Origin of the sequence: Amycolatopsis albidoflavus (assembly GCF_039525725.1) — a bacterium.
Lineage (GTDB): Bacteria > Actinomycetota > Actinomycetes > Mycobacteriales > Pseudonocardiaceae > Amycolatopsis > Amycolatopsis albidoflava.
Window position 1 is genome coordinate 1,007,055 of record NZ_BAAAHV010000012.1, and the last position, 57,671, is coordinate 1,064,725.

A 57,671-nucleotide genomic window follows, 5' to 3' on the forward strand; every position below is an offset into this window, starting at 1 on the left:
CCGATCGGCACGATGTCGCCGGCGGGGGGTGCCTCGACGGGCAGGATGGTGGTGCCGACGGAAGCCTCGGTCGGGCCGTACTCGTTGATCAGACGTCCGGGCCCGAGTATCCGCAGCCACCTGGCCGCCAGTTCGGCCGGCAATGCCTCGCCGGCCACCACGATGACGCCGGCCAGCCCCGCCGCCTGCGCGGCGTCGAGCTGGTGGCCGAGCAGTTCCAGGTGTCCCGGCGTCAGCTTGAGGAAGCTGTACGGGCCGTGCCGCAGCAGCCACTCGCCCAGCCCGGCGTTGTCCAGCTGTTGCGGCGCGAGCCGCACCGGTCGGCCGCTGACCAGCGCGCCCCACAAGTTGGGCACCACCAGGTCGAAGGCGACGGAGGAGAACACCGCGGCACCGCCGGTGCCGCGGGTGGCCAGTTCTTCGGCCGCCCAGCGCACATGGTTGGCCAGGCCGCGATGCGTCACCGCGACGCCCTTGGGCCGTCCCGTAGAGCCAGACGTGAAGATCACGTACGCGAGTTCGTCCAGCTCGGTTCGCCGCTGCGGCACGATGGTCGAGGCCGCCCGGATGGCCGCGCGGTCGCGGTCTGCCAGCACCACGTGGTCCAGCCCGGCAAAGGCCTCGGCATGGCCGGACTGCGTCACGCCGGCCGTCACGCCCGCGTCCGCGAGCATCCGACGCACCCGCTCGGCCGGAAACGACGGGTCGACCGGCGTATACGCCGCGCCCGCCTTCCACACGCCGAGCAGGCAGGCAACCAGGTCGGGGCCGCGGTCCAGCAGCACGCCGACCACGTCGCCCCGGCCGACGCCGAGCCCACGCAGGTGCCGCGCGAACTGGTTGGCGCGGGCAGCCAGGTCCGCGTAGCTGAATTCGGCCTCGTCGAACCGCATCGCCACCGCGGCCGGCGTGCGGGTGGCCTGTGCCTCGAACTGCTGGCACACCGACGCGGTGACCGGCTCAGCCGGTGTTTCGGCCAGCACGGGCTCGCCCGCGGGCAGGAACACTTCGGTCGCGTCGCCGTCGACGTCGGCGGCCATCGCCGTCAGCACCAGCTGGTACATCTCTGCCAGCCGCTCGCCGTGATGGCGCGCGATGGCGCCGGTGTTGGAGGTGAGCAACAGGTCCGTGCCGACCGTCGCCAGTGCCAGCGGGAATTCGGTGGCGTCCTCTCCGAAAACGGCCCCGCCGTCGACCGCGTCGTCCTGCATCCGGTCGAAGTCCTGGAAACTGAACCGGACGTCCAGCAACGCCTGCCGATCGCCGTGCGTGCGCTGAATGACCGGCATCGGGTAACACCGGTGCGGCCAGCCCTCGGTCTCCCGCTCGTAGCTGCTGGCGACCAGCTCGCGCCAGGTCAGTGCGCCACGTTCGTACGCCACCGGCAACGTGTTCAAGTACATGCCGTACACCTGGTCGGCACCAGCCATCTCGGGCCGCGCGCTGTAGACGAGGCCGGTGAAGAAGCGTCGCTCGTCGGTCAACTGGCTCAGCACCTTCAGATGCGCGGCCAGCAACACGCTCTTCAACGACGTACCCGACACCTTGGCCAGTTCGCGCAGCCCCGGCAGGCAGTGCCGGTAGCCGACCTTGAGCGTGTACGCCTCGCGACCGCTGCCGCGCCACGCCTTCGGCAAGGTGAACCGCTCATGGCCGCCGACGATGCCTGCCCAGTACTCACGATCCTCATCGGACTCCAGAGACGCCAGCTCGGCGGCGATGAAGTCGGCGTAGCGGACAGCGGGCCGCGACCGCGCCGGCGGCTCCGCGTCCTCGCGCAGCGCCCGGTAGCACTCCAGCAGTTCCAACAACATGAGCCGCTGGCTCCACCCCTCGCTGATCGGGTGCGACACGGTGACCGTCATCCACCACGACCGCTCGCCGTCAACGTGCACGCCGAACCGCAGCAGCGGCGGCGTGGCCAGGTCGAATCCGGTGGTGCGCTGCCGCGCGGCGTACTCACGGACAGTCCGCTCCCGGGTCTCGGCCGGCCCCTCGCGGATGTCGACGACCTCGATCGACGGTTCCGCCGTCTCGTGCACGATCTGCGTCGGCGTGCTGAAACCGTTGAGGTCGAACGAGGTACGCAACATCTCGTGCCGCTCGACGACGACCCGCGCGGCCCGGCGCAGCGCGGGCACCGACAGCGGCCGGTCGTCGCGGACCAGGAACGACACCACGTTGTGATAGGCCATCAGCTCGGTGTCGCCGAACATCTCGGCGAGCATGCCCAACTGCACCTGTGACAGGGGGTACGCGTCCACGGCGTCCGCGGGCAGCCGCTCACGATCGGTCGCCGAGACCATCGAAAACCGCTCGGCCAACGAACGCTCGGGCAGGACGTCGCCGCGCTCGGCGAGGACCTCGCACAGGCCCGCCACCGTACGCAACCGGAAGATGTCCCCGACACCGACGTCCAAACCGGCGTCGCGGAGCGCCCCGGCCAGCGTGATGGCACGAATGGAGTGGCCGCCCAGGTCGAAGAAGCCGTCGTGCACACCGACCTGGTCGACACCGAGCACCTGGGCCCAGATGTCGGCCACCCGGCGCTCCAGGTCGGTGCGCGGCGCCACCCGGTCGGCGGCGGTCACAGTGTTCGGACGTGGCAACGCCGACCGGTCGATCTTTCCGTTCGCGGTGAGCGGCAGCCTCGCCAACACGACGAAGGCCGACGGCACCATGTACTCCGGCAGCCACTGGCGCACGTGCGTGCGGACCGCGGCCGACAGCAGGCCGGCGCGCTGCGCCCGCATCGGGTCGCTGGTACGCCGCCGCGATGACGGCTGGTACGCCGAGGCGACAGGCCCGGTGCTGAACACCGCGTCCAAGCTGCCGTCGTCAGCCGCCCCGTTCCAGGTGACGGCCACGTGGTAGCCGAACTGTTCACCCAGTTCGTACAGGGCCTCCGGCTCCACGCCGCCGCCCTCGCCGAACATGCGGAGCGCCGCCTCGGCGGCGACGCCGTCGCGCAACGCGGCGGCAGCGCGGACGTGGCTGTCCAGCCGGGCGTTGGGCACGGCACCGACCCGCAGGCGCCGCGGCTGGGATGCCAGCCGCGCCGCCACCTCGGCGAGGCTCGACAGGTCGCGGCCCCATCGGAGCTCCGGAGTCCCGGCCACCTCGCCGTTCACCGCGGCGCGCTTGCGCAGCGTGACCTCATAGCGGTAGCGCGTCAGTTCGTTGTGGCTGTGCCCCCGTTTGAGCCGCACATCGACCTCGGCGACGTCCGCGAACGACGCGAAGAAGTCGGGATCCACCAACAGTTCCTTCTCCTCGAACGCGCGGAGGTCGGCCGCGGCGCGCAGCGCGGACGCGGAGGCGTTCGGCGTGGCGTGCGCCAGCACCTCCGACGTCGCCTGAAGGTCGGCGAGCCGGTGGTTGCGAATGTCGCCGAGGTACACCGTGCCGCCGTCGGCCAGCAGGCGTAACGCCCCGCGCACGACGTCGTCGAGGTAGGCGGCGCTCGGGAAGTACTGCACGACGGAGTTGAGCACCACGGCGTCGAAGCCGCCCTCGGGCAGCCCGTCGAACACGTGCGCCGGCTGGGCGCGCAGCTCGACCCGTGGCGCCAGCACCGGATCCCGGGCGACGAACGAGCGCAGCCGTTCGATGGCCACGGCGGAGACGTCGAGTCCGACGAACCGCTCCACGTGCGGCGCGATGCCGGCCAGGACCAGGCCGTTGCCGACGCCGATCTCCAGCACGCGACGCGGACGCCGCGCCAGCACCACGGCCACCGCCGCGGCACGCCATTCCTCCAGCTGTTCCAACGGAATCGGCGTGCGGTCGACACCGCTGGCCCAGATCGAGAAGTCAGAGGTGAAGCCCGAATCCCCCGTCATCGCCGCGTATTGCGAGTCGTAGACGGAGCCCCAGTCGTCCACCCACGGGCGCGCCGCGCCGGGTTCGCTCGGCTGCGCGGCGGGCACGACATACCCGATCAGCTGATCCTCGCCGTCGGTGCCGGGCAGCGCGAGCACCACTGCCTCGACGACGTCCGGATGGGCCAGCACCGCCTGCTCGATCTCGCCGGGTTCGATGCGGTGACCGTGGATCTTGACCTGGGCGTCAGCGCGGCCGAGGAAGTCGAGCGTGCCGTTCCCGCGCCACCGCGCCAGGTCGCCGGTGCGGTACATGCGCGCGCCGGCGCCCCCGAACGGATCGGGAACGAAGCGCTCGGCGGTCAGCTCCGGCCTGCCCAGGTAGCCGCGCGCGAGGCCGGAACCGCCGATGTACAGCTCGCCGACGACTCCGACTGGCACCTGGCCGCCGTCGCGATCGAGCACATGGCACGCGGTGTTGGCCAGCGGGCGGCCGATGGACACCGCGCGCCGCGACCGCGGCACCTCCCAGGTCGTGGACCACACTGTCGTCTCGGTGGGGCCGTAGACGTTGAGCACCCGCGAGGACGCCGCGACGAGGTCGTCCGCCAGCTCCGGCGGCAGCGCCTCACCGCCGCACAGCGCGACTGTCCCCGGCCGGTCGTAGCCGGAACGCAGCAGCACCTGCCAGCCCGAGGGCGTGGCCTGTACGTGGGTCACGCCGTGCTCGTCGGCGAGCGCCACCAGCGCCTCACCGTCGGCCGCGGTCGCCTTGGGGGCGAGCACGACTGTCCCGCCCACGGCGAGCGGCAGGAACAGCTCCAGCACGGAGATGTCGAACGACAGCGAGGTCAACGCCAGCCAGCGCATGTTGTCGCCGGCGTCGAGGTCGCTGCCGAAGGAGTCGAGCAAGTTGACCACGGACCGATGCGTGACCTGGACGCCCTTGGGCCAGCCGGTCGACCCGGACGTGTAGACGACGTACGCGAGCGCCGCTCGGGTCAGTTCCACGGCCGGGGCTGTCGCCGGGTATGCGTTCAGGTCGTCGTCGACGTCCACCACGGCGACGCGCCCGGCGCACCAGTCCAGCAGGCCGTCCTGGCCGACAGCGACGGCGGCGCCGCTGTCCTCGACCATGTACTCCAGGCGCGGCCGTGGGTAGTCGGGGTCGATCGGCAGGTAGGCGGCGCCGGCCTTGAACACCGCGAGCAGCGTCGGCACCAGCTCAGCCCCGCGGCGCAGGCAGACGCCCACCAGGTCGCCGGGCGCGACGCCGGCCGCGATCAGCCGGTGTGCCAGCCGGTTGGCGCTCTCGTCCAGCTCGCGGTAGGTCAGCAGGGAGTCCCCGGCGATCACTGCCACCGCGTCGGGTGCGGCCCTGGCCATGCGCTCGACCAGGTCATGCACCAGTCCCGGCTCGCGTTCCGGCGTCGCCGTGTCCCGCCATGTCTCCAGCAGCGGCCGGTCGCCGTCCGGCAACAGCCCCGCCGACGCGTCGCCGTGGCGGCCGGCCGCCATCGCCACCAGCACCGACCGATACAGCGACGCCAGCCGCTCCGCGTTCGCCGGGCTGATCACCCTGGTGTCCACCGCGAGGCCGACGTGGCCGAGCCGGACGGAGACGCCGAGCGCGAACTCGGTCGGGCTGTCGTCGATGCTGGCCAGGTAGTCGACCAGGTCCATGTCCACCTGGTCGAAGTCCAGGTAGAGGAACATGCTCTCGATCAGCCGCCGGCCGCCCGCCGCGCGCTGGATCGCCGGCATCGGGAAATGCCGGTGCTGCCACATCTCCGTCTCCCGGGCGAATACCGAGGCGACCAGGTCGGCCCAGGTGCCGGCGGCGCCGTCGAACGCGATCGGCAGCGTGTTCAGGAACATGCCGTACACCCGGTCCGCGCCGGCGACCTCGGGCCGGCCGTGCAGCACCAGACCGGTGTGGAACCGCTCGCGCTCGCCGTCGAGCAGGCTCAGCACCTTCAGGTGCGCGGTGAGCAGCACGCTCTTCAACGGCACGCCGACCGACCGTGCCAACGCGGCCAGTTCGTCCTCGACGTCGCCGAACGGGACGGCGAGGCGATGCACCGGCGGCGCGGTCTCGTCGTCTGCGCCCCAACCGTGGGGCAGCGCCATCGTCGGGTAGTCGCGTACGATGCCGTCCCAGTACTTGCGGTCGTCCGCCGAATCCAACGCGCGCAGCTCGGCCGCGATGAAGTCGGCGTAGCGCAGGGCGGGCAGCGGATCGGGCCGGTGCTCGACGCCGTCACGCAGGCAGCGGTAGCGGTCCAGGACCTCCATCAGCAGGCTGTGATGGCTCCACCCCTCGATGATGGCGTGGCACTCGGTGATGGACAGCCACCACGTGCCGTCGGCCGTCGTGTGCACGGCCAGACGCAGCAGCCCCGGCCGGGTCAGGTCGAACAGCAGCCGCCGCTGGGCCGCGCCGTACGCCCGCAATTCCTCGGTGACCGCTTGTACGTCGAGCGCGCTCAGGTCGTGCACCGTCACCGGCATCTCTGCCGTGGCGTGCACCAACTGCATCGGCGTCGAATACGTGTCGAGGTCGATGGAGGTGCGCAGCACCTCGTGCCGCGCCACCACGGCGGCGACCGCCGCGCCGAATGCCTCGGCCTGGAACGGCTCCTCGTCGCGCACGTGGAACGACGTGGCGTTGTGGTAGTTGCGGCGGCCGCCGTCCGCCAGCATCTCGGCGACCATGCCGGCCTGCACCTGCGACAGCGGGTAGGCATCCGTCACGCCGTCCGGCACCTTCGCGCGGTCGGCGGGGCCGATCAGCTGCCACGGTGCGACGCTGGTCTCGGCAGCGGGACCGGACCGAGTCGCCGCGGCCGCCGCCAGCTCGGCGATGCTGCGATGCTCGAAGACATCCCGCACGGTCACGTCGAAGCCTGCCTCGCGCAGCGCGCCCACCACCGCGACGGCACGGATGGAATGCCCGCCCAGCTCGAAGAAGTTGTCGTGCACGCCGACCTGCTCGACGCCGAGCACCTCCTGCCACACCGCGGCGACGCGGCGCTCGTCGTCGGTGCGCGGCCGCACCATGCCGGCGGTCACGCCGAGGGCGTCGCGGCCGGGCGCCGGCAGCGCGGCCCGGTCGAGCTTCCCGTTGGCGGTCAATGGGATCCGGTCCAGCACAAGGAACGCGGCCGGCACCATATACTCCGGCAGATCCCGGGAAAGCGACGCGACCAGCTCGGCGGGCGCGGGCGGAGCGACGCCTGGTTCGGGCACCAGGTAGCCGACGAGACGCTGGTCCCCCGGCGCGTCCTCGCGCAGCACGACCACGGCGTCCCGGACAGCCGGGTGGTCGGACAGCACCGACTCGATCTCGCCGAGCTCGACCCGGTAGCCGCGGATCTTCACCTGGTGGTCGGCGCGGCCGAGAAATTCCAGCCGCCCGTCCGGCAGGCGCCGAGCCAGGTCGCCGCTGCGGTACGCGCGGGCGCCAGGCGGACCGTACGGGTCGGGAACGAAGCGTTGCGCGGTCAGCTCCGGCCGGTTGAGATAGCCACGCGCGACACCGGGGCCGCCTACCCAGATCTCGCCGACGCAGCCCACCGGCGCGACGACGCCGTCCGCGTCGAGCAGCCGGATGCTGAGATCGCACAGCGGCAGCCCGATCGGATTGCCGGCACCGGGACGGAGATCCTCGCCGGCCACTTCGTGGTAGGTGGCGTGCACGGTGATCTCGGTGATGCCGTACATGTTCACCAGGGCCGGGCCATCCGGGCCGACCCGGTCCAGCCACGGCGTCAGCTCGCCGATCTCCAGCTTCTCGCCCGCGAACACGATCGCCCGCAGTGCGAGCCGGTCGATCCGGGGGTCGCCGGCGCCGGCCAACGCGACCAGACCGCGGAACGCGGACGGGGTCTGGTTCAGGACGGTCACCCGCTCGGCGACGAGCAGGTCGAGGAGGTCGTCCGGGGACCGAGTGACCGCCTGCGGCACCACCACCAGGCGCCCGCCGTACAGGAGGCTGCCCCAGAGCTCCCACACGGATACGTCGAAGGCGTACGAGTGGAACAGCGGCCATACGTCCTCGGCGGTGAACCGGTAGTGCGGCCGCGCCGCCAGCAGCAGCCGCAGCACGTTGCGGTGGCTCAGGGCGACGCCCTTGGGGCGGCCGGTGGAGCCGGAGGTGTAGATGACGTAGATCAGGTTGTCCGGATCGACCGCCACCGCCGGGTTGTCCTCGCGCCGCTCGTCGAGCTCGTCGACGACGACCACATCGCCGTCGTGCACGCGAGTCACGGTGGGCAGCTGCCCGGTGTCGGTGACCACGGTGGTCACCTTCGCGTCGGAAAGCATGTAGGCCAGCCGGTCGGCCGGTTGGGCGGGATCAAGCGGCAGGTAGGCAGCGCCCGACTTGAGTACGCCCAGCAGTGTCGGCACGAGGTCCAGGCCGCGCGGCAGGCACACGCCGACCAGCGCTTCGGGCCGGGCGCCGAGGTTGATCAGGCGGTGTGCGATGCGGTTGGCCTTGGCATTGAGCTCTCGGTACGTCAGGTGCCGGCCGTCGCACGTGACTGCGATGGCGTCCGGTGCAGCGGCGGCCTGCCGCTCGAAAGCCTCATGGACGGGCTCGGTCACCGGCACGTCGACCGTGGGCTGCCCCAGCACCACGGCAAGCTCGTCCGCGCCGAGGACGGACACGGAGCTGAGCCGGGTCGTCGGGTCCGCCGCCACCTGGTCGAGCAACCGCAGGTAATGGTCGCCCATACGCTCCATGGTCGCGGTGTCGAACAACGCCGTCGCATACTCGAGTTCGCCGCGGAGCGAACCGTCCGCCGACTGGTCGACAACCAGCGTGACGTCGAAACGCGACACAGTCGACTCCGCGTCCACCGGGAGCACGTCCAGCCCGGGCAGCCGCCACGCCTGCTCGCGCGCCTCCTGAAGCGTGAAGGCGATCTGGAACAACGGCGTGCGTGCGGTGTCGCGCTGCGGCTGCAACTCGTCGACGAGCCGGGCGAACGGCACACCCTGGTGGTCGAACGCGGTCAGCACGGTGTCGCGCACAACGCCGAGCAGGTCGTCGAACGTCGGGTCGCCGGTCCAGCGCGAACGGATCACCAACGTGTTCACGCCGTAGCCGATCAATGAGCGCAGCTCCGGGCGATCCCGGCCGGACACCATCGTGCCGACCGGGATGTCGGTCTGGCCCGTATGGCGGGCCAGCAGTGCCTGCCAAGCGGCGAGCAGCACGGTGTACACAGTGACGCCGCGGTCGGCCGCCACCCGCTGCACCCGGTCGGCCAGTCCGGCGGGGAAGGCGAACCGGTGCACCCGGCCCCGCCAGTCCCGGCTGGCCGGTCTGGGCCGATCCGTCACCAGCTCCACAGGCAGCAGGCCGGCCAGTTCAGCCCTCCAGTGCGCGAGGTGCCGACGGTGCTCGCCGTCCTGGGTGGTCCGCTCCCACGCCGCGTAGTCGGCGAACTGGATCGGCAGCGCGTCGACCGTTCCGCCCCGGTAGAACTCGGCGAGGTCCGCCGCGAGAATGCCGAAAGACCAAGCGTCACAGGCGATGTGGTGCAGCACCAGCACGAGAACGTGGTCCACATCGGACAGCCGCAGCAGCGTCGCCCGGACCGGCCACTCGGCGGCCAGGTCGAAGCCCGCGGTCGCGGCCTCGGCCACCTGGGCGGCGACGTCCTCCTCCGCCACGTCCACCGCGGGCAGCGCGAACCATCCCGGTTCGTCGACCACCTGCGCGGGCTCTCCGCCGACCAGTTCGTAGCGGGTGCGCAGGATCTCGTGCCGGGCGAGGACCTGCTGCCAGGCCCGCTCCAGCGCGGCCGCGTCGAGCGCCCCGGAAATGCGCAGCGCCACCGGCACCAGGTACTCCGGGCTGCCGGGATCCAGCCGGTTCAGGAACCACATCTGCTGCTGCCCGTACGACAACGGCAGCGGCGCCGTGCGGTCGGCGGGCGCGATACCGGCACGGTGCCGGCCGCCTCCCGCGAGCCTGGCGCGCAGCAGCGCCTCCCGGTCCCCGGCCACGTCGTCGGGCAGCTCTGTCTCCCCCGTGCTCACGCTCTGCTCTCCTTCATCGCCCGAACCTGGGCGTCGGTCAGTGCGTCGATCTGCGCTCGCACCTCGGTCTCCACGGTCTCGGCGACTTGCGCCACCGTCGGGTGCTCGAACACCGTGCGCACCGGGATGTCCACGTCGAACTCCTCCCCGAGACGCGCGACCAACCGCAGCGCCAGCAGGGAATGCCCGCCCAATGCGAAGAAACTGTCGTCGACGCCGATCCGCTCGACGCCGAACAGCTCGGTCCAGATGGCGGCGACCACGTGCTGGGTCGGCGTGCTCGGCGGCGTGTGCCCGGCCCAGGCGGCCGCTGCGGCGGTCGGCGACGGCAGCGCGGCGCGGTCCACCTTGCCGTTGCCCGTCATCGGGATCCGGGCCAGCGACAGGAATGCCGCCGGCACCATGTAGTGCGGCAGCCGTCGACGACAATGCGCCGCCAGCTCGCCGACGTCCGCTTCGGACGCCGCCGGCACCACGTACGCGGCCAGCCTCCGGTCCCCCGGCGCCGGCTCGTACGGCAGCACGACCGCGTCCCGCACGTCCCGGTGCTCGGCGAGCACCGCGGCGATCTCCCCTGGCTCGATGCGGAAGCCCCGGATCTTCACCTGGTCGTCGGCTCGACCCCGGAACTCCAGGTCCCCGTCGGGCCGGCGACGGGCCAGGTCGCCGCTGCGGTACAGCCGCGCGCCCGGCGGCCCGTACGGGTCGGGCACGAAGCGTTGCGCGGTCAGCTCTCGCCGGCCGAGGTAGCCGGCCGCCACCCCGGGCCCGCCGACGTGGATCTCCCCCGTCACCCCGGACGGCACCAGGCGGCCGTCCCGGTCGAGCAGCCGGATCCACAGGTCGGCCAGCGGCACGCCGATCGGGCTGGCGGCGGGGCGGTCCAGGTCGGCCGCACCGATCACCCGGCAGGTGGCGTGCACCGTGGTTTCCGTGATGCCGTACATGTTCACCAGCCGCGGGCGGTGCAAGCCGACGCGCCGCACCCACGGCAGCAGGTCCGCGACCTCCAGCTTCTCGCCGCCGAACACGACCGCCCGCAACGCCAGCCGATCGATCCGGTCGTCCCCGGCCAGCGCCACCAGGCCGCTGAACGCCGACGGCGTCTGGCTCAGCATCGTGACGCCCTCGTCCACCAGCAGGTCGAGGAATTCGGCCGGCGACCGGGTGACCATCTGCGGAACCACGACGACCCTGCCACCGTGGAGCAACGCGCCCCACAGCTCCCACACCGAGAAGTCGAAGGCGTAGGAGTGGAACATCGTCCACACGTCGTCGTCCCTGAACTCGAAGTCGGCGTCCGTGCTGTCGAACAGCCGGGCCACCTGGGCATGCGTGATGCCGACTCCCTTCGGACGCCCGCTCGAGCCCGAGGTATAGACGACGTACGCGATGTCGCCCGGTTCCGCGGCCGGCTCGGGGTCGTGGTCCGGCCGCGCGGCCAGCGCCTCCGCGTCTCGTGCCGGCACGATCACGGGGCCGGCGAACAGCTCGGTGGGCTCGTCCGCGATGAGCGCCGCGGCCTCGGCGTCGGCGAGGATGTGCCGCACCCGCTCGGTCGGCTGCGCCGGATCCACCGGCAGATAACCGGCCCCCGCCTTGAGCACGCCCAGCAGCGCGGGCACCAAGTCGGGGCCCCGCTCCAGGTGCACCGCGACGAGGCAGCCGGGTCCGATGCCGTGTGCGAGCAGGTGATGGGCCAGCCGGTTCGCCCGCTCGTTCAGCTCGCGGTACGTCAGCCTCCGTCCGTTGACGCTCAAAGCCCCGGCGTCGGGGCGGCGCCGCACCTGCTGCTCGAACACCTCGTGCAGGCAGTCGGCCACCGGCCGCCCGAGCGGCGGCGGACCGGTCAGCTCGGCCCGCTCGCGGTCGTCGAGCAGCGACAGCGCGGACATCGGGGCGTCCGGCTGGGCGACCGCCGCCTCGACGAGCCGCTGGAAGCGAGCGACCATGCGCTCCGCCGTGTCGCGGTCGAACAGCGCGGTCGCGTACTCCAGCACACCGTCCATCCCCCCGTCTTCGCGGCGCTGCACGATGAGCGTGAGGTCGGTCTTGGCGATGCGCCACGCCCCGGCGAAGGCGGCTAAGTCGTCCGCGGCGACCGCGGTGCCAGAGCGGCCCTGCTCATGCAGGTCGAAGCTGACCTGGTAAAGCGGGGTGCGGGACAGGTCGCGCTCGGGCGCGATCGCCTCCACGACCTCCTCGAACGGAACGGTCTGCGCGCCGAGGGCCGCTACGGCGGTGGCACGTGTGCGGGCCAGCGCCTCGCGGAAGGTCGGGTCGGCGGCGAGGTCGCAGCGCAGCACCAGCATGTTGAGGAAGAAACCGACCACATCGGCCAGGTCCGGGTGGTGGCGGCCGCCGACGGGCGTCCCGATGGGGATGTCGCGCTGGCCCGTGTACTTCGCCAGCAGCATGGCGAACACGGTGAGCAGCGTGGTGAACGGCGTCGCGCCGTGGCCGCGGCCCAGCGTGATCGCCTCGTCCACCAGGCGCGGCGGCAGCGTGAAGGAGACCAGGCCGCCCTCCGAGTCGCGTTCGGCCGGACGCGGGCGATCCGTGGGCAGGTCGAGCGGCTCCACCCCGTCCAAGGCGGAACGCCAGTAGCCGAGTTCGCGCTTGCGCGTCTCGTCGGTGAGGCGATTCTGCTGCCACGTCGCGTAGTCGGCGTAGCGGACGCCGGGATCGCCCAGCTCAGCCGCCGCGTGCGCGCAAAGCCGTCGCAGCTCGCGTTCGATGACCACAGTGGACGCGCCATCACAGGAGATGTGGTGAAACGTCAGCAACAGCAGCGTTTCGTCACCGGCCGGGGTGAGCAGGCCGCGCATCACGCGGCCGGCGGACAGATCGAACGGCCGCTTCAGCTCCTCGGCCACGGCGGCGGAGTATCCAGCGACGCGCAGTTCGATCTCGGCGTCGTCCTCGACCATCTGCATCGGTTCGCCGGCCACCGTGAGGTACCGGGTGCGCAGCACCTCATGCCGGGCGACGAGTGCGGCCAAAGCGCGACGCGCGGTCGATTCGCCGACCGTGGCCGGCAGCCGGATGAAGAGCGGGACCGTCCACTCCGGATCACCGGGACGCATCCGGTCCAGGAACCACAGGCGGCGCTGGCCCGAGGACAGGGGACGCGGCACCCCCCGCGGACCGGTCGGAATCGGCTCCACGACGCCGTCCAACCGTGCCAGCAACTCTGCCTGCGCGCTCACGGTGGTGGCTGCGAACAGCTCGCCGATCGGGATGTCCACGCCGGTTTCGGCGCGCAGCTCGCTCGCCAACCGGGTCAGCTCCAACGAGGAGCCGCCGAGCGCGAAGAAGTCGTCGTCCGCGGCGACATCGGCACGCTCGAGCAGTCGCGTCCAGACCACGGCGACGGTGTGTTCAAGCTCGGAGCACAGTGGTGCGCCGCCGGTTCGACGCGCCGGTTCCGGCAGTGCGGCACGGTCGATCTTGCCGGATGTGGTGAGCGGCAACGCTGTCAGTCGCAGGTATGCAGCCGGGACCATGGCCGACGGCAGTCGCGCGGCGGCACACGCACGCACCGATGCCGGGTCGACGTCCCGCTCGGACACGTAGTAGCCGACCAGCCGGCCGTCGCGTACGGCTACGGCGGCATCGGCGATGCCGGGGTGGGCGGTCAGCGCCGCCTCGACCTCGCCCGCCTCCACGCGGACGCCGTTCACCTTGAGCTGGTGATCCAGACGCCCCAGGTACTCCAGCTCGCCGTTCGGCCGCCACCGAACCTGGTCTCCGGTGCGGTAGCGGCGCGACCCAGGCGGTCCGTAGGGATCGGGCAGAAAGCGCTCCGCAGTCAGATCGGGACGGCCGAGATAGCCGCGGGCCAGCGCGATGCCCGCCACGTGCAGCTCGCCGGGCGAACCGACGGGCGCCAGCTGGCCGTCGGGCGCGAGCACCTGCACCCGGACGTTCGGCAGCGGCCGCCCGATGGGGATCGGCCCCGTTTCCTGTGCGGGTTCCACCTCGGCCGCGGTGACGTCGACGGAGCACTCCGTCGGACCGTAGGTGTTCCAGAACACCGGTCGCACGCCCGCGAAGACTTGCCGGCACACCTGCGCGTGCAGCGGCTCGCCCGCGCAGAACAGGAGCCGCAACGACTTCGCCCGCGACCATGCCGGCTCGCGGACGAGCAGACGCAGCACGGACGGCACGGTCTGCAACACCGTGATGCGCTGCCGCACAAGCTGATCCACCAGCGTTGCCGGGTCGCGCTCCGCGCCGGGCGGCGCCATCACCACGGTCGCGCCGCAGATCAGCGGCGCGAAGACCTCCCACACGGACGCGTCGAAGGTCAGCGCCGTTTTGTGCAGCACACGGTCGCCGGGTGCGAGGCTGTGCCGATGCACGGCCCACATGACGCGGTTGGCGATGCCCTGATGCGGCACGACAACGCCCTTGGGACGGCCGGTCGAGCCCGACGTGTAAATGACGTACGCCGCCGTGTGGGGATGCACGTCGACGGCAGGGCACTCGGCGACGCCGGTCTCGTCCTCGTCGACACACAGCGGCTCCGCGCCGGTCGCGGCGATGACGGGTGCCAGCTCGCGGACCGTGAGCACGACCCGGATGTCAGCGTCCCGCACGGTCCAGGCGAGCCGGTCGGCCGGGTGGTCGGCGTCCAGCGGCACGAAGGCTCCGCCGGCCCGCCACACCGCCAGCAACGCGGCCGCCGTCAGGGCCGATCGCGGCAGGCACACGCCGACCCGGCTCTCCGGTCCGAGCCCGCGCGCGTGCAGCCTCGCCGCCACCCGCTCGGCGGCCTCCGCCAAGGCCGCGTAGCTGGTCGTTTCGTCTCCTTCGAGCACGGCTGCAGCTCGCGGCACGGTCGCCGCGCGTGCCGCCACGAGCTTGGCCAACGTGGATGCGGCCCCAGTGGTCATGGCTCCCCCGGTCAGCGTGCGGCGGTGTCCATGCGCCGGCGCAGGCTCGCCGGCCGCATGTCGGTCCAGACCTCGGCGATGTGCGCGAGGCAGTCGCTCTTGGGGCCGCTGGTGCCCTCGGCTCGCCAGCCGGCCGGAAGCGGGCGGTCGGCCCACCAGATCGAGTACTGCTCCTCGTCGTTGAGAACCACGAGGTAGGTGCGGTCGTCGTTGTCGTCGCTCATGTTTTCTCCCAGGGATTCAGGCGGGTTTGGGCAGGAAGTCGTCCATCCGCAGGCCGGCGCCGGCCTGCGTGGCGAGCTCGCGCACGTGCTCGGCGACGGCGATGTCCAACGCGCCCAGGCCGAACGGCGAGAACACCAGGCGGCGGTTCGGGTCGCGGTCGACCGCGGCGATGCCGCGCAGCAGCTGGCCGATGGAGGCGTCGATGAAGTCTCGGCGGTAGGTGAGCCGTTGCGCGAGGTCGAGCGAGGTGCGTTCGCGGCAGACGTGCTCGGCGTCGTCGACGACGTTCTGGTTGGCCAGGATCGAGTCGGGGTAGATGTCGCGCAGCGACACATGCAGCACCAGGCTTCCCGGCCGGGTCGCGCGCAGCCCGAGATGCGGCTCGGACGCCGTGGTCGCGATGGAGATCAGCTCGTGCGCGCCGAGCGCCTGATCCGTGTCGACGGCGACCGCGATGTCCGCGTGGCCGGCGAATTCCTTGGCTTGCATGGCAAACTTCTCGGCGCGGGCCCGGTCGCGGTCGTAAACGGTGACGGCCCGCAGGTCGCGCCACACCGCCACGAGGAAGCGCAGCACCTCGAAGTTGACGACGCCACAGCCGATCATCGCCACGCCATCGGGCCGCGTGCCGCCGCTGAGCGTGCGGGCGGCCAGCGCGGCACTGGCCGCGGTGCGCTTGGCCGAGATCACCGAGCCCTCGATGAACGCGGTGGGCCGGCCGTCGCGCAGGGAGTTCAGCACGATGGCCGCGTTGGCCCGGGGCAGCCCGGACTCGATGTTGGCCGGGAACGAAGAGATCCACTTCATTCCGGCCGCGGGCGCCGGGCCGCCGACGAACGCCGGCAGTCCGATGATGCGGTCGCGGTCGTCGCCGGGAAAGCGCAGGAAGGTCGACAGCGGAACCGAGGAAGCGCCCTCGTCGTGGCGCCGGTAGGTGTCCGCGACGACGTCGATCAGCTCGGCCTCTCGGTCGGCCAGCAGATCGAGCACCTCGTGGTGGCGCAGGATGATCACAGTTTTGCTCCCGTCGTGTCGAGCGGCCGGGCGGCATCCCGCGTGACGCCGAGGTGCCGGCGGGTCCAGGAGTCGGAGTAGATGGTGTCCAGGTAGCGGTCGCCTCCGTCGGGAAAGACGAGCACGCAGGAGGAGCCGGCCGGGATGCGGTCGGCGTACGCGCTCAGCGCCGCCACGGTCGCGCCGGAGGAACCGCCGGCCAGCACCGCCTCGCGGGCCACCAGCCGGTGACAGGCGAGCACGCAGTCCAGGTCTGTCACGTGCACCACGTCGTGGGCGGCTGTCGGATCGAACAGCGCCGGGCGCACCGACGCGCCGTGCCCGGGCAGCAGCCGGGGCCGCGGCTGCTGCCCGTCGAAGATCTGGCTTCCTGCCGCGTCCACCGCGATGATCCGGGTGCGCAGCCCGTGCCGGCGCACGTAATCGGCGCAGCCGCGCAGTGTGCCGCACGAGCTGACCGCGCAGAACAGGTAGTCGACCCGGCCGGCGAGCGCGCGCACGATCTCGCCCATGGTGCGCTCGTGGGCCCTGCTGTTGAGCGGGTTCGCGTACTGGTTGGGCCAGTACGCGCCGGGAATGGACTCGACCAGCTCGCGCACCCGGCGAATACGCTGGGGCAGGTACTCCCCGGTCGTCGGGTCCGGCCGGTCGATCACCTCGACCTCGACGTTGTGCGCGCGCAGCAACGCCCGGTTCTGCTCGGTGGTCCGCGCGTCCACCACGCAGACGAAGCGCAGCCGGAAGTAGCCGCACACCTGGGCGATGCCCAGCGCGAGGTTTCCCGAACTGGACTCGACCACTGTGGACCGACCGGGTACCAGCTCGCCGGCGTGGATCTTGTCCGCCAGCATGGACAGCGCCGAGCGGTCCTTGATGCTGCCGCCGGGATTGAAGAACTCGAGTTTCGCCAGGACTTCCGCGTCCAGGCCGGGCAGCAGCCGCCGCAACCGGACCAGCGGCGTATTGCCGATCGTGGACAGAATCCCTTGTAGTTCCGACACCGCCTACGTTTCCTCCCCCAGAGGTGACATGCGGTCGAGCACAGCGGCACATCACCCGGGAAAGGCGTGGCGTCTGCGGGTCGAACTATCCGGCAGACGGCTATATCGCGACTATATCGCGGAATATCCGGTCACTCCGGCATCGCTGCCCGAGATCGCGCGCCCGCGGCCGCGGTCAGCACCGCGGCGGCCATCGCCACCGCGAAGCTGACGCCCGCGACCGTCGCGACCGTAGGCCACGGCACCGTGATCACGACATCGGTCGTCAGTCTGGACAGTGCGACCGACAGTCCGGCCAGGTCTACCACCGTCGCCAGCGCGGCCAGCACCACTCCCACCACGACGACGAGCGCGGTCTCGCCGGCCACGGCGGCCAATGCCTGCCTCGCCGTCGCGCCTGTCAATCGCAGCACCGCCAGCTCGCGGTACCGGCCGGCTGCCGCCATCACCATCGTGTTCGCTATGGCGATCAGGCTGTACACCAGCGAAATGCCCAGCGCCGCCAGCAATCCCAGCCAGCTCGCCCGGAACGCGGTGGACGCGGTGCCCTCGATCCAGACCGCTCGCGACTCGACACGCGCGCCGAGCCCGGCGACCGCCTGGTTCAACGCCGCCGTGTCGGCGGTCCCCGGTGCGATGTACGCGGCGGCGATCGGGAAGTCCGCCGCGTGCGCGGCGCTCAGGTAGGCATCGGGGCCGCGGATGCCGGCCTGCATCACGCCGACAACCCGTAGCGACAATGTGTCACCGGTGTCGAGCTCCACCGTGGCGTGCGCGCCGACCGTGAGATTCCAGTCGGTGCTGACGACTATGCCTCCGTCGTCCAATGCGGACAGTGAGCCCGCGGTGACCGGCACGGATTCGGCGCGGGCCAAGGCTATCGGGTCGACAGCCGCCAGATGGAAGTGGTGGATGTCGCCGCGAGCGTTCGCCGTGTAACCGGACATCGCGGCGGGCGCGACCACCACCGCGCCGGTCGCCCGCACCCTGGCGAGCACCTCCTGATTGAGCTGCGTGGTGTTGGCTGGCACCACTATCTGTTCGGCAAGCACCCGCTGCCGGGCTTCGCACATGGCGGCGGCATCGATCGTCGACACCGCGCCCAGCATCGCCGTCGCGAGGCCGACGGTGAGCAGCACCGGCGCGGCGGTCGCGGCGGTGCGCCTGACGGCGGCCACAGCGTTGGCACGAACCAGCGTCGGACCCGCGCCGCTCGACCACCGCATCGGCAGCATCACCAGACGGACCAGCGGCGGTGTCAGCACCGGCGACAACAGCGCGAACGCGGCGACCGGCAGCAGCAGCACTCCCAGGTACAGCAACGGGATCGTGGCGATCTTGGGCTGGACGACGGCGACCCAGCCGAGCACGGCGACGGCCGTGACGACGAGGAACAACCCCGATACCCACCGTCCCCTTGTCATCGGCGTGGCCTCGACGTCAGCTTCGCGCAGCGCCTCCACCGGGCGCAGGCGGCCCGCTCGCCATGAAGCTGCCGCTACTCCGACGAGCGCCACGGCCAGTCCGGCTGCTGGCGCGAGCACCAGCGGCAGCACCGACGGTCCCGCGCTGAACGACGAAGGCACGAGTTGTTGGTCCCGCAGCCACCACGTCAGCAGCGGCGCTCCGACGACGCCCAGCACGCAGCCGACCGCGCCCGAAACCGCGCCGACGATGCCGGCCTCCGCGAGCACCGTGCGCTGCACCTGTGCCGGGGTCGCACCGAGCAGTCGCAGCAACGCGGTCTCCCGGCGCAGCTGCGCCACCACGAAAGCGAATGTGGAGGAAACCACGAAAATCGAGACGAACGCGGCGATGCCGCCGGTCACGCCGAGCAGGGTGAGAACGCTGCGGAACCCGTTCGCAACGGTGGCCGGGTCGGCGCGTTGGCGGTCCGGCCCGGTCAGCACGTCCGCGTCGCCGGCGACGGCCTGCCGCACTGCGTCTACCGGACCGAGCGCCACCAGCGCGTCCACCTTGGGCGACAAGGTCGCTGCCTGGTCGTCGCTGAAGAACAGCGCCGACTCGAACCCCGCCGGCTCGGCGAGGCCGACCACCGTGTAGTCGGCGCGCCCCTGCCTGGTGAGCACGCTGACACGATTGCCGAGGGCACCGCTGCCCGCAGGGACTACGACGTCCGCCGGACCGGCCGGCGCACGGCCCGCGGCCAAGCGGTAAGGCGCGAACTGCGCCACCGACCACGGGTGCCCCACCTGTCCTGAGGCGGCACCGGCCAGTTGCGCCGGGAACGTGCGGTCCGCGACCACGGCGCCCGTCGCAGCCACCCGCGAGATCAGCTCCGCGTCCAGGGCGGGCGGGCGGGCGGCGAACTGACGGCTCACGCCCTTGACGGTGTGCACGGGCACGCTGCTCGGCGACTGCACTACCGCCGGGGCAGTGGCAAACCGCTGCACACCGAGCCCGTCGGACGCCGCGCTCGCGGCGGCCATCACCAGCCCGATCGACGTGATCACGCCGACGCCCAGGGCCAGCGCCACGAAGGCGCCGGCGAAGCTGACCCATCTGGTGCGCACGGTGCGCAACGCGACGTCGAGCATCATCACTCGGCCTCCAGACTGGTCATCCGGGCAGCCACCGCGTCGGCTGTCGGCCGCACCAGGTCGCCGTCGATGCGCCCGTCGCGCAGGAACACCACGCGGTCCGCGCGGAACGCGGCGACAGGGTCGTGCGTCACCATGATCACGGTCTGCCCCAGTTCGTCGACCAGACCGCGCAGCAGGGCCAGCACCTCACGGCCGCGGTTGCTGTCCAGCGCACCCGTCGGCTCGTCGGCGAACAGCACCGACGGCTTGACTACCAGCGCGCGGGCGATGGCCACCCGCTGCTGCTGGCCGCCGGACAGCTGCCCCGGGCGGTGCCCCAGCCGGTCGGCGAGCCCGACCGACGACAGCGCCCGCCTGATCTCGCCGTCCGGTGCCCGACGACCGGCAAGCCGCAGCGGCAGCGCCACGTTCTCGGCCGCGGTCAGCGACGAGACCAGGTTGAACGACTGGAACACGAAGCCGATGTGCCGCCTGCGGAACCGGGTCAAGCTGGTCTCGTTCCGCCCGGTCAATTCCGTCTCGGCGACCACCACCCGGCCGGTGTCCGGCCGGTCCAGCCCGGCCGCGCACTGGAGCAGAGTGGACTTGCCAGAGCCGGAGGGCCCCATCACCGCGGTGAACGTGGCCTCGGGGAACTCGACGTTGACGCCGTCGAGCGCCCGCACCTCGCTGTCCCCCGCGCCGTATGTCCTGTACACGTCCTCCAGCCGCACTGCCGAACTCATCGCGCTTCCCCCTGTCGTGTCGCGGGTCCTCGTGCCGCCGACCGCACACGATCCTTCCGGGCGGGAAGCCGCCAAACCACCCGGCTGGCATCCGTTCCGACGGTGTACCTAGCTACCAGTGCCCAGCGCGAGCAGCCGCTCGACCTCGCCGTCGTCCACAAGGGACAGTTCGGCCACCGCGACGTGCGGGTCCGCCGCCGCAGTCCGCACGACACGCGCCAACTGGTCTCCGAAGCGGGCGGCGGTGGCCGGGCGGAACAGGCCCCGGTCGTACTTCACCACGAAGTTCAGCTCACGGCGCCCGTGCCGAACTTCGACCGCGAGGTCGAACTGGCCGGCCATCTGCGGCACGTCCAGCAGCGCCAACCGCAGGCCGCGCCAGGTGATCTCGTGCCCGGTCGCGGAGCCCGCGGCGGCCATCGGCAGCGGCGGCTGCACCACGTCCGTGTTCAGCACCGTGAAGCCGATACGGCACAACGGCGAACCGTCGGCCCGCACGGTTCGCCGCAGCACCGCGTGCGGAAGGTCGACATGCGCCATGCCTTCCTTGAGCCGGCGGTCGGCCGCAGCGGCGAGCACGGCGCACGTGGCGTCGGCGTCGATGTCCGCGCGGAGCACCATGGTGTTCGCCAGGTGACCCACCACGTCGCGGAACGCCCGCCGAAGCCGTACGGATCCGGGAACCCCCACCAGGAATCGCGACCTGCCGGTGAGCCGGTACAGCAGCGCCTGCAAACATCCGGCGAGCAGCGCCGCCGGTGTGACCGACAGCCGCCGCGCCGTCTCCCGCGCGGCCAGCGCGACCTCCTCGGGCAGGTCGATGCGACAGGACTCGCCCTCGGGTTGCCCGCCCGCCCGCCGCGGCAGGTCCGGCACCAACTCGGCCGGCGGCGCCGCAGCGCACACCTGGCGCCAGTACTCGCGCAGTTCCGCCCCGCGCGTCCCGCTCAGGCTGTGGCGCTCCGCCTCCGCGAAGTCCTCGTACGTCGCCAACAGCCGCGGCCACTCCGGTGCCGTGCCGTCGACCACCGCGCGGTAGGCGTTGACGAGGTCCCGCAGCAGCAGCCACTGAGACGTGGCATCACTGCCGATGTGATGCGTCACTAGCGTGAGCACCGTGTCTGCTTCCCCGCGTACGAGCACGGCGCGGAACACGCGATTGCCGAGGTCGAAAGGCTGCGCCGCCACGTCGGCCACGGTGGCGTGCGGGCCGTCGCGGACGTCGAGGCCCCACGGGACGTCGTCCGCGATCTCCTTGCGCAGCAAGCCGTCCGCCTCGCGATAGACCGACCGCAGCTCAGGATGGCGTCGGACAACCATCCGCACGGCGCGGTCCAACGCCACGCCGTCGACCTCGCCGCGCAAGCACACCGCCAGCGCGACGTTGTAAGCGGCGCTGTCCGGCGCCATCCGGTGCAGGAGCCACATGGCTTCCTGACCGACCGAGAGAGTCACGAGGACGCCAGCTGGTCGTGCAGGAAGTCGGCCAGCGCCGCGACCGTCGGGTGATCCCACGCCACGGTCGGCTCCACCAGCAGGTCGAATTCTTCCTCGACGTCGCCGCTGAGCGTCATCGCGTACACCGAGTCAAGCCCGAGTTCGACCAGCGGCGTGTGCTGGTCGATCTCGGCGGGCGGGCGCTCCAGGTAGTGGGCGACCCGCGCGGTCAGCCACTGCCGGATGGTGGCGGTCGTCGCGGTCGGCATGCCAGCTCCCTCAGTAGTACAGCGGTTCACGGGTGGTGTCGAAGGCCAGGTCGCGCTCGAAGCGGTGGACCAGTTCGCCGTGCAGACCGGGGTGCGGCTCGACGGCTGTCGGCCGCTGCCCCCGGAGCCGCTCGGCGAGGCGGCGCAGCGCGGCCGTCACCCACGCTGGATCGCCGAGGAAGTCGGTACGCCGGCTCCACACGCCCAGGCAGGCACTCGCGGCGACCAGCACCGCGTACCGGTGCGCGAGGTCGAAGCTGTGCGGGCCGGCGATCACCGTGCGGTCGCGTGGCGCCAGCTGCGCGCACCCTGTCTTCAGCTCTGCGAACGCCGCGATCAGGTCGGCGACCACGGACCGGAGTTCCCCCTGGCACTGCCCGTACAGCGCGGGCAGCATCGCGGTGACCGAGTCCGCGCCCCGTGAATTCAGGGCCAGCTCGTGCCAGCGCAGCGCCGGCAGCTGCGCACCGAGGTCGAACAGGGAGTCCGGCGCGGGCGCGGCGTCGAGCCAGCTTCGCCTGGCCAGCGCCGGCAGCTGCGGGATGATGCTCGCCTGGCACACGGCCGCGCTGGCGTGTGCCAGGGCCGCTACGGGAAGGTCCCGGGAGTTCTTGCCGAAGATGCCGTACTCGCCGTCACGCAGGTACGAACGCGCGCCGAGCACCACGGACAGGTCGTAGTCGGCTTCCTGCAACACCTTTGGCACGAGGTACTTCACGGCCGCGGTCAGCACGCTGGTCTCCCCCGGCAGCACGTGGAGCGCGCGGGCGCCGACGAGCGCCAGGCAGTCGGCGATGAGCAGGTCGAGGAACGCGCCGGTGAGCGCGGCCCGTACGTGCGGCATGTCGCCCACCGCGCCGTCGTAGAGTCGCCGGGTCGTCGCGAATCGCGTCACGATCCGCAGTTGGCTGTCCAGGATGCCCACAACCACGCCCGGCAGGATGCTGCGGGTCGCCTGGAACGCACGCAGCACGGTCTCCATCGCGCCGCCGGGCTCACCGACCACCGCCGACGCCGGCACCGCGCAGTCATCGAACTCGATCGCGCCGAGCAACGCGCCGCGCATGCCGCCCGTGCGCGACCGCTGCAGCCGGGTGGTTTTCACCGCGCGAAGGTCGATCAACAAGTGCGAATGGCTGCGGCTGCCAGGCTGCTCGCTCGTGCGGGCGAACACCGTGACCGCCTGCGCGCGTTCGATGTTGTTGATGAGCTGCTTGCCGCCGCGCACCACGAAACTGTCGCCTTGGCGGCGGGCCGACAGCTCGGTGCGGCCGAAGTCCGCGCCATGCGCCAGCTCTGTGTAGCCGGCGCTGCACCGGCCGCCGGCGAGCAGCAGCTCCGCGAGCCAGCGTTGCTGTGCCTGGTCACCGGATGTCCACACCGGCACTGCGCCGATGAAGCTGGTGATGCCGTATGCGATGCCGAGCGTGGCGTCGCGCCGGAACACCGGGCGCAGTCCGGTGGTCAGGCTGTCGGCCTGGCGGAAGCGACCGCCCAGCCGCTCCGGCACGAACTCGGCGTTCACCCCGTGCGCCGCCAACGCCCGCTCGCCGGCGGCGATGACCTCGCCCTGCTCGTCGGCGGCGAGGATGTGTTCATGAGCAAGGGGATTCGACGAGTCGTACGGATCGCCCAGTACCGCCTGCACGCGGTCGCTCATGACAGCCCCTCCGCCAGTCGGCACGAGTACAGCGAGAACAGGGCACCCTCGCCGTGCTGTCGCCACATCCGCGGCAGCAGCGCGTCGGGCGCGTCGTCGTCGACGCCGAGCAGGCGGGACAGCGCCGCGCGGAGCCACATGCCGTCCGGCCACACGTCGCGGTTGTCCAGCCACAGCCGCAGGCACGCACCGGCGGCCATCGCGCGGGTGTACTCGGCGGCCATGGCCAACGAGTTCGGTGCCACCTGCCGAGACGGCCGCACGGCGGCAAGCCGGTCGTGCAGGTCGTCGGCGAACTCGCGCAGCCGCACGGCAAGCGACGCCAGTGCCGCAGGCGCGTCCAGGGCGAGCAGTTCGTCGGTGCCGGCGGGAATGCCCTGCACGAGGCTGGAACCGTTGCGCGACATCAGGCTCAGCGCCTGAGGCCGGAGTTCGTCGAGTGGGCCGCCCGTCGCCCGGACCAGGCCGTCGGTGTCGATCCGGCCGCGCCGGTAGCCGCGCACGAATGCCGGGAACTGGTTGACGAGCGAAGCCAGGTTGACGGCTGAGCTTCCGTCGAAGATGCCGACAATGCGGTGGTCGCGGCGCAGCTTCTCGAACGCGCCGTGCGCATACGCGGTCGTCAGCAGCGACCGCGCGCCGAGCACACCGGCCAAGCGTGTGATGACATGATCCATGGTTGTGGGCACGAAGTACTTCACCGCCGCGGAGATCACGCTCTGTTCCGCGGTGAGGGAGTGGATGGCGCGGGTGGCGACCAGTGTGAACGCCTCGCACACCAACAGGTCCGCGTACGCCTGCGCCAGGGTGCGCGCCGCCTGTGGCAGGTCGGACAGCCGCCGGCCGTACATCTCGTGCCTGGCGGCGAAGTCGGCCGCCAGCCGGAGCGAGTGGTCGCCGATGCCCAACGACATGCCGCCGCACAGCGTGCGGGTCAGCTGCAGGCTTTTCAGCACTGCCTCGACGCCGCCGCCAACGTCGCCGACAAGCGCGTCGCTCGGCACGGAAGCGTCGTCGAAGCCGATGCCGCTGATGTCCGCGGCGCGGACGCCGAGCGTGTAATTCTTCGGCAGGCAGCGGAAGCTGTCGGCGGACAGGCCGCGCTTGTCCACGAGCAGCAGGCTGAAGCCCCGCGCGCCGCCAGCCGGGTCGGTGCGAGCGAGCACGCACACTGTGCCGGCCCGCGTGGCGTTGTTGATGAGCCACTTCTCGCCGTTGAGGCAGTAGCCGCCATCGACCTCGACTGCCGACACGTCGCCGGCCAGCAAGTCGCTGCCGTGGTCCCGCTCCGTCAGCGCGAGGCTGACCACCTCGCCGCCGAGCACCCGGTCCGCCAGTGCGCGGGCCTGTGCCGGCGACGCCGTGGTCCACGCGCATACGGAGCCCAGGAACGTCTTGCAGTGCGCGAGCGCCACGGTGAAGTCCCGCCGCGCGAGCGCGCGGATGACTTGCAGCAAGTCGGTGTGGTCTCGAAGCTGGCCGCCGAACGCCGTCGGCACGTAGAACGCCGCCAGCCCGAGGCCGTCCAGCAGTGCGCAGATCTCGTCCGGGAAGCGTTCCGTGCAGTCGAATTCGGCGCAGCGTGCGTACGAGAACGTCCGGTCGGAGTCCCGCGGATCGCCGAGTTCGCGCTCGAGCCGTTCCGTCAGCGTGTACGGGTTCACGCGACGACCTGCCCGGTGCCACGGAACCGGAGGCGGGTCTGCTCCCCCAGCGCCTCGTGCACGGCGTCGAGCTGATTGCTCATGAACAGCTCTCGCACCGCCGCTCGCTGGATCTTGCCGCTTGTGGTCTTGCGGATGCGGCCAGGGCGCAGCAGCACGACGTCCACGGCGCCGAGGCCCAGCCGTCCGGTCAGGCCGGTCCGCAATGCCGCGGCGAGCTCGGCCAGTGCCTCGGGAGCCACATTCCTCGTGCGCACTTCCGCGACCAGCACCAGCCGTTCCGCGGGCGCGGGGACGGAGAAGACGCAGGAGGGCAGCTCGGCGACCGCCGGGTGCAGCGTGCGCACCTCGCGCTCCACGTCCTGTGGATAGATGTTGCGGCCGTTGACGATCATCATGTCCTTGAGCCGGCCGGTGATGTACAGCTCCCCGTCGCGCAGCACGCCGAGGTCGCCGGTGCGCAGGAAGCCCTCCTGCCCGCACGCCGTGCGCCCGCCGAAGCCGTCCCGCGTCTCCGCGGCGCGTCGCCAGTAGCCTTGCGCCACGCTCGGCCCGCGCAGCCAGATCTCGCCCACGCGCCCGTCCGGCCGCACCTGTGCCGAGTGCGGGTCCACGATGAGCAGATCCATGTCGGCGGTACGACCGCAGCCGACGATTTCCGGGCCGCCCGTCGCGGGCACGAGTTCGTCACGCTCCAGCGCGGCGGCATCGACCGCCGTGACGACCGGCGGCTTGCCCGGACGGCTGCCGGCGACGAACAACGTGGACTCCGCCATGCCGTAGCCCGCGACGAGCGCCTCGGGCCGGAACCCGTTGCCCGCGAAGCGATCCGCGAACCGGCGCAGCGTGGCCGGGTCGATCGGCTCCGCGCCGTTGCACGCGCGCTGCCAGCAGGAGAGGTCCAGGCCGGCCGCCTGTTTGTCGGTGACGCGGCGGGCGCACAGCTCGTAGCCGAAGTTGGGGGCGGCGGCGACCTGCGCGCGGTGCGCGGCGATCAGCTCCAGCCAGGACACCGGCCGTTTCATGAAGTCTGCCGGCGAGCAGACGACCGTCGTGCCGCCGAGGTACAGCGGCAGGAGCGTCATCGCGATCAGGCCCATGTCGTGGTACACGGGCAGCCAGCTGCAGAACGTGGTACCGGCGCCGACGTCCAGCAGGTCCGCGCCCAGCGCCAGGTTGGCGGCCAGGTTGCCGTGCGAGATCAGCACGCCCTTCGGCTCGCTGGTGGAGCCGGAGGTGTACTGGAGAAACGCCGACGTGTCCGCGTCGACGGCGGACGGCGACGAGTCCGCGGCGTCGTCGCCGCGCGGCAACGAGTCCGACGCTATGACCGCGAGGGCGACCAACCCCTCGTCGGACAGCCACTGCGACACCAGGTCGCGGTTGCACGCGTCCGTGAACACCATGGAGACGTCGGCGTCGATGACGATCGCCGCGGAGCGGCTCACGTTGCGCCGGTGGCGTTCCGGCAGCGGAACCGGCACCGGCAGCACCCCGGCGTACAGACAGCCGAGGAAGGCCCGCAGGAACTCCACCCCCGACGGGTACGCCAGCAGCACCCGGGAACCGGCGCGCACACGTACTCGCAACCAGGCCGCCGCGGCCCGTGCGTCGCGGTCCAGCTCCGCGTAGCTGACGGCGGTCTCCGTGCGCTCCGCACCCGTGAGCTGGCAGTGCACGATCGCGGGTCGGTCGCCGAACCGCGCGGCGTTGTCGATCAGTCGCGCCACGAACACCGTCCGGCTCCTCTCTTCGCGCTGTCGCCGGAGCCGAGCGTGTCCGCGCGGCCCATATTCTGGCTATGCCGGCTCATCCGCAGCCGCCGGCGTGCCCGTCGTCGCCGTGCCGCACGGGTGCCGGCACCGCGGCGACCGTCGCCACGGGCTCGGGCTTTCCCCCGAGCGAGTCGAGGAACGCCGCGAGCCGGTCCACCCCCCAGAACTTCTGGAAACCGTTGGTGTAAAAGGGAACGCCGAACACGCCGGCGCGATCGCAGTCCAGCAGGGCGGCGACGCCGGCGGCGCGCACCGCCGGGTCCTGCGGCGCGCCGACCAGGTCGTCCGGATCCAGCCCGAGTTCCGCGGCCGCCGCGGCGACCGTCTCCGGCTGGCAGATGTCCAGCCCCAGTTCCCAGCGGGCACGGTGCATGGCGCGGATGAAGTCGTGGCCGCACCCGAGCTCCGCGGCGACCAGATAGGCCAGGTGCGGCACCTCCCAATGCGGCTCCCGGTCCACCGGCCAGGTGGGGCGCAGGCCCCGCGCGGCCGCCAGCCGCCGCACGTCCTGGAGCACGTAGAGGTGTTTGGCTTTCGGCATGGCGCTGTAGTGGAATTCGCCACCGGCCTCGCGCAGCAGCCGCTCGGTCAGCTCGTCCGGCTCCCAGTACGGTGTCCACCGCAGTTCGTCGAGAAGATCCGGCCGTCCGGCTGTCAGGTCGTGGCAGGCCAGCCACGAGTACGGGCTGCGCAGGCTGAAGTAGCAACGCGGTCGCTTGTCGCGCATGGGATGCGGGCTCCTGTCCTACAGTGCGATGCCGCCGTCGACCTGGAACACCTGACCAGTCACATAGGACGCTCGGTCGGACAGCAGGAACGCGGTCAGCTCGGCCACCTCGTCGGCACGGCCGAAGCGGCCCAGGCTGATCCGGGCCAGCATCTGCTCGGTGAGCTTCGCCGGCAGGTCGGCGGTCATGTCGGTGTCGATGAGGCCGGGCGCCACCACGTTGGCCCGGATGCCGTGGCCGCCGACTTCCTTGGCCAGCGACCGGGTGAAGCCGATGATGCCGGCCTTGGACGCCGCGTAGTTGGTCTGCGACCGGTTGCCACTGACGCCGGCCACCGAGGAGATGGTCACCACCGCCCCGCGCTTGCGCTTCATCATCGGGAACACCGCGCTGCGGCACGCGTTGTAGGTGCCGTCGAGATTGACCCGCAGCACCTGCGCCCACTCGTCGTCGCTCATCAGCACCAGCGGCTTGTCGCGCACGATGCCTGCGGAGGCGACCACCGCGGTCAGCGGGCCCAGCTCGTCCTCCGCCTCGCGCACGAACTCCGCGACGGGCGCACGGTCGGCCACGTCCACGCGGCGGCACAACACCCGGCCGCCGTGTTCGAGCGCCTGCTTCGCGCAAAGCCGCGCGGCCGCGTCGTCGGATCCATAACAAAAGGCCACGTCGTAGCCATCGGCGGCCAGCCGTCGCACCACGGCCCGCCCGATGCCGCGGGAGCCACCTGTGACCAGGGCGACCGCACGCTGCGATGTCATCGTCTCCTCCTAGGTCGCCGTCGCCGGCTGTGCGCCGGCGAGCACGTCGCCGAGCTCGCGCATGGCGAGCACGAACTGCTCGATCTCGAGCGCCAGCTCGCCGTCGATCAGGGAATGCCCGGCGACCACGGAGGTCTCGCCGAGCTGCTTCTGGAGCACCACGTGGTGTTCGATGACGTCCCCCGGCACGGCCGGCCGGTGAAAACGGGCGCCATTGAGCACAGCAGCGAGCTCGAGCTTGCCGACGAGCACGTCCGGGTTGGGCTGTCCCCACGTGGCCAGCACGACCGCCGCCTGCGCCCACGACTCGAGCAGCAGCGAGGGAGGGTAGCGGTAGTCCTCGACGGCGTCGCGGAAGCACGGCTCCGCGCAGGTCACCGCCTTCAGCCCAGTCAGTTCCTTGCCTGGAACGACGGTCAGCACACGGTCCAGCAGCAGGATGGGGTACCGGTGCGGAATCAGCCGCACGATGCCGGCGGTGCCGAGCGCGCCGGTCATGACTCCGTCCGTGCGTAGGACATCCGCAGATCCGCGACGACGCGGTCCTCGCCGCGCACCTCGACCTCGGCGCGAACGCGCAGCAGATCACCGGAGTCGTCCAGCCCGCAGCCGATCGCCAGCCGGTCGCCGGGCCGAGCCGGACTGCGGAACCTGCACCGGCCGAGCTCGGTCAGCGTCAGCTCGCCCTGTGTGCCGGCACGCACCGTCTGGTCCACCAGCTCCACCAGGTAGGCGCCCGGCAGCACGGGAAAGCCTGGATAGTGGCCGGTGAACATGGGGTCGTCCGCGGCGAGTTCCACGGTCCCCGACACCGCGGCGGCCGTGGCGTGCTCCAAGGTCACCGCGGTGCGCACGGGCGTGGGACGCGGGCTCACTTGCGTGCCGCCAGCTTCGTCAGCACCAGCTCGCGGGTGGCGCTGAAGGTGGTCACCGACGACGCCAGCTCGTCGTCGGTCATCCGGATGCCGTAGCGCTTCTCCAGCCTGACGGTGATCTCGAGCGCGAGCAGCGAATCGACTTCCAGGTCCTGGACGAAGTCCGCGTCGTCAGTCACCTCGCGCACGTCCACGTCGATGACCTCCGCGATCAGCTCGCGCAGTTCCTCTCCGTCCAGCGAGTCGCCGTGCTCGGCGACCGCGGTGGTGTTCTCACTCATCGTTCTCCTCCTTGGTGGTGTCCGGCCCGGCGGACCGAATGCGCAGCACGGTGCAGCCGACACCGCCGCGGCGATCGACAGAGGTGACCACAGCGACCCGGCCGGCCGTCCCCGAGTCGAGCCTGGCGTGGGCCAGCACTCCGGCGAGTTGGAACGCCGCGGCCGCGGCGGCGGTGTCTCCGAGCAGGCCACGCACCTCGAGCCGGATTCGCCGCTGGTTGTCGAGCACGGTCGTCAGCGCGATCTGCTCGGCGGGCTCGGCCGAGCCGGCGACGACGCCGACGTCGGCCGGCCGCACGCCGGCACGGGCCAGCGTGGACCGCAAGCAGCCGGCGAGGGTGTCGGCGACCGACGCCCGGTCCGGACTTACGGCGAAGCCGTTACCGAGCAGATCCGCCAACGGCGTGCGGCCCGCGTTCGCCGCGCCGTCGAGCGTCTCCAACAGGAACAACGCGCACCCCTCGCTGACGTCCTGCTCCTCGGGGCGGCCGGCGGCGTGCCACTCCAGCCAGCCACGTTGTTCCGAGTACTCCTCGGCGGCACCGCAGACGATGCGCTCGCAGCGGCCGTTGCGCAGCAGACGCGCCGCGTAGTTCAACACCAGCAGACCGGTAGGCGCGCCGCCGGAAACGGTCGCGTTGGGTCCCTTGAGACCGTGCCAGATCGCGCTCTGCCCGGCGGCGCGGTTCATCACCGTGTTCGGGAAACGCGCGGGATCCACGTGATAGGGCTTGTCCCCCGTCATGGACGACGCCGTGAAGTCCACTATGGACTGGACGCTGCCGGAACCGGTGCCGAGCACGAGGCCGATCTGCTCGGGCCTGCTCACCGGCCGGCTGCCTGTGTCGTCGAGCACCAGGCCCGCGGTCGTCACGGCCATCGCGGTCACCCGGTCCATCGACCGGGTTCCCTTGGGGCCCAACGCCGAGCGGGCGTCGAAGTCCGGAATGAGGCGGGCCTTGCGGCACGGTCCGGCGACCGCGGCCCTCGGCGCAGGCGCACCGGCCGCGAGCCCGGCGGTGAAGGCGCGTGCGCCCAGACCGAACGGCGATGCCGCCGACCAGCCGGACAGCACCAGCTCCGGTGCGCCGCTCATCGCTGGTCCCAGGCGTCGCCCGCGGAGTTCAGCTCCGCCCCGTCCACACCGATCGAGTTCCCCGTCAGCCACGACGAGTCCGTCCCGGACAGCAGCACCACGGCCTCGGCGACATCCTCAGGCACCGTCAGCCGGCCGTGCGGGTTGACGCTCTCCCTGCGGCCGACGAACTCGGCGTGCTCCGGAATCCGCAGCAAAGCCGGAGTGACAGTCGTTCCGGCGCGCAGCGCGTTCACCGCCACGCCGCGCGGCGCGAGTTCGCAGGCCAGCTGCCGCACGTGCGCTTCCAGCGCGCACTTCGCCGCCGACACCGCGCCGTAGCTGGGCAACGCCTGCGTCGCGCCGGCGCTGGTCATCGCGAACACCTTCGCACCGCGAGGCAGCAGGTCCGCGTCCAGCAGGTCCTGCACCCAGTAGACGAGACTGTGCGCCATCACGTCGACGGTCATTTCCAGCTGCCGCTGAGTCAGCGTCTTGTCCCAGCCTGCGCGCGGCAGAAACGGCACCAGGGAACCGAAAGCCAGCGAGTGCATCAGCACGCGGACGCCGGCTCCCTCGCTCAATTCGGCGATGTCGGCGATCAGGCGAGCCCTGGTCGCCTGCCGGGCGGCATTGGCGTTGACGAAATGCGAGCGCACGCCCCGCGCCTTGATCTCCTTCTGCAACAGCAGGACCGACTCGTCGGCAGCGGACAGGTCGAAATGCAGGCCGACGACGTTGACGCCCGCGTCGGCCAGTGCCAGCGCCGTAGCCGCGCCCATACCGCTGGACGCCCCGAGGATCAGGCACCAGCTGCCGTTCAACGATCTCAACATGTCCCAACTCCGGTGTCTGCGACCACATGGGCCAGCGCGATGTTGCCGACGGTCGTCGCCGTGACGACCAGTTGCTGTCTGCCCGCGGCCAACGGCGCGGCGATGCCGAGCACGGGGCGCAGGCAGCCGTCCCGGCTGTCCGGCGGTTCCCAGCGCGCCTCCGGGAACCGGCGGGCGACCGCCGAGCCGACGGCGGAGTCGTCGCACATCACGGAGACCGGCACATCCGGGCTGACCGCGAGCTGGTCCAGCAACTCGTCCAGCTCGGCGGCCAGCCGCCGGGCGCCGGTCGGCTCGGCGACCAGCCGCGGTGGGCCGAAAGCCGTGCGCACACGGCAGCTTCCGTACACATGGGCGCCGCGGGCGAGCGCCTCGGGCCGACGCTCGCACACGAGCACCGCCGCACCTTGCCCACCCGCCCGCGCGTGCTCGGTCGCACCCGCGAGCGCGACGTCGCAGCGCCCCAGTGCGAGCGCGCGGCCGGCCGCGGCCACTGCCTCCAGACCGCCGACGCCAGGTGACGTCGTCGTCATGGTGAAGCCCTTCACCATGAGGTCGGCGGCGAGGCGGCCGGCGATCGCGTTGACCGCGAAGAACGGTGCGCTGGCCGGGCTGACCTGATGCCCGTCGCCGGCCAACGCCGCCTGCTCGATCTCGCGGTACAGGGGGCCGAGGCCCACGGTGCTGCCGACCACCGCCGCGCGAGCCTCTGGCGGCGCGTGGTCGAGGCCGCCGCCGTCGGCGACCGCGTCCCGCGCTGCCGCGAGAAGATAGTGGCAGCTCGCGGGCAGGTACTTGTAGCCGCGCGGGCCTAGCCGCGTGCGTACGTCGAACCACCCCTCGCCGTCCGACGCCATCCGCACCGCCACACCGATGCCGGTGATCACGACCTCTGCCACGCTCATGCGGCACTCTCCAACACGAGCGAACTGTTGTTGCCGCCGAAGGCGTAGGCATTCACCAACACGCGAGGGAATCGCAGCGACGTCGGTCCGTCCTGCGGCAGGAACACCGCGCACGTCGGATCCTGTTCCTCCAGCGCGATGTTCGCCGGCACCGCGCCCGCGGCCAGGATCAGCACGGCCGCGACCGCCGCGAGCGCCGCCGACGCACCGCCGGTGTGCCCGATCAGCGCCTTGAGGCTGTACAGCGGCACATCGTCGGCGCGCGTGCCCAGCACCGCACGCAAGGCTCTGCTCTCCACGCGGTCGTTGAGCACGGTTCCGGTGCCGTGCGGGATGACGCAGCCCGGCGCCGCCGTCAGCGCCTGCCGCATCGCGCGTTCGATCTGCTCGCCACTGGCATCCGGTGCGGTCGCGTGGCCGGCGTCGCAACTCCAGCCCGCGCCGGCGAACCGCGCGTGCACTGCCGCGCCCCTGGCCCTCGCGTATTGGGCGGACTCCAGCACGAGCATGCCGGCGCCCTCGCCGAGCACGGTGCCGCGCCGATGCGCGTCGAACGGCCTGCAGCACAACGGGTCGACCGCTCCCATGCGGTCCATGCACGCCCAGCCGACGCGGGAGTAGGCGTCCGCGCCGCCGGCGAGCACCACGTCGGCCTCGCCGGCGGCGATCAGGTCGGCGGCCAACGTGAGCGCGTACCCGCCGGCCGCGCAGGCGTTGCTGACGCTGGTGTTGGCGGCGTAGCCGCCAAGCCAGTCGGCGACCGCCGAAGCCACCAGGAACGCGGGCGTCTCGTCGCCCTCGGCCCGGCACTCCCGCGGCAACGCCTCGCCGTGGCAGGTGCCGATGACGGTGACGACACGATCGTGCGGCGTGGTCAGACCGGCATCGGCCAGCGCTTCCGCGGCGGCGGTGACCGCCAGCCGACCCGCACGCCCCGCGTCGTGCCCCGTCGCGGCGATGTCCGGCGCGCGATGCATCAGCGGGATGCGCAGGCCGGCCCCCTTGTCCGGCACGGTGTCGGGAGGCGCCGCCACAGCGGCGGTCATCGCGCGGTCCAACGCCGCCACCCCCGCCCCCTGACAGCACACCGCGCCGAGTCCGGTCACCACCACGTCGGTCATCAGTGCCCGCCGATCCCGGCCAGCGCGCCGAGCAGCACGTCGTCGAAGTCGACCAGGCCCCACTCCCGCCGGCCTGCCAGCTCCGCGTAGCCGTGGGTGATCCGGCCGGTCGCGGTCTGCACAAGCACGCCGTCGCGCAGTACGTAGCTGTCCATGCGGCTGGTGAAGGTCAGTCGCTTGAAGACCTGCTCCACCGCGAAGACCGTGTAGAGGTCCTCCTCCATGTACGCCTCGTCGAGCAGCGTGATGCGCGAGTGCGGCACGGCCGGGATCAGGCGTTGCCGGTCCAGCAGCGTCTTGATGGACACGCCCCGGTCGGCCAGGAACAGGTCGACGACCTCCTCCATTATCCGCAGGTAGCCGGACATCTGGAGGCGTTCGGCGAAGTGGCAGTAGAAGTACGGGATGCGGTGCCGCCACACGAAAGCGTTGCGGCCGGCGCGCAGCGCCTCGGCCGGCTCCGCATCGCCGATCCGGATCGGCTCGCCGCCCTCGCCGAGCCGGTCCACCGTGTACGGCAGCAGGTCCGCAGGCACCGGCTCGGCCGCCTCGCCGCGGGTGTCCAGCCGCAGCGACACTCGCACCTTCGAGCTGACGGCCCGCGGGTCATGGGCGTCGCGGCGGATCGTGACGGCATAGGTCATGCCGCCGGTCGGCCGAACCTCGGCGACGGCCAGGTCGTCCACCCGCAGCGCCCGCACGATCCTGGTGTCGATGTGCGCGATGTCCACACACAGCCCGTGCTCGTGGTACAGCGCGGTCGGCGAATGCCCGACCCGCCGGAGGTGTTCCAGCACCGCCTCCTCGACGAGGTAGTTGAGGTGCTTGAAACCGATCCAGGTGCCTACGTTCGCGCCCTCGTAGCGCGGCCGCAGCTCGACCACCGTGGCATTGGCCGACACCTCGGCCGGGACGACAGATGCCGACATCGTCAACTCCAGTCCTGTGCTTCTGCGGTCAGGAAGTGCCGCACTACCGCGGCGAACACGTCCGGTCGCTCGACCATCGGAAAGTGGCCGCAGTCGGCGATCGACTCGCTGCGGCCGTCGGGCAGGCTGCGTGCCAGCGCGGCGGCGTCTCCGGCCCGCGCGGCACGATCGTCACGGCCGCTGACCACCAGCACCGGCGGTCGCACCGCGTCCATGGCGACCATGGGCGACCGCAGGTAGGCGTCGAAGAAGCGGACCCAGCCGTAGGGACCGATCCGCTCTCGCAGGCGGTGCGCCATGTTCTCGCGCACGTCGTCGTCGAGCCGGCCGCCCGAGCTCACCCGCAGCCCCTCGTCCAGAATGGCCAGCAGACCGTGCAGGTAGCTTTCGGCTGTTTCCCAAGTGAAGTCTTCGGGCGTCGGCCGGTAGAACGGCGACACCAGGACCACCGCACGCGGCTGCTGGATCTCCTTGGTGGCAAGCAGTTCCAGCATGAGGTTGGCCGCGAAGGAGTGGGCGATCACCACGTCGGGGTCGCCGGGCACGGCGGCGAGCGCCTGGGCCACGGCGGCGGCCGCGTCGTCGCGCCGGCTCCAACGACCGGAACCGGCTGAGTGCCACGGCAGCTGCGCGTCCCACAACTCGAGGTCGGCGTCGACGTGTGCGGCGAAGCCGTCCCATGACGAGATGCCGCCTCCGAGGCCGTGCAGCAGTACGGTGCGGTGCCGGCCAGGTCTGCGCCGGCGCACCCTGACGGCGTCGGCGGTCATGCCGCGCCGCCGATCGGCGTCAGGAGCAGCGCTGCCGTGGCGTCGTCCACACCGCCACGGCCGGCGGTCGCCAGCACCGCGTCGTCCGAACCGTCTGCCAGCCACCCGGCACCGGCCGCGCACTGCAATACGCCGAGTGCCCCCGAACACGTGGCGTCCAGCGTGCCGGCTACGTCATACCGTTGTGCCCCAGGCACTTCGCCGTCGTTAGCGCCGTCCTCCGGCACGCACCACAGGCCGATCCGACGGTTCATCGCCACGGCGAAGACCGCGTCGGCATGCGCACCGGTCCGCGCGTAGGCACCGACCTGGGCGATTGGCCGCACGCCGCGTTCCGCCGCGGACTCCGGAGTCTCCAGCACAAGCGCGACGGCACCGTCCAGCGAGCGGCGGCCAGCAGGTTGCCACCGGTCCAGCAGGCCGTCGACCACTTGATTGCCCGGCTCGACGCCGACCACCAGTGCGCGGTCGGCGCGGCCGGCCGCGATGACCATGCGGCCCCAGTGCACGGCGTCCAGCCCGGACGTCGAGCCATTGCACAGCGTGAGATTCACTGCGCGGGCCCCGTACGTGATGGCCAGCCAGGACGCCACGACGTTGCTCGCGGTACTCGGCAGCAGCATCGGGCTGGTGCCGAGGTAGGTCTGTTCGGCGATGGTGTCCACGGTGTCGCAGACGGTGTCGAGGTTGCCGAAGTTCGTGCTGACCACGACGCCGGTGCGCGCACCGGCGTCGGTCAGCTGTGCGGCCGACAGCGCCCGCTGCGCTGAGGCCAGAGCCAGTCGGGTGGCGCGGTCCTTGTGCCGCAGCACACGCCGGCTCATGCCGTCCAACGGATCGGCCATGGTCCGGAGCGGCCCGGAAGCCGGCGACTCGCCGGCGATAGCCGCGCCGACGCCGGTGACCACCGCCAGTCTGTCCACTGTGTTCATTCGCGCGGCCTTTCGATCACGGCGACGGCGTTGAGCCCGCCGAAGCCGAACGAGTCCACCTGGGCGCGACGCAGCGACCCGGGCGCTGCGGTGTCCCGAACCAGCCGGAGGCCGGCGGCCTCGGGCATCGGGTCGTCCAGCGTCGTGATCGGCGGCACCACACCCGCGCGCATCGATTCGACGGCCACCAGCAGGCTGTGCAGACCGGACGCACCCGCGGTGTGCCCCGTCATGCACTTCATCGCCGTCATCAGCGGCCCGCCGCTGCCGAAAACCTCTCTCATCACGAGTGCCTCGGCTTCGTCGTTGAGCTCCGTTCCGGTGCCGTGCAGCAACACCAGGTCGATGTCCTCGGCGACGGTGCCCGCGCGGCAGTGTGCTTCCCGGACCGCCGCCGCGATGCTGGCGGCGTGCGGTGCGGACGGGTGATAGGCGTCGCAGTTCACCGCGACGCCGGTCACCGTCGCGTGCACCCGCCCGACAGGCTCACGCGACAGCACCACAGCCGCGGCGCCCTCGCCTTGGAGCATTCCCGCCCGGGCGCGGTCAAACGGCTGCAACCGACGCGGCGCCACGGGGTAGCAGCGGTCCAACAGGCCGTAAGTGCTCTCGGAGATGGTGTCCACGCCGGCGACCACCACCGTGTCGGCGGTGCCCGTGGCGAGCAGGTCCACGCCGAGCCCCAGCGCGTAAAGCGACGCCGAGCACGCGTTCGCCACCGTGTAGGTGCGGGTCGCGCCGAACCGCTTCCGCAGCGCAGTGCCGAAGTGCAGGTCCGCCAGCGCGAATTCCGCCTTGTCCCGCCACATCAGCTCGACCGACCGGATTTCCCGCAGCGTCGTGCCGATCAGCACCGGGACGTCGTCGAGCCGTTCCGGCAGACCGGCATCGGCCAGCGCGTCGACGACCACCCGCTCCAGCCATCTGGTGGCACGCAGCGGCACGTCCACGCCGGGCGCCGGACGGTCGTCGATCTCGAAGGCGTGCCGCGTCCGGTAGCGCGTGAGGTCGAAGCCCTTCGGCTCCCCGATGCCGCTCTTGCCCGCGCACAGGGCCGCGAAGATCTCCGCGCTGCTGCCACCGACGCTGGACAGCGCGCCAACGCCGGTGATCGCGGCGGTCATGGCCGCGTCCGGTCGTACCGGCCCAGCAGCAAAACCGCGTTGTTGCCGCCGAAGGCAAGAGCGTTGTTCTGCACCACGTCCAGCGGCATCGGGCGAGACCGGTTGGGCACGCAGTCCAGACCGCACTCCGGATCGGTGACGCGATGGTTGATGGTGGGCGGGATGAAGCCCTCCGTGACCGCCAGCGCGCACGCGGCCGCAGCGAGCGCGCTGGCCGCGCCCATGCTGTGCCCGAGCATCGACTTGATGGACGCGGTGGGCGGCGTGTCCGGGCCGAACACCTTGCGGATGGCGCCGGCTTCGGTCACGTCGTTGGCTTTGGTGCCGGTGCCGTGTGCGGAGATGAAGTCCACCTCGGCCGGGGCGATGCCGGCGTCCTGATGCGCCGACTCGATGCACCGGGCGAGGCCGTCCTGGTCGGGTGCCACCGGGTGACTGGCGTCGCAGGACAGCCCGAAGCCGAGCACCTCCGCGTAGATCCGGGCGCCTCGGTCGAGCGCGGACTCCAGCGGCTCCATCAGCAGCATGCCGGCCCCCTCCCCGGTGAGAATGCCCAGCCGGTCCGCGTCGAACGGCCGGCAGACGTCCGGCGCGATGGTGCCGAGCCGGTAGAAGCCGGCAAAGGTCTTGCGGTCCAACGCGTCCGCGCCGCCGCAGAGTGCGAAGTCGGCGTCGCCTGCGCGCAGCGTGTCGAAGCCGTAGCCGATGGCGTAGTTGCCGGCGGCGCAGGCAGTCGGAATGGTGACCGCCTCGACGTCGACGAGTTCCAGCTCCGCCGCCACGCTCGCGGACAGCCGGCTCGCATTGACCCGGCCGGCCACCGCCGGGTCAAGCCGGTCCGGGCCGGCCGCGAGGCTGTCGGCGGTGAGCCGGTCGAAGTCGCAGCCCTCGCCATTGGTGGTGCCGACCGTCACCAGGGCCTGGCCGGCCCGCAGGCGGTCCACGGGCAGCCCCGCGTCCGCCACCGCCATCCGGGCCGCCGCGACCGCGAACTGGCTGGTGCGGCCCAATGTGCCGGGGTCGAGCCGGACGATGTGCGCGGCAGGGTCGAAATCAGTGATCTCGCATGCGTTGGCGTGCTCGAACCCGGTCGTGTCGAAACTGGCGATGGGCTTGGCTCCGCTGCGGCCTGCCCGTAGCCCGGTCAGGAACGCCGGCACGCCGACGCCGATGCTGGTGATCACGCCGAGGCCCGTGACCACGACGCGGTGTCGCGCCACGTCCATACCGCCTAGCGCCCGAGGGATTCGGCCAGCACCGTGTACACGCCGTCCATGTTGACCATGCGGCTCAGTTCGGCCTGGTCGATCGTGACCTTGAAGGCGCGCTCCAGCGCGGCGAGAATCTCGATGGCCAGCAATGAATCAGCCTCGTGGTCCTCCTTGAACAAGCTGGAGTCGGTGACCTCGTCGAGCTCGATCTCGAGGATCTCGCACACGATCTCCTTGGCCCGCGTCCTGCGGTCCGTGTCCAGCGCGACTTCAGCGTTCGAACTCGTCATCTGCCCCTCCACGGGAAAGTCCCAGCCGATGACGGCAATGCTGGCGAGCATCCCAATATTGGGCCTATACGGCGGCGCCCGGCGGATGACCGTCGTCGAGCAGCACCCTGAGTCGCCGGACTCGTCCCATGCGATGCACCCGCGCCCTGCGTGCTCGTGGGACTGGATGGAGGACAAGGCGCTCGGCAAGGCCCAGTGCCTTGCCTCAACGGATGTCAAATGTGCCGGTCGTGTTTGACGACGTCGCCGATCCGGCGAGAGCTGGCAGTGCTGTGACGCAACGATCGCCAGCGGTCGGTTAGCAGCGCAAACCCCACCCCCGCCATCCGGGCCCCGGAGCAGGGGTGCTGTATGCGTGTGTCCACGTTGAGGGCTCGGCCGTTGCCGGGTTTCTTGACCGGGTGAACACGCCGATCCCGGCACTGTCGTCGCCGCTCTCGGCCGGTGCGGGGTGGCAGCCCGGCTAGCCGTCCAAGATCAGGTGCAGCACACCTTCGGGCTCTGGACTCGCGGGGCACGTCGTGCAGGCCCGGTGTCTGGACGGCCAGCATGTCGATCGCCTCGGACAGGCAGCTGTGGCGGGTGGCGCGGGAACATCGCGGCTTTCGCGGAACCAGCGCAGCGCGACCACCGCCCGCCTGAATCAGGTCGCCCGTGCACCGAGGTCGACGGCGGGCGGAGCCGGCCGTCCAGCTTCCGTCACCAGATGTGGCCGCCCGGCCTGGCCGCGGAGGAGGAGAAAGGGTGCCCGCCGCTCAATGGGCCCATGCACTTCCGTTACCTGCGCCATCCGCACGAGACATGGCTGATCGAGCACCACGTCGCGCGGCGCGGACGATCGAGGACCTGCTCCAGGCCCTCTAGCAGCGGTGCGAGCGGGCTGGCGGCTGGACATGGACCGAAAGCCCCGCTGTGGAGCCAACAGCGGCGTGACTTCTTGAGGACTGTGGCCAGGAGGCCGCGCCACTTGCCCGGAAAACCGCCAACGGCCTGTCGAGGGAGTCCTCGGCAGGCCGTGCGACGCAGCTGACGTGATGGTGGGCGATACTGGGATCGAACCAGTGACCTCTTCGGTGTGAACGAAGCGCTCTCCCGCTGAGCTAATCGCCCGCTCGCGGTGCGGATCCAGCCTACCCCACGACTTTCGGGGGCCTGCAAACGGGTGGTTTGCTCCGACTACAGCGCGTCTGCCAGCGATAACCGTCCGAACAACCCCGAGCTAACCAAGGCCTTGCCCGGACGGGGGCGCGTGCGGCCGTCCGCGACATCCGTGCGACGGTGCTATCGCACAGCGGCCGAACCGCGCAAGATGTACTGGTGGCTCCCCACCGGGCGCCCGCTGAAGGCTGCGCGGCACGGACGGCGACGGACCGGACGGACCTCGGGGCAGACGGTCTCGAACGGGTGATCTCGAGCGCACTCGCGACGGATCCGGGCTCCTGGTGCGTCTCACCGTTGTCCTCGGTCGTCCGGGCCGGGAAGGGAGACGAAGGGTAGGACGATGCGCAACGATCACGTGACGCTCCGCTCGACGGCGGTCTTCGACCTGCTGGCGCCGCGGACCCCGGCGGTTCCGGTGAAGGTGGAGCTGCGCTACGACACCCGCGACCCCTATGCCGTCGTCGCCGCCTTCCGCACCGGGCGGGCCGGCTGGGTCGAATGGGTCTACGCGCGCGACCTGCTCGCCGACGGCCTGCTCGCCGACGCCGGCGACGGGGACGTCCGCATCCGGCCCTCGGTGGAGGACCCGGAGTCGGTCCTGATCGAGCTGAACTCGCCGTCCGGGCACGCCATGTTCGAGGCGTCCGCGCAGGAGCTCGCCGATTTCCTGGACCGCACGTACGACGTCGTGCTGCCGGGCAACGAGCACCTGTGGGTCGACGTCGACGACGCGCTCACCCACCTGATCCCGAACGATCTGGCCTGATCACCGCCCCGCGAGCAGGCCAACAACCCCCCGGTGCCGCGCCGGTCGCCGGGGTCGGATATGGTTCTTTCACACCACGGCGACGGGGTGCGAGCCTCCGGCCCGCGATCTCGAAGCCACGGTAGTGCGGACGTAGCGCAGCTGGTAGCGCATCACCTTGCCAAGGTGAGGGTCGCGGGTTCGAATCCCGTCGTCCGCTCGGAGGGCTCAAGCCCCATGCGGTGGAGTGGCCGAGAGGCGAGGCAACGGCCTGCAAAGCCGTGTACACGGGTTCGAATCCCGTCTCCACCTCGCGCGATTAGCTCAGCGGGAGAGCGCTTCCCTGACACGGAAGAGGTCACTGGTTCAATCCCAGTATCGCGCACCAGCGTTGTCCGGAAGCCCTGCTTCTCTTCGGAGAGGCAGGGCTTCCGTTGTTCCCGGCTCAGGAAGGGAACAGCGTCGATCCCAGCGGACGGTGCTCGTCGAAGCCCGGGAGGATCAGGAAGGTCCCGCTCGCGGTGGTGGTCGTGAACGGCAGCAGCGCGTCCGCGGACTCCATGCTCGCCAAGGTCGCGGTGAACGTGTGCAGGTCGTTCTGGAAGCTCACGAAGAGGAGCCCGGGCGCCGGCGTGTCCATGCTGTAACTGCGGCGCAGCATGAGCCCCGCCCCGACGACGTTCGCGTGGGCGCGGCGGATGTGGGCGCCGGCGGGGACGAGGTAGCGGCCGTCCGGGGTTTTCGCGCCCAGATCCGGGCCGTCCGCGATGGCGCCGCCGGACAGCGGGATTCCGGTGTCTCTTCGGCGGCCGAAGACGGATTCCTGCGCGGCGACCGGCAAGGCGGCGAATCGCGCGACGTCCAACGCCATCCGCCGGACGACGGCGATCGTCCCGCCCGCGACGGGAGCCGGGCCGGTGAGCCACAGGTCCCGTTGCTGCTCGGCGGGAGTGTGCGGGCCGATGATGCCGTCGACGAAGCCCAGGACGTTCCGGGGCGCGGTCAGCCCCTCCGAGACCGGGACGTGCGGTCCGCGTGCGCCGGACTGCCGCCAGCGCTCGCGCACTCCGGGCTGAGCCAGCAGCGCGGCCGCGGCGACGGGCGGGACGAGCGGGTCGCTCGCGCAGAGGTGAAGCAGCAGATCGCCGCCGCGGTCCGAGGGAGCGATCGCTTCGTGGGCGGCGGGCGGGAGGTCTTTCGCGCCGGGCAGTCGCGGATCGCGGGCTTGGACCAGTCTCGGACCGACGCCGACTGTCACGGTCAGGTCGCCTGGGGACAAGCCCAGCAGGCGCCCGTCCGTGCCTGCGGTCAAAGCGACGATGCGGCGGCCTAATTCGGCGAGAAGTGATCCTGGCGCAACGGAAACATCTGCGGCGACGACCAGCAGGTGCGGTTGTGGTTGTTGCGGCGTGGTGATTCCGGCTTGCTGGGCGCCGGTGGGCGGGATCGGGCCGGGCCGGGCCTCGGCGGAATCGGGCGCGGAGGAATCGGGCGCGGAGGCCGCGTGGCAGCCGGCGGCGAGCCCGGCGGTCACCGCGGCCCCGAGAAAAGCGCGGCGGGAAGGGCGGCGCTCAGCGGAATTCACGTCGGGCAGCGTGACAGATTCCGGTGCGCCAGGCGAATTCGGCTCGGCGAAAGGGCATCTCCCCGAGACCGCTCTCCCGGGCTCACTGCACGACCTACCAGGCCACAGCATCCCAGCGCGAATCCAGCGGGGCAGCGCCTCAAGAACCCGCGCGGCCCGGCCGCGAGGCCAAGACCGAACCGGCAGCCCGGCGACCAACCAAGCGCACGACTGCCGTCCCGGCCGACAATCACCCCAACGGAATCCGGCTCTCGTGCCAGACTGAGCGAATGCGTTTTCCCGCCATGGTGGCGATCCTGGGGCTTTCCGCGGCGTTGGTCAGCGGGTGCGGTTCTTCCTCCGCCGAGGGACATCGGCCGGAAGGAGCGGGCGTGACGATCCGCGTTCCCGCCGACGCGCCCACTATCTCCGCCGCCGTTTCCCTGGCACAGTCCGGAGATCTCGTGCTCGTCGCGCCGGGCGAGTACCACGAAACGGTGAAGATCACGACGCCGAAGGTGACGCTGCGCGGCGAAGTGCGGGAGCAGGTGGTGGTCGACGGGCAACTGAAGCGAGACAACGGCGTCGTCGTGTCCGCGCCGGGCGTCGCGGTGGAGAATCTGACCGTCCGGAATCACACGCAGAACGGCGTCCTCGTCACGGGTTCGGTCAAAGCCGCCGACGGGCTGCCGGGGCACGGCGGCGGGTACGACACCGGCGACGAGCCGATCAGTTTCCTCAGCTCGTTCCTGGTCTCGCACGTCACCGCCACGCGCAACGGCCTCTACGGAATCTATGCGTTTTCCGCACAGAACGGGGTGATCGAGCAGTCTTACACGTCCGGCGGCGCTGATTCCGGAATCTATGTCGGCCAATGCAAACCGTGCCGGACGGTCGTGCGGGACAACGTCGCGGAGCTCAACGCGGTCGGCTACGAGGGCACGAACGCGAGCGGCGAGATGTACGTCGTCGGCAATCGGTTCAGCGGGAACCGGGTCGGGCTGACCGCCAACTCCGACCACCAGGAGAAGCTGCTGCCGCAGCAGGATTCCGTGGTCGCCGGGAATCTGGTGGCCGCCAACGGGCAGGCCGCGACGCCGGAGCAGGCCGACGGCGGCTGGGGCATCGGGATCGGCATCGACGGCGGCAGCGGCAACCAGGTGCTGCGCAACCGGATCGCCGGGAATCCGAACGCCGGGCTCGTGCTCACCGCGACCCAGGACGTGCCGCCGAAGGGCAACCAGATCCTCGGCGACGTCTTCGCGATGAACGGCCTCGACGTCGGCTGGACGTTCCCCGGCGCGACCAAGGGCAGCGGAAACTGTGTTGATTCCGGGGCGCTGCACACGATTCCGGAGGCGTTGGCAGCGAGCGCCGCTTGTCCCGCGGCGGCGGACTCCCCGTCGGGCAGCTGGACCAAGGCGAAACCGCCCGCGGGCATTCCGTTCACCGAGATCGCGGCGCCGCCGCTGCAGCCGCAATTTCCGGCCGCAAGCACGGCGGGTCCCACGGTTGTCCCTGCGGTGCCGGGGTTTCCGGACGTCGCGAAGATCCAAGCGCCTGGCGCGTCGTTGCTGGCAGACCGGGCTTCGGTGGCAGCCGCCTAAGGGCTGTCTCGTAATTCGTGGTGTTGTCGATGGGGTTGTGGTCAGTTGGCGAGGGGATGTTGCGCAGATGCGCGATGCCGGACGCCGTGACGGCGAGCGTGCTCCCCGAGTGCCTCCCGCATCCCTCGGCAATGGGCAGGCGACAAACTCGGTCAGCCTCGGTGCCACGACCCGGGCGACATCCTCAGCCGAACAGAATCGCCCGTGGACGTCCGCCAGCGCGGCGCGCCACGCAGATCGGTCAGGCGCTCAGCTGTTTCAAGTGCATTCCGGCTTCAGCGCGCCGTGCCGAGGGAGACGCGGAGCACGGGTTCGCCGTTGCCGTCGTACTCGCCGGTGGGCTCGAAGCCGAGCCGTTCGTAGAAGCCGCCCGGGTTGCCGTCGCCCAGGGCATGGCTGGTCAGCAGTTCCGTCGCGCCCGCGTCCCGGACGACGGCCATGACCTGGCGCACGGCTTCGGCACCGTAGCCGCGGCCCTGGCAGCGGTGGTCGATCAGGAGCTTCCAGAGGAACCACGGCCCGATCAGGTCCGGCGGTCTCGGCTCGATGTTCCAGCTCACCATGACGAACCCGACCGGCTCGTCGCGGGCGTAGATCGCCCGGTACCAGCCCTTCGCCTCGGGGAACTTCGCCGCGTCGGCCAATGCCCGGCGCACCGACCCGACGAACCGCTCCTGCTCCGGCGGCAACCGTAACGCGAGCACCGCGTCGCGGTTTTCGTCGACGATCTCGCGCAGGCACACGACCACGGCGACCAGAGTAACCTTCGGCGGCCGTGCCCGGGACCGCTCTCTTGACCCCGTGGGGCCGCTGACCGACCCGATAGTCGATCACGGTGGCGTGGTGCAGTGATCACGGCGTCTCGGCCGGAGCGGAGTGCCCCGTTCACCGGGCTGGAGCCGGGCCAGTTCCGCAAGCTGGCACGGCCGGTCGCGACGCGCGGCGGAGACGACATCGCCGGCGGACGGCCGGGCCGGCAGTGAGCGTTGCCGCTGACAGACCGGATGCTGGCGACCTGATGGCGGACGAACCTGACGACGCGTCAGATCGGGCCGTTGTTCAGGGTGTCGCATTCGGCGGCGCATAGGGTGATCGACACGATCCGGCCGCTGCTGGCACTGGCCCCCGGTCCGGCAGCGACGGGTGGATGCGGTCGCGATCGGGGAGGAACTCAACGCGACTCACCGCACGGTCCGCGCTCGCATCGAGCACGACCTGGCCCGGATGAAGAACTTCACGATCCTCCGCGACTGCCACCGCGCGGGAAGCACGCTCGCCGACACCGTGTCCGGCATCGCGCACTCGCACAACATCCTCCTCACCGACTGACCGACTGACCGCAACACCAACCACACCAAGAGTTACGAGAACACTCTTAGGCGCCGATCGCGCTGCCGCGATTCTCTCGCCCTGACGCCGACCGGTCGCTCACCACCGCACCCCCGCCGACAGATCGGGTCTCACTAGCCGCATCCTGAGGAAATGTCAGCGACCAGACGGCACCGCAATGAATTCATGCGTGTCGAAATCAATGACCACCGGATTCTTTTCCCCCGGGACCGAAGTCCGGACCCGGTACATGACTCCGTCCCCGTCGAGCCAGTACCGGACGGATTCCGCGCTGCCCGGCCGCTCCCGGGAATCCGGGCCGGTGAAGACGTCGACGGCGTGGCCGTTCACCTGATCGGCCGCTACCCGTTCGGCGCCGTTCTGCGGCAGCAATTGCGCGTTGTCCGGGCGATCGCTGCCGAGCCCGAGAAGAATGGCCAGCGCCCGGTCCAACGTGCCCGCTTCCGGATTGAGCGGACGGCCGACCCAGCCGTCGGCGGGCGGGTTTGCCGGGGGCAGATCGGGGACCACGGGCAGCGGGCGGAGTTCGACGCGGGTGGCGTTCCACCGGATCAGACCATTGCCGGAGTCATTGCGTCCCTTGCCTTTCAGCACTCCGTAACCGCTCTTGGCGCGATAATCGGCCGAACCGGTGATCACGAGTTCGCCGGCCGCGCCGGGAACACTGATCGTCACCGCGCGGCCTTGTTTCTGGTAATTACGGAATCGCGCGATCGCGAGCCGGCTCGCCTCGTCCGCGGTGACCGCTCTCGGGCCGGAATCGGAGGAACTGGCGGCGACATACGAGAATATTCCAGCGATCACCGCGACCGTCACCGCGAAAGCGACGACGATCCAGCGGCGCACGATCCGTTGGGCAAGCACAGCGAGTGACCGTAGCAGGGATTTCGATTCACCCGGTCCGTTTATCCCGCTGCCGTACCCGGAAAGGTCGTTTTCTGGTTCACTGTTACGCACTTTGCGGCATGCCGCGCGACTATTCCGCGCAGAGAACGGAGATCCCGCAGTCATGAACCGAGGTGGCAGAAGACCCAGTGGCAGATTCCGGCTGGCGCGAGTGGCCGCCGCTGCCCTGATGCTGGGCGGCAGTGCGATGACGGTCACCTCCGGCACCGCGGGGGCCGCGCAGGACGGCATATTGACCGTCCAAGTGCTCCGCGATTTCTTCGGCACCGGCATCGTCAACGCCACCATGGACACCCCGCAACCGGGCATGTCCGTGCTGGTCACCGACCCCGCCGGGCATCAGGTGCGCGGACGCACCGACGCGGCGGGCAAGGTCGTGGTGGACCCGGCCGCGCCGCTCGCCGGCGGGCGGTACCGCGTCGACGTTTCGGTTCCGGAGCCGTATCGCGCGTATCTGCAAGCCGCGCCCGCGTCCACGGAGAAAAACCACTTCGACAGTTTCACGACGTTCGTGGATCTGCGCGAGGCCAAGGACGTTTCGGTGATCACCGGCGTCTGGAACCCGGCCGACCACACACCGCCCGACGCCCGCTATTACGTGCCGGTGCAAAGCCCGGCGGTGAACAGCGACGGCACCGCACCCGATCCGAACAGCCGCGCGCTGGTCGCCTTCGACCGCAATCTCCGCGGCACCTGCCCGACCGATTCGGCCTGCCCGACAGTGCTGAACACCCAGGCACAGGTCGGCACGACGTGGGGCTTGGCGTACGACAAATACCGCGGCCGCATTTTCCAGTCGGCGTTCGCGAAACGCTTCACCACCTACGGGCCCGAAGGCGGCGGCGCGATTTACACGACGCCCCTGGGCGGCGGCGCGCCCAAACTGTTCGCGAAGGCGCCGGCCGCCGAGATCACCGCCCACGGCGCGGTGGACATGCGCAAGGACGAGCATTTCGTGGACGTCCCTGGAAAGGAAAGCCTCGGCGGGATCGCGCTCGCCGAGGACGGCAAGACGCTGTACGCGATAAGCCTCGTGACCCGGAACCTGCTCAGTTTCGACGCGACCGGAGACACCGCGAAGATCGAAAAGCAGACGCCGATCCCGATGCCGGAATGCGCGAGCCCGGACGATTGGCGGCCGTTCGCGGTCGCGGCGCACGACGCGAAACTGTACGTCGGCGGCGTCTGCTCGGCGGAAAGCACGAAGCGGCGCGAAGACCTGAAGGCCGTGGTCTACACCTACGACGGCACGAAGTTCACGCCGGTGGTCGAGCACCGCCTCGACTATCTCCGCGGCAACGTCATCGCGGGCTTCCAGGACGAGGACATGGACCACTGGAACCCGTGGGACACCTCGTTCGCCTCGTGGGACAAGTTCATCAAGCACGGGCCCGGGATCAACCCGCAGCCGGAGCTGGCGAGCCTGGCGTTCGCCCGCGACGGCTCGATGATCCTCGGCTTCCGCGACCGGTTCATGGACGTCTTCGGCTCCGGCATCGACCCGCGGCCCGGCCACAACGGGGTCGCGACCGGCATGTCCGGCGGCGACATCACCATGGCGTGCGCGGCGCCCGGCGGAGGATACGACTGGGAGGGCACCGGGGCCTGCCCGAACCACGGCACGCCCGCGACGAACGGCCACGAACCGGCGGGCACGGTCGAATACTTCCACGGCGACTTCTACGACCCCAACCGCTCCGGCAACGGCCTGCACCAGGAGGCCGCGCAAGGTTCGGTCGCCTACATTCCGCAGCAGCAGTGGGTGATCAGCACCCAGCTCGACCCCGCGCAGTACGTCAGCTCCGACGGGGTCGGCTACTACGACGTCGACACCGGCATCGGGCCGGGGCAGGACAATCCGAAGCACGGGTACGCGTTCGTCGGCCCGGCGAACAGCTTCGGCAAGGCGGGCGGGCTCGGCGACATCGCCTACCAGGCGGCGAACGCGCCGATCCAGATCGGCAACCTCGTCTGGTTCGACGGCGACCACAACGGCGTCCAGGACCCGAACCGCACGGACGAGGTCCCGCTCGCCAAGGCGACGGTCAACCTGCTCGACGTCGACGGCAAGAAGGTCGCCACCACGCAGACCGACAAGGCGGGCGAGTACTACTTCGGCGGCGTCGGCGCGGAGTACCAGCTGAAGCCGGGCGAGAAGTACACCGTGCAGTTCGACGTCTGCACCGCGGCCACGGACAACGTGCCCGGGACGCCGCCCGCGACCGACCTGCGGTTCACGCTCCCCACCGCCGGTCCGGACCGGGCGCACGATTCGAACGTCGTGCCGCCCAAGACCGGACGGCTCTGCAACGGCTACGCGCCGGTGACCGCTCCCGCCCAGGCGGGCGGGGTCGACCACACCATCGACGCCGGCGTCTACCTGCCTGCGCCGCCCGGCCCGCCCCCGTCGTCCGCTCCCCCGTCGTCCGCTCCCCCGGCGACCGGCCCGAACCCGGCTCCTCCGGCGGCCCATCCGCCCGCTTCGGGCGCGACGGACACCGATTCCCTTGCCTCGACCGGGATTCCGCTGCTGCCGCTGCTGCTGATCCTCGGCGGGGCACTCCTCGCCGGAGGCACGGCATTCGTGGTGGCGAGCCGGAGAAGGCGGTTCAGGCGGCAGTGACCGCCGCGGTGATCGAGGTCCGCGGCAGGCGGGCCTCGATCACCGCGTCAGCCACTCCGCGAGATCGGCCACCACCGCCGGGTCGACGTGCTGCGGCCGCTGGTAACTGTCCGGTGTGGACGGACCGGCGCCGGGAAAGAACTCGTGGTCGTCCGCCGGATAGACACGAAGGTCGACCGCCGGTCCGGCCAGTCCGTTCCGCCATCGGGACAGGTCGTCCTCGACGGTGACCTGATAATCCCGGCCGCCCTGCAGGAGAAACATCGGCACCGCCAGCGATGCGGCGGTCGCGACCGGGTCGTACTCGCGCAGTTCCAGCCAGTACGACCCGGGATAGCCGAACAACAACCCGTCCCCCGGCGCCGACGGCGACAACGCCGGATCAGCGACCGCGGCGGCCTGCCGGGTGATCGGCTCCACGAGCGCCTCGACCTTGGCGTCCACAGCGGCCAGATACCGGACCACCCGGACAGCGGCTTCCTGCATAGGTTCGGCATCGGCAGCCAGAAGAACCAGCCCCGCGACCGACGGCTCGGCGATCGCCACCAGCGGCGCGACCTTCCCGCCCATGCTGTGCCCGGCCACAAAGACCCGCGCAGCATCAACGTTGTCCTGCGACTGCAAAAGCCGGACGGCCGCGGCGGCATACGGCACGTATTCCGCGGACATCGTGAAGCCGGGTGCGGTCGCGAGCTCGGGATGGGCGTGCGTCACCTTGTCGAAGCGCAGCACCGCCACGCCCCGGGAAGCCAAGCCCCACGCGAGGTCCTTGAGCGGCTTGTTCGGCCCGGCCGTCTCGTCGCGGTCGAAGATCCCGCCGCCGCTGAGCAACACCACGCCGGGCCACGGCCCCTCCCCTCGCGGCACGGTCAGCGTTCCCGGCACCGAATGCGGCTCCGCGGAAAGAACGACGTCCTGTTCACCGAACATCGTTTCATCCACATAGGATGGTTTGGTCCACCCCGTGGCGGCAGCAAGCCGAAGCCCGGCAACGGTTTCCGCCGCATCGACCGACATCACCACGAGAAACGCGCCCCGGGAGCAGACGACCGGCACCTGAACCCGCGTGAGCCCAGGCCCCGCGGGCTCGGCAACCGGTTCGCCCAGCGCGGTCACCGGACCGTGCTCGCCGATCTGCGCGGCCCACCCGGCTTCCAGCGCCGCAGCGGACACCGCCGCCCGCAACTCCGGCGAGAACCGGGTCGCGATCTCCCCGAACCGCCCGTCTCGTGCCTGCTCGACGACAGCTGTCGCCACCCCGCTCGCATTCATCCCGACCCCCATCATTCTCACGTTATGCGAATGGTAGCACCGTGTGAGAACATTTGGGAGTGGACGTGTTGACTCTGCTAGGACATCCAGTACGGCTGCGGATCGTGCACGCGCTGCGCGGCGACCGGACGCTCACCACGGCGCAACTGGGCGCGCTGCTCCCGGACGTCTCGAAGGCGACGGTCTACCGGCACGTCGACCTCCTCGCCGACGGCGGCATCCTCGAGGTGGCCGACGAGCAACGCGTGCGCGGCGCCGTCGAGCGCACCTACCGGCTGCGCAAGGAAAACGCGTCGATCGGCCAGGACGCGATCGCCGAACTGACCCCGGACGACCACCGGCGCGGATTCGCCGCCGCCACTGCCGCGCTGGTCGCCGAGTTCGACGCTTACCTCAGCCGGGACCAGGCGAATCCGGTCGAGGATCTCGTCGGCTACCGGCAGCACGCCGTCTGGCTGGACCGTGACGAACTGCTCGCGATGATCGACGGCATGCGGAAAGCCATCGCGCCCATGCTCGGCAACGAGCCCGCCCCACGGCGCAGGCGTTACCTGCTCAGCCCGATCCTCTTCCCCAGCGAAGACTGAAACCCCCGCCCGGCGCGAGGCCGGACGGGGGTTTCAGCGGCACCAGAGATCAGGCCAGCGCGCGCAGCCGCGGCAGCACGTCCTCGGCGAACTGCGACAGGTAGCGCTCCTGGCCGTGGCCGGGGCCGTGGAAGACCAGGTGGTTCAGGCCCGCGTCGAGGTACGGCTTGATCTGCGCGACCGCCTCGTCGGGGTCGGAGGCGACGATCCACCGCTTGGCGACCTGCTCGATCGGCAGCTCGTCGGCCAGCCGCTCCATCTCCTCCGCCGAGGACACGGTGTGCTTCTGCTCCGCGCTCAACGACAACGGTGCCCAGAACCGGGTGTTAGCCAGCGCCTTGTCCGGATCCCGGTCGTAGGACATCTTGATCTCGATCATCCGGTCCACGCCGGACGCGTCGCGCTCGGCCGCCGCCGCGCCCTCGGCCATCGCCGGCATCAGCTTGTCGGTGTAGAGCTCCATGCCCTTGCCGGACGTGCAGATCATCCCGTCGCCCGCGCGGCCCGCGTACTTCGCCACCACCGGGCCGCCCGCCGCGATGTACACCGGCACCGGACGCTCCGGCCGGTCGTAGATCTTCGCGTTCACCAGCTGGTAGTAGTCGCCCTCGAAGTCGACGCTGTCCTTGCTCCACAGCTCGCGCATGAGCCGCACCGACTCGCGCAGCCGTGCGAACCGCTCCTTGAACTCCGGCCATTCCCGGCCCGACACCGCGATCTCGTTCAACGCCTCGCCGGTGCCCGCGCCCAGGATCACGCGGTCGTTCGACAGCAATGCCATCGTCGCGAACGCCTGCGCGATCACCGCCGGGTTGTACCGGAATGTCGGCGTCAGCACGCTGGTCCCGATCAGCACCCGGCTGGTCCGCTCCGCCACCGCCGGCATCCACGCCAGCGCCCACGGCGCGTGCCCGCCCTCGTGGCGCCACGGCAGGAAATGGTCCGACACCCACACCGAGTCCAGCCCCAGCTCCTCGGCCCGCACCGCGAACTCCACCAGCTCGCGAGGCCCGAACTGTTCCGCCGACGCCTTGTACCCGACCTTCAGCTCCACGATCGCCCTTCCCCGTCCGCATGAACCACGCAGGATTCCGTGGCACCGTCAACCGTACCCGGATGGGCCTTGCGGAGACGGGTGTGCTGTCGATCACTAACGGGCTAGTACGTCGCGTTCATCAGCGCGAGCGCCGCGGCCTGGCAGCCCGGGCCTTTCTCCGCGGTGGAGGACCACGAGCGCGAGTACTGGTCGAAGTCGTTTCGCGAGCGGGCGTAGGCGGAATCCGCTTGCCTGGCCAGGAAATCCCGGTACGGCGCGTCGGGCGTCGCGGCGTCCAGTTCGGACAGACCGCGGACGAGTCCGGCTTTGAAGTACGACCCGTCGTCGCCGCAGCTGCTGCCCTCGCCGGGGTCGTGGACGATGCCGTCGGAGCCAGTGAAGAACGACCCGGTGCGCGTCGTCGAGTCGGCGACCGAACGGGCGGTGCCGATCAGGCCCTGGTCGCCGGTCACCTTGGACAGCGCGGTGAGGCCGGAGACGAATACTCCCTGGTTGTAGGTGTAGCGCTGGCCGACCGCGGCGCAGCTGGCGCCGTCGATGCCGTCTACCACCAGGCCGTCGGAGCCGATGAGTCCCTTGCCGCGGAACCAATCCCAGCCCTGCTGCGCCCGCGTCCGGTAAGTCGCGTCGCCGGTGCGGTCGGCGATGGTGGCGTTGACCTGGATGTAGAGGCTGTTGGAGATGGATGCCTTGTAGGTCAGGCCTTCTTTCCACCGGAGGCCGCCGCCGCAGTCGCCGGTCCAGAAGGTCTGCATGTGGTCGGCATCGGCTTTGGCGGTGGCGAGGTAGCGCTGCTGGCCGGTGCGGTCGTAGGCGTCGAGCCACGCCATCGCCCACCAGCCGGTGTCGTCGGAGAACTCGTTGCGGAACTGGCCGCGGCCCGCGTTGACGTTCTTGTCGTACGTCGTGGCCATCGCGTAGTCGTAGCTGGCCATCCGGCTGACCGACGCGTTGCGGATCACCGCGGCCAGCGACACCGCACTCCCCCAGCCGCCGCCGTTGCGGAAGTAGCCGGTGCTGTTGTCGTAGAGCGCCATCAACGCGGTCGCCGCCGCTTGCGAACGGTTCCCCGCGTTCCAGCGGGTGCGAGCCCAAGGCGTGCAAGCGATCCGGCCGGTGTCGACCGCGCTGCCGCACGCGCGCAGGGCCCCGACGCCGCGATTGTTCCAGTCGTCGTTGTTGTACATCTGGGTGCGCCAGCCGCCGACGCCGGACGGCGCGGTGGTCAGGCCCAGCTGTGCGCCGCCGTCCCAGGTCGCGCCGCCGTCGAAGGAGCGGTCGAGCCACACCTGGTCGCCCGGGCGCGAGTGGTCGACGACCGCCCAGCCCATCGGGTCGCCGTCGGCGAAGTGCAGCTGGAGGACGCGGTCGTCGAGCGGCGCGGTGACCGCGATGCGATCGCTGGACGCCTGGTCGGCGGCGCGGTCGTCGCAGTATTTGTTGCACACCACGATATTCGCCGCCGGCTGTGGCGCCGGTGTTTTCGCCTGGACCGGCGCCAGCGCCGACATCGTTGTCAAGACCGCTGTGAGCATGACCCGCACCGCTGCCTCCTCGGATCCCCGCCCTGTCCCCAGAACGAAGATCCCCGCGAGGCGCGGTGCGGGTCAACGAATGACAAAGACTTGGCGCGCGAATAGGCCGGATGCCTTGCGCGCCGGGCTACTGCGCGCCCATGCCTTCGAGGTCTTCGAACTCGACGACCTGGCGGACCTCGACCTCGATCTCGTCGAACAGATCCGCGTACTGCCGCGCGTACTCCACCGCCTGGGCCCGGTCCGCGGCGTTGACCAGGGCGAACCCGCCGATGACCTCCTTGGTCTCGGTGAACGGCCCGTCCGTCGCGGCCGGGGTCGCGCCGCGCGGTTTGCGGACGATCGCGCCCTTCTCCGACGGGTGCACGCCCTCGGCGGTGATCAGGATGCCGCGCTCGGTCCAGTCCTGGATGAAGGCGCCCATCTTCGCCATGAACTCGGGGCTCGGGTTCCAGGCCTCGGGGGCGCTCTCGTCAAGCCGGTGCATCATCAGGAAACGCATTGCCCGCTCCTCGGGGTCTGTGGCTGGTTTCGTCCAGCCGGCACATCCTCGTCGAACGGGCTAGCGCGACATCGACAACTCGCCGAGTTTTCTTTCAGCAGCGATGCGACGGTGACCTTCGCGGCCGGGCGACCCAGCCCGCGACACCCGCGGCGACGGTCACCGACGTGATCGCGACGCCCGCGATCGGGCTGTCCATCAGCACGAGCCCGGTGAGGAACGCGGTCCCGGCGAGGAGGAGCAACGCCATCCGGAGCGCGGACGCCCAGGCGACGACGAAATCCGCGGCCCGGGAGGTCCAGGGGTCGCGAGTGTCGGGCTTGCGGTGGCGGCCGTGCTCGCGACGGGCGAGGACCCGATGCGCGGAGTCGACCATCTCGTCCCGGGTAGCGACCCGGCGGGGCGGACGGGAGAAGGGATCCCAGTCGACCACTACGCGAACCCGGCTGGGGTGCTCGGGATCGGGGTGGAGGGGGTCGGAGGGGCTGGCTGGTTCGGGTGGGTCGGCTGTGTTGGCGGCGGTGGTGTCGGTTTGATCGGCGGAACCTGCTGCGTTGGTGCTCGCGGCGGCGATCGAGGCTGCATCGCCTGACCAGGCTGGCTCGATTGCCGCTGTGTTGGCGGCGACCCCATCGGCTCGACCGGCAGAACCTGCTGCGTTGGCACCCTCGACTGCATCGCATGACCGGGCCGACTCGGTTGTGTTGGCTTTCGCCGCAGCACTTCCGGCCGCGTCAGTTGCGGCCCTATTCCCGGACCAGGCGGGGGCGGCTGAGTTCGCCTCCGCCGACGAGGGCGTGGCCGCGTTGCTTGAGGCTGCTTCCGGCGCAGCCTCAACAGTTGCGTCCGTCTTCTCCGCATCGCCCGGCTTGACCACGTCGGCAGGCCGCGTCAACCGCTCCGGCTTCGCCGCGCCGCGCGGTCGCGAACCTGGCTCCGGTTCGCGCTCGCGATCCAGCCGCTGCGGCTGGGGCGCCCGGACCAGCACCGCTTCTTCTTCCGGTTCGGGCGGCTCGCCGGTCTGGCGCGGCTGCCCGGTCCGGAGCGGCTGGTCGGCGAGGCAGGGAACCACCGTCATGAGGTCGTCATCCCTTTCCCTTCCGGCCGGCGGACCGGTTCCGACGGCTCTCCGGACCCCGGCCGTTCGTGCGGTGCGGGCCCCGGATGGGCTCATCCTGGCGAAGACGGTGCGTCACCGACCAGTTCTACTGGCAGTGTCGCGGTGAACGGTCCCTCAGCGTCGCCCAACGGTTCGAGTGACGGTTTTCGCTACTCTTCGCTGTCACCGATTCGACACCCGGCGGACACTCCCGCGCCGGCTTGTCCAGACCTCTTGACACATCCGCGAACTGCGAAGAACCGGCGCTGACACGGGAATATGCACGTTCATCCGCACATTCGCCGGGTGGAGAAACTCGAGTTCGCCAGAGACAGACACCCGGCAGTGATACACAGAGTGTCACGGCGAGTCGGTTTATTGAGCGGTCAACCGTCACCCACACGAGTGACACGGAGAGTGATCATCGAGCGTAAGCAACGCTCGGCAAACCGGCCCGGATGGAGGTACCCGCCGGAGACGAGGCACACGGACAGGTGCATTCGCGGCGAGTTCGCACATCCTTGCCGTTCCCTCGAGACTGCGACTACTGTTTAGAAGGCAAGCCTTACCTAACTGAATCGGGACCACCATGCCGACCCTCCCCCAGCGCCGCACGCCCGACACCAGACGGCCGCTCCGGGCCTCCGTGCTGCGCGCCGAGCGGACGTCCACCCATTTCGTGACCCTCACCGTCGGCGGGGAGGACCTCGAGGACTTCGCACCGCTCGGATTCGACCAATGGTGCCGGCTGTTCTTCCCGCGCGAGGGTCAGCGCGAGCTGCGCCTCCCCACCGCTTCGAGCAATCGCTGGCTCGCGCAGCACATGCTCATGAGCAGCGCGTCCAGGCCGTGGGTGCGGAACTACACGATCCGCGCGACGCGGCCCGGCGAAGTGGACATCGAGTTCGCGGTGCACGGCGACGGCGGCCCGGCGTCGAGGTTCGCGGAGAACGCGCGGCCGGGCGACGAGGTCGGGATTCTCGACGAGGGAATCACTTATCTGCCGCCGGAAGGCGTGCGGCAGCTTCTTCTCGCCGACGAGAGCGCGATTCCGGCGGCGCTGGCGATCCTGGAGTCGTCGCCGGATCTGCGGGCCACGGTATTGCTGGAGGTCGGTGCGCGGGACGACATCCACGCGGTCGACGTGCCGCTCGGCGCCGACGTCCAATGGCTCGTTCGCGAGGACGACCGGCTGCCCGGCCGGCTCGCGCTCGACGTCCTCGCCCAGCTCGATCTGTCCGATCCGCCGGGCTACACGTGGGTCGCCGGCGAAAGCGGGCTGGCCACCGGCACGCGGCGGTTTCTCACGCGGGAGCGCGGGGTGCCGAAGCAGGCGATCGCGTTCCAGGGGTACTGGAAACACGGCCGCGCCGCACTGGGGTGACGCCGTCAGAACAGCCGTCCGGCGTCGTCGGCGGGCGGCTCCTCCAACTGCAGCAGGAACCGTTTCCGGTCGACGCCGCCCGCGTAACCGGTAAGGCCGCCGCTGCTGCCGACCACTCGGTGACACGGCACGACGATGCTCAGCGGATTCCAGCCGTTCGCGTTGCCGACCGCCTGCGCCGCGCCGGGTTCGCCCAGTTCGACGGCCAGGTCGCGGTACGTGCGGGTCTCGCCGTAGGGGATGCGGGTCAGCAGCTGCCACACGCGGCGTTCGAAGTCGGATCCGCGCAGATCGAATTCGAGGTCGAAAGTCTGCCGCTGGCCGGCGAAGTATTCGTCGAGCTGTTGGGTCACAGCGGCGAAACCGTCGTCGGCGCGCGGGCCGAAGTCGGGGAAGCGCGGGGTCCGGCTGTGGCCGTCGAAGTAGACGGCGACCAGCGCGCTGCCGTCGGCGACCAGGGTGAGGTCGCCGACCGGGGACGCGGCGACGGTGTGCCGGAAGGTCATCTTCTCCCTCCGTGATCGGTGCCACGGAACGGTATCCGGCCGGGTCGCGCGTGAGAGCATCGCCGTCCATGGACAACGGTTTCGCCGACATTCCGACCACGACGCTCGCCGACCTGCTCGGCCGCGGCCAGGTCCTCGACTACGGCGTGCGCCCCTTGTGGGGGCCGGTGCCGCGGATCGCCGGGCCCGCGTACCCGGTGCGCTGCCCGCCGGGCGACAACCTGATGCTGCACGCGGCCATCCACCGCGCGCCCGCCGGAGCGGTGATCGTCGCGGAGTCCGGCGACGTCAACTACGCGCTGGCCGGCGGCAACGTCTGCGCGACTGCTCAGCGACGCGGCATCGCGGGCTTCGTGCTGGACGGCGTGATCCGCGACCTTTCGGAGGTTCGCGAGGCGCGTTTTCCAGTGTTCGCGCGCGGCGTGATCCCGATTCCCGGCACGAAGGCCGCGGTGACGCCGCTGGGCGAGCCCGCGAGGTGCGGCGGGGTGACAGTGCACGCCGGGGACATCGTCGTGGCGGACGAAGAAGGCGTGGTCGTGGTGCCCGGACCTGACGCGGCGCAGGTGCTGGGGGACGCGCGGGCAAAGCTGGCCAAGGAGGAGGCGCAGACGCTCGACGAATGGGCGGAGGCGCACCGGGCGAAGGTGGACGCGGCTCTGGAGGCCGGCGGGTTTCGCGGCTGAAGCGACCGTCGCGGGGCGGGACGTCCGGAGTGCTCGGGCCTCGGCGGGCCTGCGCGAAACAATCGCCGGTGAGGGTGGCGATTGACCTGGTCCGGGTCGGAGAGAGCAGCTGGCGCCTTGGCGGGCGGACCGACCGGCGTCACCG

Annotated in this window: 43 protein-coding genes, 4 tRNA genes and 1 pseudogene (1 of these 48 only partly in view); 11 read left to right on the plus strand and 37 right to left on the minus strand. The window is 71.0% G+C overall.

Translation table 11 applies throughout. The features are described 5' to 3' along the window. The 28 genes from ABD156_RS22940 to ABD156_RS23075 all read right to left on the minus strand — a co-directional run. On the minus strand, window positions 1-9,872 hold the 5' portion of the coding sequence (locus ABD156_RS22940; protein ID WP_344277112.1) for an amino acid adenylation domain-containing protein. 3,136 nt of this gene lie to the left of the window's left edge; only the first 9,872 of its 13,008 coding nucleotides appear in the window; it begins with the start codon at window positions 9,870-9,872; the stop codon falls past the left edge of the window. Further along, window positions 9,869-14,770 carry an amino acid adenylation domain-containing protein gene (locus ABD156_RS22945; RefSeq protein ID WP_344277115.1) on the minus strand — a complete coding sequence of 1,634 codons (4,902 nt, stop codon included), beginning with the start codon at window positions 14,768-14,770 and terminating at the stop codon, window positions 9,869-9,871. The genes ABD156_RS22940 and ABD156_RS22945 overlap by 4 nt, the downstream gene beginning before the upstream one ends. 11 nt (window positions 14,771-14,781) lie before the next feature. Further along, complete coding sequence (locus ABD156_RS22950; RefSeq protein ID WP_344277118.1) at window positions 14,782-14,994, minus strand: MbtH family protein; 213 nt, start codon at window positions 14,992-14,994, stop codon at window positions 14,782-14,784. Window positions 14,995-15,010: 16 nt separating this feature from the next. Continuing rightward, a complete protein-coding gene (sbnB, locus tag ABD156_RS22955) occupies window positions 15,011-16,009 on the minus strand; it encodes a 2,3-diaminopropionate biosynthesis protein SbnB (RefSeq protein WP_344277121.1) in 999 nt (332 codons plus the stop codon). After that, window positions 16,006-17,010, minus strand: coding sequence for a 2,3-diaminopropionate biosynthesis protein SbnA (gene sbnA, locus ABD156_RS22960; protein WP_344277125.1), 1,005 nt, complete (start codon window positions 17,008-17,010; stop codon window positions 16,006-16,008). The genes sbnB and sbnA overlap by 4 nt, the downstream gene beginning before the upstream one ends. A 131-nt stretch (window positions 17,011-17,141) precedes the next feature. Next, on the minus strand, window positions 17,142-19,571 hold the full coding sequence (locus tag ABD156_RS22965; protein WP_344277128.1) for an ABC transporter permease: 2,430 nt from the start codon (window positions 19,569-19,571) through the stop codon (window positions 17,142-17,144). Then, a complete protein-coding gene (locus ABD156_RS22970) occupies window positions 19,571-20,299 on the minus strand; it encodes an ABC transporter ATP-binding protein (protein WP_344277131.1) in 729 nt (242 codons plus the stop codon). Before ABD156_RS22970 ends, ABD156_RS22965 begins: the two co-directional genes overlap by 1 nt. Before the next feature lie 108 nt (window positions 20,300-20,407). Next, window positions 20,408-21,754 carry a condensation domain-containing protein gene (locus tag ABD156_RS22975; RefSeq protein WP_344277134.1) on the minus strand — a complete coding sequence of 449 codons (1,347 nt, stop codon included), beginning with the start codon at window positions 21,752-21,754 and terminating at the stop codon, window positions 20,408-20,410. Continuing rightward, window positions 21,751-22,005 carry an acyl carrier protein gene (locus ABD156_RS22980; protein ID WP_344277137.1) on the minus strand — a complete coding sequence of 85 codons (255 nt, stop codon included), beginning with the start codon at window positions 22,003-22,005 and terminating at the stop codon, window positions 21,751-21,753. Before ABD156_RS22980 ends, ABD156_RS22975 begins: the two co-directional genes overlap by 4 nt. A gap of 10 nt (window positions 22,006-22,015) precedes the next feature. Continuing rightward, window positions 22,016-23,665: an acyl-CoA dehydrogenase family protein gene (locus ABD156_RS22985; RefSeq protein WP_344277139.1), complete on the minus strand. Its 1,650-nt coding sequence runs from the start codon at window positions 23,663-23,665 to the stop codon at window positions 22,016-22,018. Further along, a complete protein-coding gene (locus ABD156_RS22990; protein WP_344277142.1) occupies window positions 23,662-25,329 on the minus strand; it encodes an acyl-CoA dehydrogenase family protein in 1,668 nt (555 codons plus the stop codon). Before ABD156_RS22990 ends, ABD156_RS22985 begins: the two co-directional genes overlap by 4 nt. Then, window positions 25,326-27,065, minus strand: coding sequence for a fatty acyl-AMP ligase (locus tag ABD156_RS22995; protein ID WP_344277145.1), 1,740 nt, complete (start codon window positions 27,063-27,065; stop codon window positions 25,326-25,328). The genes ABD156_RS22990 and ABD156_RS22995 overlap by 4 nt, the downstream gene beginning before the upstream one ends. 73 nt (window positions 27,066-27,138) lie before the next feature. Next, window positions 27,139-27,831: a 2-hydroxychromene-2-carboxylate isomerase gene (locus ABD156_RS23000; RefSeq protein WP_344277147.1), complete on the minus strand. Its 693-nt coding sequence runs from the start codon at window positions 27,829-27,831 to the stop codon at window positions 27,139-27,141. Between the two features lie 18 nt (window positions 27,832-27,849). Further along, entirely contained in the window at window positions 27,850-28,593 is a 744-nt protein-coding gene (gene fabG, locus ABD156_RS23005; protein ID WP_344277148.1) for a 3-oxoacyl-[acyl-carrier-protein] reductase, read from the minus strand. Between the two features lie 9 nt (window positions 28,594-28,602). Then, window positions 28,603-29,091 carry a 3-hydroxyacyl-ACP dehydratase FabZ family protein gene (locus tag ABD156_RS23010; protein WP_344277151.1) on the minus strand — a complete coding sequence of 163 codons (489 nt, stop codon included), beginning with the start codon at window positions 29,089-29,091 and terminating at the stop codon, window positions 28,603-28,605. Further along, entirely contained in the window at window positions 29,088-29,468 is a 381-nt protein-coding gene (locus tag ABD156_RS23015; protein ID WP_344277153.1) for a 3-hydroxyacyl-ACP dehydratase FabZ family protein, read from the minus strand. Before ABD156_RS23015 ends, ABD156_RS23010 begins: the two co-directional genes overlap by 4 nt. Then, window positions 29,465-29,749, minus strand: coding sequence for an acyl carrier protein (locus ABD156_RS23020; protein ID WP_344277156.1), 285 nt, complete (start codon window positions 29,747-29,749; stop codon window positions 29,465-29,467). Before ABD156_RS23020 ends, ABD156_RS23015 begins: the two co-directional genes overlap by 4 nt. Further along, window positions 29,742-30,845, minus strand: a complete 1,104-nt coding sequence (locus ABD156_RS23025; RefSeq protein WP_344277159.1) for a beta-ketoacyl synthase N-terminal-like domain-containing protein — start codon at window positions 30,843-30,845, stop codon at window positions 29,742-29,744. Before ABD156_RS23025 ends, ABD156_RS23020 begins: the two co-directional genes overlap by 8 nt. Further along, the gene (locus ABD156_RS23030) at window positions 30,842-31,660 is read right to left on the minus strand and encodes an SDR family oxidoreductase (RefSeq protein ID WP_344277162.1); all 819 of its coding nucleotides are present in this window, start codon (window positions 31,658-31,660) and stop codon (window positions 30,842-30,844) included. The genes ABD156_RS23025 and ABD156_RS23030 overlap by 4 nt, the downstream gene beginning before the upstream one ends. Continuing rightward, window positions 31,654-32,565 (minus strand): beta-ketoacyl synthase N-terminal-like domain-containing protein, encoded by a 912-nt coding sequence (locus tag ABD156_RS23035; protein WP_344277165.1) that lies wholly within the window; start codon window positions 32,563-32,565, stop codon window positions 31,654-31,656. The genes ABD156_RS23030 and ABD156_RS23035 overlap by 7 nt, the downstream gene beginning before the upstream one ends. After that, window positions 32,562-33,686 carry a beta-ketoacyl-[acyl-carrier-protein] synthase family protein gene (locus tag ABD156_RS23040; protein ID WP_344277168.1) on the minus strand — a complete coding sequence of 375 codons (1,125 nt, stop codon included), beginning with the start codon at window positions 33,684-33,686 and terminating at the stop codon, window positions 32,562-32,564. Before ABD156_RS23040 ends, ABD156_RS23035 begins: the two co-directional genes overlap by 4 nt. After that, complete coding sequence (locus ABD156_RS23045) at window positions 33,686-34,615, minus strand: acyl-CoA thioesterase family protein (RefSeq protein WP_344277171.1); 930 nt, start codon at window positions 34,613-34,615, stop codon at window positions 33,686-33,688. Before ABD156_RS23045 ends, ABD156_RS23040 begins: the two co-directional genes overlap by 1 nt. A gap of 2 nt (window positions 34,616-34,617) precedes the next feature. Continuing rightward, window positions 34,618-35,385: an alpha/beta fold hydrolase gene (locus ABD156_RS23050; RefSeq protein WP_344277173.1), complete on the minus strand. Its 768-nt coding sequence runs from the start codon at window positions 35,383-35,385 to the stop codon at window positions 34,618-34,620. Beyond that, entirely contained in the window at window positions 35,382-36,317 is a 936-nt protein-coding gene (locus ABD156_RS23055; RefSeq protein ID WP_344277176.1) for a beta-ketoacyl synthase N-terminal-like domain-containing protein, read from the minus strand. Before ABD156_RS23055 ends, ABD156_RS23050 begins: the two co-directional genes overlap by 4 nt. Next, the gene (locus tag ABD156_RS23060; RefSeq protein WP_344277179.1) at window positions 36,314-37,441 is read right to left on the minus strand and encodes a beta-ketoacyl synthase N-terminal-like domain-containing protein; all 1,128 of its coding nucleotides are present in this window, start codon (window positions 37,439-37,441) and stop codon (window positions 36,314-36,316) included. Before ABD156_RS23060 ends, ABD156_RS23055 begins: the two co-directional genes overlap by 4 nt. Continuing rightward, complete coding sequence (locus ABD156_RS23065; protein ID WP_344277182.1) at window positions 37,438-38,661, minus strand: beta-ketoacyl-[acyl-carrier-protein] synthase family protein; 1,224 nt, start codon at window positions 38,659-38,661, stop codon at window positions 37,438-37,440. The genes ABD156_RS23060 and ABD156_RS23065 overlap by 4 nt, the downstream gene beginning before the upstream one ends. An 11-nt stretch (window positions 38,662-38,672) precedes the next feature. Next, window positions 38,673-38,942 carry an acyl carrier protein gene (locus ABD156_RS23070; protein ID WP_344277185.1) on the minus strand — a complete coding sequence of 90 codons (270 nt, stop codon included), beginning with the start codon at window positions 38,940-38,942 and terminating at the stop codon, window positions 38,673-38,675. A 1,035-nt stretch (window positions 38,943-39,977) separates the two neighbouring features. Next, window positions 39,978-40,052, minus strand: a tRNA-Val gene (locus tag ABD156_RS23075). Between the two features lie 391 nt (window positions 40,053-40,443). On the opposite strand from ABD156_RS23075, the gene ABD156_RS23080 reads away from it, so the two are divergent. From ABD156_RS23080 to ABD156_RS23095, 4 genes are all read left to right on the plus strand, one after another. Continuing rightward, the gene (locus ABD156_RS23080) at window positions 40,444-40,869 is read left to right on the plus strand and encodes an SsgA family sporulation/cell division regulator (RefSeq protein WP_005159130.1); all 426 of its coding nucleotides are present in this window, start codon (window positions 40,444-40,446) and stop codon (window positions 40,867-40,869) included. A gap of 126 nt (window positions 40,870-40,995) precedes the next feature. Further along, window positions 40,996-41,068, plus strand: a tRNA-Gly gene (locus ABD156_RS23085). Window positions 41,069-41,089: 21 nt separating this feature from the next. After that, window positions 41,090-41,160: transfer RNA gene (locus tag ABD156_RS23090), tRNA-Cys, on the plus strand. A 1-nt stretch (window position 41,161) separates the two neighbouring features. After that, window positions 41,162-41,236, plus strand: a tRNA-Val gene (locus ABD156_RS23095). A gap of 57 nt (window positions 41,237-41,293) precedes the next feature. Here ABD156_RS23095 and ABD156_RS23100 read toward each other — a convergent pair. Further along, complete coding sequence (locus ABD156_RS23100) at window positions 41,294-42,433, minus strand: Dyp-type peroxidase (RefSeq protein WP_344277241.1); 1,140 nt, start codon at window positions 42,431-42,433, stop codon at window positions 41,294-41,296. Between the two features lie 269 nt (window positions 42,434-42,702). On the opposite strand from ABD156_RS23100, the gene ABD156_RS23105 reads away from it, so the two are divergent. Continuing rightward, entirely contained in the window at window positions 42,703-44,019 is a 1,317-nt protein-coding gene (locus ABD156_RS23105; protein WP_344277243.1) for a right-handed parallel beta-helix repeat-containing protein, read from the plus strand. 275 nt (window positions 44,020-44,294) lie between these two features. Here ABD156_RS23105 and ABD156_RS23110 read toward each other — a convergent pair whose 3' ends face one another. Continuing rightward, window positions 44,295-44,768, minus strand: a complete 474-nt coding sequence (locus tag ABD156_RS23110) for a GNAT family N-acetyltransferase (RefSeq protein ID WP_344277246.1) — start codon at window positions 44,766-44,768, stop codon at window positions 44,295-44,297. A gap of 99 nt (window positions 44,769-44,867) precedes the next feature. Here ABD156_RS23110 and ABD156_RS23115 point away from each other — a divergent pair. Then, window positions 44,868-45,180, plus strand: a pseudogene (locus tag ABD156_RS23115) (helix-turn-helix domain-containing protein); the annotation flags it as partial. Next, on the plus strand, window positions 45,163-45,348 hold the full coding sequence (locus tag ABD156_RS47845; protein ID WP_425546111.1) for a hypothetical protein: 186 nt from the start codon (window positions 45,163-45,165) through the stop codon (window positions 45,346-45,348). The pseudogene ABD156_RS23115 and the gene ABD156_RS47845, both read left to right, overlap by 18 nt. A 156-nt stretch (window positions 45,349-45,504) precedes the next feature. On the opposite strand, the gene ABD156_RS23120 is transcribed toward ABD156_RS47845, so the two are convergent. Then, window positions 45,505-46,473, minus strand: a complete 969-nt coding sequence (locus tag ABD156_RS23120; RefSeq protein ID WP_344277249.1) for a hypothetical protein — start codon at window positions 46,471-46,473, stop codon at window positions 45,505-45,507. Here ABD156_RS23120 and ABD156_RS23125 point away from each other — a divergent pair. After that, on the plus strand, window positions 46,463-48,898 hold the full coding sequence (locus tag ABD156_RS23125; RefSeq protein WP_344277252.1) for an SdrD B-like domain-containing protein: 2,436 nt from the start codon (window positions 46,463-46,465) through the stop codon (window positions 48,896-48,898). The genes ABD156_RS23120 and ABD156_RS23125 overlap by 11 nt on opposite strands. A 39-nt stretch (window positions 48,899-48,937) precedes the next feature. Here ABD156_RS23125 and ABD156_RS23130 read toward each other — a convergent pair whose 3' ends face one another. Next, a complete protein-coding gene (locus ABD156_RS23130; RefSeq protein WP_344277255.1) occupies window positions 48,938-50,182 on the minus strand; it encodes an alpha/beta hydrolase family protein in 1,245 nt (414 codons plus the stop codon). A gap of 47 nt (window positions 50,183-50,229) precedes the next feature. Here ABD156_RS23130 and ABD156_RS23135 point away from each other — a divergent pair, with 47 nt between their 5' ends. Further along, window positions 50,230-50,757 (plus strand): helix-turn-helix domain-containing protein, encoded by a 528-nt coding sequence (locus ABD156_RS23135; protein ID WP_344277258.1) that lies wholly within the window; start codon window positions 50,230-50,232, stop codon window positions 50,755-50,757. A gap of 49 nt (window positions 50,758-50,806) precedes the next feature. Here ABD156_RS23135 and fgd read toward each other — a convergent pair whose 3' ends face one another. The 4 genes from fgd to ABD156_RS23155 all read right to left on the minus strand — a co-directional run bounded on the left by fgd (window position 50,807) and on the right by ABD156_RS23155 (window position 54,227). Further along, the gene (fgd, locus tag ABD156_RS23140) at window positions 50,807-51,811 is read right to left on the minus strand and encodes a glucose-6-phosphate dehydrogenase (coenzyme-F420) (protein WP_344277261.1); all 1,005 of its coding nucleotides are present in this window, start codon (window positions 51,809-51,811) and stop codon (window positions 50,807-50,809) included. A gap of 104 nt (window positions 51,812-51,915) precedes the next feature. Beyond that, entirely contained in the window at window positions 51,916-53,349 is a 1,434-nt protein-coding gene (locus ABD156_RS23145) for a glycoside hydrolase family 76 protein (protein ID WP_344277264.1), read from the minus strand. Between the two features lie 127 nt (window positions 53,350-53,476). Further along, entirely contained in the window at window positions 53,477-53,851 is a 375-nt protein-coding gene (locus ABD156_RS23150) for a YciI family protein (RefSeq protein WP_344277267.1), read from the minus strand. A 94-nt stretch (window positions 53,852-53,945) separates the two neighbouring features. Then, on the minus strand, window positions 53,946-54,227 hold the full coding sequence (locus ABD156_RS23155) for a hypothetical protein (RefSeq protein ID WP_344277270.1): 282 nt from the start codon (window positions 54,225-54,227) through the stop codon (window positions 53,946-53,948). A 1,312-nt stretch (window positions 54,228-55,539) separates the two neighbouring features. Here ABD156_RS23155 and ABD156_RS23160 point away from each other — a divergent pair. Continuing rightward, window positions 55,540-56,334 (plus strand): siderophore-interacting protein, encoded by a 795-nt coding sequence (locus tag ABD156_RS23160; RefSeq protein ID WP_344277273.1) that lies wholly within the window; start codon window positions 55,540-55,542, stop codon window positions 56,332-56,334. A 5-nt stretch (window positions 56,335-56,339) separates the two neighbouring features. Here ABD156_RS23160 and ABD156_RS23165 read toward each other — a convergent pair whose 3' ends face one another. Next, on the minus strand, window positions 56,340-56,840 hold the full coding sequence (locus ABD156_RS23165) for a methylated-DNA--[protein]-cysteine S-methyltransferase (RefSeq protein WP_344277276.1): 501 nt from the start codon (window positions 56,838-56,840) through the stop codon (window positions 56,340-56,342). 68 nt (window positions 56,841-56,908) lie between these two features. Between ABD156_RS23165 and ABD156_RS23170 the strand changes: the two genes are divergently transcribed. Then, window positions 56,909-57,526 (plus strand): RraA family protein, encoded by a 618-nt coding sequence (locus tag ABD156_RS23170; protein ID WP_344277278.1) that lies wholly within the window; start codon window positions 56,909-56,911, stop codon window positions 57,524-57,526. Window positions 57,527-57,671: the final 145 nt, after the last annotated feature.

Excerpts from the sequence above, each read along its gene's own strand:
- ABD156_RS22945 (WP_344277115.1), bottom strand. The coding sequence starts at position 14,770 with ATGACCACTGGGGCCGCATCCACGTTGGCCAAGCTCGTGGCGGCACGC.
- ABD156_RS22950 (WP_344277118.1), bottom strand. The coding sequence starts at position 14,994 with ATGAGCGACGACAACGACGACCGCACCTACCTCGTGGTTCTCAACGAC.
- ABD156_RS22965 (WP_344277128.1), bottom strand. The coding sequence starts at position 19,571 with ATGATGCTCGACGTCGCGTTGCGCACCGTGCGCACCAGATGGGTCAGC.
- ABD156_RS22970 (WP_344277131.1), bottom strand. The coding sequence starts at position 20,299 with ATGAGTTCGGCAGTGCGGCTGGAGGACGTGTACAGGACATACGGCGCG.
- ABD156_RS22980 (WP_344277137.1), bottom strand. The coding sequence starts at position 22,005 with ATGCCGACCGCGACGACCGCCACCATCCGGCAGTGGCTGACCGCGCGG.
- ABD156_RS22985 (WP_344277139.1), bottom strand. The coding sequence starts at position 23,665 with ATGAGCGACCGCGTGCAGGCGGTACTGGGCGATCCGTACGACTCGTCG.
- ABD156_RS23000 (WP_344277147.1), bottom strand. The coding sequence starts at position 27,831 with ATGCGCGACAAGCGACCGCGTTGCTACTTCAGCCTGCGCAGCCCGTAC.
- fabG (WP_344277148.1), bottom strand. The coding sequence starts at position 28,593 with ATGACATCGCAGCGTGCGGTCGCCCTGGTCACAGGTGGCTCCCGCGGC.
- ABD156_RS23010 (WP_344277151.1), bottom strand. The coding sequence starts at position 29,091 with ATGACCGGCGCGCTCGGCACCGCCGGCATCGTGCGGCTGATTCCGCAC.
- ABD156_RS23020 (WP_344277156.1), bottom strand. The coding sequence starts at position 29,749 with ATGAGTGAGAACACCACCGCGGTCGCCGAGCACGGCGACTCGCTGGAC.
- ABD156_RS23025 (WP_344277159.1), bottom strand. The coding sequence starts at position 30,845 with ATGAGCGGCGCACCGGAGCTGGTGCTGTCCGGCTGGTCGGCGGCATCG.
- ABD156_RS23030 (WP_344277162.1), bottom strand. The coding sequence starts at position 31,660 with ATGTTGAGATCGTTGAACGGCAGCTGGTGCCTGATCCTCGGGGCGTCC.
- ABD156_RS23035 (WP_344277165.1), bottom strand. The coding sequence starts at position 32,565 with ATGAGCGTGGCAGAGGTCGTGATCACCGGCATCGGTGTGGCGGTGCGG.
- ABD156_RS23040 (WP_344277168.1), bottom strand. The coding sequence starts at position 33,686 with ATGACCGACGTGGTGGTGACCGGACTCGGCGCGGTGTGCTGTCAGGGG.
- ABD156_RS23045 (WP_344277171.1), bottom strand. The coding sequence starts at position 34,615 with ATGTCGGCATCTGTCGTCCCGGCCGAGGTGTCGGCCAATGCCACGGTG.
- ABD156_RS23050 (WP_344277173.1), bottom strand. The coding sequence starts at position 35,385 with ATGACCGCCGACGCCGTCAGGGTGCGCCGGCGCAGACCTGGCCGGCAC.
- ABD156_RS23055 (WP_344277176.1), bottom strand. The coding sequence starts at position 36,317 with ATGAACACAGTGGACAGACTGGCGGTGGTCACCGGCGTCGGCGCGGCT.
- ABD156_RS23060 (WP_344277179.1), bottom strand. The coding sequence starts at position 37,441 with ATGACCGCCGCGATCACCGGCGTTGGCGCGCTGTCCAGCGTCGGTGGC.
- ABD156_RS23070 (WP_344277185.1), bottom strand. The coding sequence starts at position 38,942 with ATGACGAGTTCGAACGCTGAAGTCGCGCTGGACACGGACCGCAGGACG.
- ABD156_RS23080 (WP_005159130.1), top strand. The coding sequence starts at position 40,444 with ATGCGCAACGATCACGTGACGCTCCGCTCGACGGCGGTCTTCGACCTG.
- ABD156_RS23105 (WP_344277243.1), top strand. The coding sequence starts at position 42,703 with ATGCGTTTTCCCGCCATGGTGGCGATCCTGGGGCTTTCCGCGGCGTTG.
- ABD156_RS23125 (WP_344277252.1), top strand. The coding sequence starts at position 46,463 with ATGACGGTCACCTCCGGCACCGCGGGGGCCGCGCAGGACGGCATATTG.
- ABD156_RS23130 (WP_344277255.1), bottom strand. The coding sequence starts at position 50,182 with ATGGGGGTCGGGATGAATGCGAGCGGGGTGGCGACAGCTGTCGTCGAG.
- ABD156_RS23145 (WP_344277264.1), bottom strand. The coding sequence starts at position 53,349 with ATGCTCACAGCGGTCTTGACAACGATGTCGGCGCTGGCGCCGGTCCAG.
- ABD156_RS23150 (WP_344277267.1), bottom strand. The coding sequence starts at position 53,851 with ATGCGTTTCCTGATGATGCACCGGCTTGACGAGAGCGCCCCCGAGGCC.
- ABD156_RS23155 (WP_344277270.1), bottom strand. The coding sequence starts at position 54,227 with ATGGTCGACTCCGCGCATCGGGTCCTCGCCCGTCGCGAGCACGGCCGC.
- ABD156_RS23160 (WP_344277273.1), top strand. The coding sequence starts at position 55,540 with ATGCCGACCCTCCCCCAGCGCCGCACGCCCGACACCAGACGGCCGCTC.
- ABD156_RS23165 (WP_344277276.1), bottom strand. The coding sequence starts at position 56,840 with ATGACCTTCCGGCACACCGTCGCCGCGTCCCCGGTCGGCGACCTCACC.
- ABD156_RS23170 (WP_344277278.1), top strand. The coding sequence starts at position 56,909 with ATGGACAACGGTTTCGCCGACATTCCGACCACGACGCTCGCCGACCTG.